Annotated in this window: 49 protein-coding genes (1 of these 49 running past the window's edge); 44 read left to right on the plus strand and 5 right to left on the minus strand. The window is 43.1% G+C overall.

The features are described 5' to 3' along the window. The first annotated feature begins 280 nt into the window (after window positions 1-280). Genes I2D69_RS07575 through I2D69_RS07590 form a run of 4 tightly spaced genes read left to right on the plus strand, consistent with a single transcriptional unit; the run spans window position 281 to window position 4,635 of the window. Window positions 281-1,678, plus strand: a complete 1,398-nt coding sequence (locus tag I2D69_RS07575; RefSeq protein ID WP_173715525.1) for a DUF512 domain-containing protein — start codon at window positions 281-283, stop codon at window positions 1,676-1,678. Continuing rightward, complete coding sequence (gene der / locus I2D69_RS07580) at window positions 1,641-2,966, plus strand: ribosome biogenesis GTPase Der (RefSeq protein WP_118578448.1); 1,326 nt, start codon at window positions 1,641-1,643, stop codon at window positions 2,964-2,966. Before I2D69_RS07575 ends, der begins: the two co-directional genes overlap by 38 nt. 2 nt (window positions 2,967-2,968) lie before the next feature. Beyond that, window positions 2,969-3,616, plus strand: a complete 648-nt coding sequence (plsY, locus tag I2D69_RS07585) for a glycerol-3-phosphate 1-O-acyltransferase PlsY (protein ID WP_118578447.1) — start codon at window positions 2,969-2,971, stop codon at window positions 3,614-3,616. 14 nt (window positions 3,617-3,630) lie between these two features. Continuing rightward, window positions 3,631-4,635 carry an NAD(P)H-dependent glycerol-3-phosphate dehydrogenase gene (locus I2D69_RS07590; RefSeq protein WP_148462604.1) on the plus strand — a complete coding sequence of 335 codons (1,005 nt, stop codon included), beginning with the start codon at window positions 3,631-3,633 and terminating at the stop codon, window positions 4,633-4,635. 155 nt (window positions 4,636-4,790) lie between these two features. On the opposite strand, the gene I2D69_RS07595 is transcribed toward I2D69_RS07590, so the two are convergent. Continuing rightward, on the minus strand, window positions 4,791-5,615 hold the full coding sequence (locus tag I2D69_RS07595; protein ID WP_118578446.1) for an aldo/keto reductase: 825 nt from the start codon (window positions 5,613-5,615) through the stop codon (window positions 4,791-4,793). Window positions 5,616-6,119: 504 nt separating this feature from the next. On the opposite strand from I2D69_RS07595, the gene I2D69_RS07600 reads away from it, so the two are divergent. The 22 genes from I2D69_RS07600 (at window position 6,120) to spoIVA (ending at window position 33,229) form a co-directional block, all read left to right on the plus strand. After that, window positions 6,120-6,515, plus strand: coding sequence for a cobalt transporter (locus I2D69_RS07600; protein WP_173718657.1), 396 nt, complete (start codon window positions 6,120-6,122; stop codon window positions 6,513-6,515). A 12-nt stretch (window positions 6,516-6,527) separates the two neighbouring features. Then, window positions 6,528-6,710, plus strand: a complete 183-nt coding sequence (locus tag I2D69_RS07605; protein WP_118578444.1) for a CooT family nickel-binding protein — start codon at window positions 6,528-6,530, stop codon at window positions 6,708-6,710. Between the two features lie 190 nt (window positions 6,711-6,900). After that, the gene (locus tag I2D69_RS07610) at window positions 6,901-7,833 is read left to right on the plus strand and encodes a methylenetetrahydrofolate reductase (protein WP_173718658.1); all 933 of its coding nucleotides are present in this window, start codon (window positions 6,901-6,903) and stop codon (window positions 7,831-7,833) included. 42 nt (window positions 7,834-7,875) lie between these two features. Next, the gene (locus I2D69_RS07615) at window positions 7,876-8,646 is read left to right on the plus strand and encodes an AAA family ATPase (protein WP_118578442.1); all 771 of its coding nucleotides are present in this window, start codon (window positions 7,876-7,878) and stop codon (window positions 8,644-8,646) included. 186 nt (window positions 8,647-8,832) lie between these two features. Next, complete coding sequence (gene cooS / locus I2D69_RS07620; RefSeq protein ID WP_148462601.1) at window positions 8,833-10,725, plus strand: anaerobic carbon-monoxide dehydrogenase catalytic subunit; 1,893 nt, start codon at window positions 8,833-8,835, stop codon at window positions 10,723-10,725. A gap of 24 nt (window positions 10,726-10,749) precedes the next feature. Then, a complete protein-coding gene (locus tag I2D69_RS07625; RefSeq protein WP_118578441.1) occupies window positions 10,750-11,523 on the plus strand; it encodes a carbon monoxide dehydrogenase accessory protein CooC in 774 nt (257 codons plus the stop codon). 18 nt (window positions 11,524-11,541) lie between these two features. Continuing rightward, complete coding sequence (gene acsB, locus I2D69_RS07630) at window positions 11,542-13,671, plus strand: acetyl-CoA decarbonylase/synthase complex subunit alpha/beta (protein ID WP_118578440.1); 2,130 nt, start codon at window positions 11,542-11,544, stop codon at window positions 13,669-13,671. A gap of 256 nt (window positions 13,672-13,927) precedes the next feature. Then, the gene (gene acsB / locus I2D69_RS07635; protein ID WP_118578439.1) at window positions 13,928-16,054 is read left to right on the plus strand and encodes an acetyl-CoA decarbonylase/synthase complex subunit alpha/beta; all 2,127 of its coding nucleotides are present in this window, start codon (window positions 13,928-13,930) and stop codon (window positions 16,052-16,054) included. Window positions 16,055-16,103: 49 nt separating this feature from the next. Next, the gene (acsD, locus tag I2D69_RS07640; RefSeq protein WP_118578438.1) at window positions 16,104-17,045 is read left to right on the plus strand and encodes an acetyl-CoA decarbonylase/synthase complex subunit delta; all 942 of its coding nucleotides are present in this window, start codon (window positions 16,104-16,106) and stop codon (window positions 17,043-17,045) included. 24 nt (window positions 17,046-17,069) lie between these two features. Then, window positions 17,070-18,416 (plus strand): acetyl-CoA decarbonylase/synthase complex subunit gamma, encoded by a 1,347-nt coding sequence (acsC, locus tag I2D69_RS07645; RefSeq protein ID WP_118578437.1) that lies wholly within the window; start codon window positions 17,070-17,072, stop codon window positions 18,414-18,416. A gap of 76 nt (window positions 18,417-18,492) precedes the next feature. After that, on the plus strand, window positions 18,493-19,278 hold the full coding sequence (gene acsE / locus I2D69_RS07650; RefSeq protein WP_118578436.1) for a carbon monoxide dehydrogenase/acetyl-CoA synthase methytransferase subunit: 786 nt from the start codon (window positions 18,493-18,495) through the stop codon (window positions 19,276-19,278). Window positions 19,279-19,421: 143 nt separating this feature from the next. Then, window positions 19,422-21,365: a corrinoid activation/regeneration protein AcsV gene (gene acsV, locus I2D69_RS07655; protein WP_173718660.1), complete on the plus strand. Its 1,944-nt coding sequence runs from the start codon at window positions 19,422-19,424 to the stop codon at window positions 21,363-21,365. An 8-nt stretch (window positions 21,366-21,373) separates the two neighbouring features. Next, a complete protein-coding gene (locus I2D69_RS07660; RefSeq protein WP_118578435.1) occupies window positions 21,374-22,045 on the plus strand; it encodes a DUF3786 domain-containing protein in 672 nt (223 codons plus the stop codon). A 196-nt stretch (window positions 22,046-22,241) separates the two neighbouring features. Next, window positions 22,242-23,927, plus strand: a complete 1,686-nt coding sequence (locus I2D69_RS07665; protein WP_118578434.1) for a formate--tetrahydrofolate ligase — start codon at window positions 22,242-22,244, stop codon at window positions 23,925-23,927. Window positions 23,928-24,027: 100 nt separating this feature from the next. Next, window positions 24,028-24,657, plus strand: coding sequence for a cyclodeaminase/cyclohydrolase family protein (locus tag I2D69_RS07670; protein ID WP_118578433.1), 630 nt, complete (start codon window positions 24,028-24,030; stop codon window positions 24,655-24,657). A gap of 132 nt (window positions 24,658-24,789) precedes the next feature. Continuing rightward, on the plus strand, window positions 24,790-25,644 hold the full coding sequence (locus I2D69_RS07675; RefSeq protein ID WP_173718661.1) for a tetrahydrofolate dehydrogenase/cyclohydrolase catalytic domain-containing protein: 855 nt from the start codon (window positions 24,790-24,792) through the stop codon (window positions 25,642-25,644). A gap of 223 nt (window positions 25,645-25,867) precedes the next feature. Further along, window positions 25,868-26,296 carry an MOSC domain-containing protein gene (locus I2D69_RS07680; protein WP_173718662.1) on the plus strand — a complete coding sequence of 143 codons (429 nt, stop codon included), beginning with the start codon at window positions 25,868-25,870 and terminating at the stop codon, window positions 26,294-26,296. Continuing rightward, window positions 26,289-27,263, plus strand: a complete 975-nt coding sequence (moaA, locus tag I2D69_RS07685) for a GTP 3',8-cyclase MoaA (protein ID WP_173718663.1) — start codon at window positions 26,289-26,291, stop codon at window positions 27,261-27,263. Before I2D69_RS07680 ends, moaA begins: the two co-directional genes overlap by 8 nt. Before the next feature lie 293 nt (window positions 27,264-27,556). Beyond that, window positions 27,557-28,036, plus strand: a complete 480-nt coding sequence (locus tag I2D69_RS07690; protein WP_148462597.1) for an NAD(P)H-dependent oxidoreductase subunit E — start codon at window positions 27,557-27,559, stop codon at window positions 28,034-28,036. Then, on the plus strand, window positions 28,033-29,904 hold the full coding sequence (locus I2D69_RS07695; RefSeq protein ID WP_118578429.1) for an NADH-quinone oxidoreductase subunit NuoF: 1,872 nt from the start codon (window positions 28,033-28,035) through the stop codon (window positions 29,902-29,904). The genes I2D69_RS07690 and I2D69_RS07695 overlap by 4 nt, the downstream gene beginning before the upstream one ends. A 12-nt stretch (window positions 29,905-29,916) precedes the next feature. Continuing rightward, window positions 29,917-31,605: a [FeFe] hydrogenase, group A gene (locus I2D69_RS07700; protein WP_118578428.1), complete on the plus strand. Its 1,689-nt coding sequence runs from the start codon at window positions 29,917-29,919 to the stop codon at window positions 31,603-31,605. 154 nt (window positions 31,606-31,759) lie between these two features. Beyond that, the gene (spoIVA, locus tag I2D69_RS07705; protein ID WP_173718664.1) at window positions 31,760-33,229 is read left to right on the plus strand and encodes a stage IV sporulation protein A; all 1,470 of its coding nucleotides are present in this window, start codon (window positions 31,760-31,762) and stop codon (window positions 33,227-33,229) included. 122 nt (window positions 33,230-33,351) lie between these two features. On the opposite strand, the gene I2D69_RS07710 is transcribed toward spoIVA, so the two are convergent. Then, window positions 33,352-33,513 carry a hypothetical protein gene (locus tag I2D69_RS07710; RefSeq protein ID WP_173715531.1) on the minus strand — a complete coding sequence of 54 codons (162 nt, stop codon included), beginning with the start codon at window positions 33,511-33,513 and terminating at the stop codon, window positions 33,352-33,354. Between the two features lie 172 nt (window positions 33,514-33,685). Here I2D69_RS07710 and I2D69_RS07715 point away from each other — a divergent pair, with 172 nt between their 5' ends. From I2D69_RS07715 to eno, 13 genes are all read left to right on the plus strand, one after another. Continuing rightward, on the plus strand, window positions 33,686-34,717 hold the full coding sequence (locus I2D69_RS07715; RefSeq protein WP_173718666.1) for a hypothetical protein: 1,032 nt from the start codon (window positions 33,686-33,688) through the stop codon (window positions 34,715-34,717). A gap of 148 nt (window positions 34,718-34,865) precedes the next feature. After that, on the plus strand, window positions 34,866-35,504 hold the full coding sequence (locus I2D69_RS07720) for a hypothetical protein (RefSeq protein ID WP_173718667.1): 639 nt from the start codon (window positions 34,866-34,868) through the stop codon (window positions 35,502-35,504). A gap of 93 nt (window positions 35,505-35,597) precedes the next feature. After that, a complete protein-coding gene (locus I2D69_RS07725; protein WP_202017098.1) occupies window positions 35,598-36,344 on the plus strand; it encodes a transglutaminase domain-containing protein in 747 nt (248 codons plus the stop codon). A gap of 39 nt (window positions 36,345-36,383) precedes the next feature. Continuing rightward, window positions 36,384-37,199, plus strand: coding sequence for a hypothetical protein (locus tag I2D69_RS07730; protein ID WP_173718668.1), 816 nt, complete (start codon window positions 36,384-36,386; stop codon window positions 37,197-37,199). 126 nt (window positions 37,200-37,325) lie between these two features. Further along, complete coding sequence (locus I2D69_RS07735) at window positions 37,326-38,837, plus strand: MBOAT family O-acyltransferase (RefSeq protein ID WP_173718669.1); 1,512 nt, start codon at window positions 37,326-37,328, stop codon at window positions 38,835-38,837. Further along, window positions 38,824-39,792, plus strand: a complete 969-nt coding sequence (locus tag I2D69_RS07740) for a hypothetical protein (protein ID WP_173718670.1) — start codon at window positions 38,824-38,826, stop codon at window positions 39,790-39,792. Before I2D69_RS07735 ends, I2D69_RS07740 begins: the two co-directional genes overlap by 14 nt. A 16-nt stretch (window positions 39,793-39,808) precedes the next feature. Next, a complete protein-coding gene (locus I2D69_RS07745; protein ID WP_173718671.1) occupies window positions 39,809-41,311 on the plus strand; it encodes an AMP-binding protein in 1,503 nt (500 codons plus the stop codon). 141 nt (window positions 41,312-41,452) lie between these two features. Further along, the gene (locus tag I2D69_RS07750; protein WP_148462587.1) at window positions 41,453-41,677 is read left to right on the plus strand and encodes an acyl carrier protein; all 225 of its coding nucleotides are present in this window, start codon (window positions 41,453-41,455) and stop codon (window positions 41,675-41,677) included. Window positions 41,678-41,710: 33 nt separating this feature from the next. Further along, complete coding sequence (locus I2D69_RS07755) at window positions 41,711-42,670, plus strand: transglutaminase domain-containing protein (RefSeq protein ID WP_173718672.1); 960 nt, start codon at window positions 41,711-41,713, stop codon at window positions 42,668-42,670. Between the two features lie 141 nt (window positions 42,671-42,811). Continuing rightward, a complete protein-coding gene (locus tag I2D69_RS07760) occupies window positions 42,812-42,961 on the plus strand; it encodes a hypothetical protein (protein WP_173718673.1) in 150 nt (49 codons plus the stop codon). A 194-nt stretch (window positions 42,962-43,155) separates the two neighbouring features. Next, the gene (locus I2D69_RS07765; protein WP_207739488.1) at window positions 43,156-44,580 is read left to right on the plus strand and encodes an APC family permease; all 1,425 of its coding nucleotides are present in this window, start codon (window positions 43,156-43,158) and stop codon (window positions 44,578-44,580) included. 90 nt (window positions 44,581-44,670) lie between these two features. Next, the gene (locus I2D69_RS07770) at window positions 44,671-45,204 is read left to right on the plus strand and encodes a serine hydrolase (protein ID WP_173718674.1); all 534 of its coding nucleotides are present in this window, start codon (window positions 44,671-44,673) and stop codon (window positions 45,202-45,204) included. Between the two features lie 322 nt (window positions 45,205-45,526). Next, the gene (gene eno, locus I2D69_RS07775) at window positions 45,527-46,825 is read left to right on the plus strand and encodes a phosphopyruvate hydratase (protein WP_195379694.1); all 1,299 of its coding nucleotides are present in this window, start codon (window positions 45,527-45,529) and stop codon (window positions 46,823-46,825) included. A gap of 228 nt (window positions 46,826-47,053) precedes the next feature. Here eno and I2D69_RS07780 read toward each other — a convergent pair whose 3' ends face one another. Together I2D69_RS07780 and I2D69_RS07785 are read right to left on the minus strand one after the other, a co-directional pair. Further along, window positions 47,054-48,430, minus strand: a complete 1,377-nt coding sequence (locus I2D69_RS07780; protein WP_173773234.1) for an NCS2 family permease — start codon at window positions 48,428-48,430, stop codon at window positions 47,054-47,056. A gap of 270 nt (window positions 48,431-48,700) precedes the next feature. Continuing rightward, complete coding sequence (locus tag I2D69_RS07785) at window positions 48,701-49,987, minus strand: chloride channel protein (protein WP_173735602.1); 1,287 nt, start codon at window positions 49,985-49,987, stop codon at window positions 48,701-48,703. Window positions 49,988-50,228: 241 nt separating this feature from the next. Here I2D69_RS07785 and I2D69_RS07790 point away from each other — a divergent pair, with 241 nt between their 5' ends. The 3 genes from I2D69_RS07790 to I2D69_RS07800 all read left to right on the plus strand — a co-directional run bounded on the left by I2D69_RS07790 (window position 50,229) and on the right by I2D69_RS07800 (window position 53,893). Then, window positions 50,229-51,065, plus strand: a complete 837-nt coding sequence (locus tag I2D69_RS07790) for a S8 family peptidase (protein ID WP_173718678.1) — start codon at window positions 50,229-50,231, stop codon at window positions 51,063-51,065. 176 nt (window positions 51,066-51,241) lie between these two features. Then, window positions 51,242-52,633 (plus strand): 2-isopropylmalate synthase, encoded by a 1,392-nt coding sequence (locus tag I2D69_RS07795; RefSeq protein WP_195379695.1) that lies wholly within the window; start codon window positions 51,242-51,244, stop codon window positions 52,631-52,633. A gap of 54 nt (window positions 52,634-52,687) precedes the next feature. Then, window positions 52,688-53,893: an NADP-dependent isocitrate dehydrogenase gene (locus I2D69_RS07800; protein WP_195379696.1), complete on the plus strand. Its 1,206-nt coding sequence runs from the start codon at window positions 52,688-52,690 to the stop codon at window positions 53,891-53,893. A 152-nt stretch (window positions 53,894-54,045) separates the two neighbouring features. On the opposite strand, the gene I2D69_RS07805 is transcribed toward I2D69_RS07800, so the two are convergent. Then, complete coding sequence (locus I2D69_RS07805; RefSeq protein WP_195379697.1) at window positions 54,046-55,959, minus strand: ABC-F family ATP-binding cassette domain-containing protein; 1,914 nt, start codon at window positions 55,957-55,959, stop codon at window positions 54,046-54,048. A gap of 278 nt (window positions 55,960-56,237) precedes the next feature. Between I2D69_RS07805 and I2D69_RS07810 the strand changes: the two genes are divergently transcribed. Both I2D69_RS07810 and I2D69_RS07815 read left to right on the plus strand, forming a co-directional pair. Then, on the plus strand, window positions 56,238-56,891 hold the full coding sequence (locus I2D69_RS07810; protein WP_118578406.1) for a redox-sensing transcriptional repressor Rex: 654 nt from the start codon (window positions 56,238-56,240) through the stop codon (window positions 56,889-56,891). A 79-nt stretch (window positions 56,892-56,970) separates the two neighbouring features. Further along, window positions 56,971-57,671: the 5' portion of an NAD(P)H-hydrate dehydratase gene (locus I2D69_RS07815; protein ID WP_173770879.1), read on the plus strand. Its footprint extends 856 nt past the window's final position; 701 of the gene's 1,557 nt are visible here — the first part of the coding sequence; it begins with the start codon at window positions 56,971-56,973; its stop codon lies off the right edge, out of view.

Genomic DNA, 57,671 nt, shown 5'->3' on the forward strand with positions numbered 1-57,671 from the left:
CTGTTGATGGAAGCATTATACTACATTGGGACATTTTCCTTTATGGTATATTAGGACATTATCATAAATGGTTCATAGACGTGAGAATGAAATGAAATTTTTTGTTGTGTTTTTCGGGAAAACTTGTTATATTAAAAATAATGGCTTTATTATGCTGAGCCAGAGATGGACGATCTGTGATGTTGTATTCGGGTCTCTGAATCTTAAAATGTATTTGAAAAATGATTTTTCAAACAGATTCTGGAACAGAGCTGACGCGACAGATCGCATTTGACTTATAATGGAGATAAATGTGAAGAAACAAAATAAACACGTGATTGCAATTGTGCAGGATGGAAGTATCGCACAGGAACTGGAGCTTGTGCCGGGAGATATACTGCTCACTGTAAACGGTCAGCCTGTGGAAGATATATTTGACTACCGATATCTGATGAATGAAGAATTCGTTGTTCTGGAAGTGGAAAAGGCAAACGGAGAGATCTGGGAGCTGGAGGTGGAGAAGGAATATGAAGAAGACCTTGGGATTACCTTTGAGAAGGATCTGATGGATGATTATCGTTCCTGTTCCAATCACTGCATTTTCTGTTTTATTGACCAGATGCCGCCTGGAATGAGAGATACTCTTTATTTTAAAGATGATGATTCCAGATTGTCCTTCATACAGGGAAATTATGTGACCCTGACCAATATGAGTGATCATGATATAGACCGGATCATCCGGTACCATCTGGAGCCCATTAATATTTCCATCCAGACCATGAATCCGGAACTGAGATGTAAAATGCTCCATAACCGCTTCGCCGGGGATGCATTGAAGAAGCTTCAGAAACTGTATGATGCAGGAATCACTATGAATGGGCAGATTGTTTTGTGCAAAGGAGTTAATGACGGTAAGGAACTGGATGACAGTATTCGCAAGATGTCTGCCTATGCACCAGTACTTCAGAGCGTTTCAGTAGTTCCGGTTGGTCTGACTAAGTTTCGTGAGGGGCTGTATCCGATGGAACAGTTTCAGAAGGAAGATGCATTAGAAGTTCTGGATATTATTCATTCCTGGCAGAAGAAAATGATGGACCAGTATGGCATTCATTTTATCCATGCTTCAGATGAATGGTACATTCTGGCAGGGAAGGATCTGCCCCTGGAAGAGTCCTATGATGGCTATCTTCAGCTGGAAAACGGTGTGGGAATGCTTCGGCTCCTTGGCGAAGAAGTGAAAGAAGCTGTTGCAGGCAGGACAGGAGATGACCGAAGGATAAAGGCTGTCAGTGCTACAGGTGCTTTGGCGGCACCATTTATTAAGAAATATATGGAGATGATCCATGAGAAATTTCCAAATGTAGAAGTGGATGTGATCTCCATAAGAAACGAATTTTTCGGAGAAACGATTACGGTGTCTGGTTTGATCACGGGACAGGATCTGATCAGACAATTAAGCGGCAGAGACCTTGGAGAGAAGCTTTTGCTTCCCTGCAACATGCTGAAAAATGAAGAAGATGTTTTTCTGGATGATATTTCTGTGGAAGAGCTTTCCAGGAAACTGAATGTAGAAATTGTAATTGTGGATGAAGGTGGTTCAGACCTTGTGTCTGCAGTCCTTGATCCGATTGAACATAAGAAACAGAAAAGGAGACAAATGTATGAGCAAACCGGTAGTAGCAATTGTGGGCAGGCCTAATGTAGGAAAATCCACATTGTTTAATGTACTGGCAGGGGATAAGATTTCCATTGTTAAAGATACGCCAGGTGTAACCAGAGACAGAATTTATGCAGATGTATCATGGCTGGATAATGATTTTACTATTATTGACACAGGTGGTATTGAACCGGATAGCGGCGATGTGATTCTTTCTCAGATGAGGGAGCAGGCTCAGATCGCTATTGATACTGCGGATGTCATTATCTTTATTACAGATGTACATCAGGGACTTGTGGATTCTGATGCGAAAGTTGCAGATATGCTTCGCCGCAGCGGCAAACCAGTGGTACTTGCAGTGAATAAGGTGGACAGCATTCAGAAATATATGATGGATGTTTATGAATTTTATAATCTGGGAATCGGCGAGCCATTTGCCATTTCTGCAGCTAACCGTCAGGGACTTGGAGATATGCTTGATGAGGTCGTAAAACATTTCCCGGAGGATACGGGAGAGGATGAGGATTCTGATATTCCGAAGATTGCTATTGTAGGTAAACCTAATGTTGGTAAGTCCTCTCTGATCAATAAGCTGCTGGGGGAAGACCGTGTAATCGTTTCAGATATTGCTGGAACCACTCGTGATGCAGTTGATACGAAGGTTACCTGGAACGAAAAAGATTATATTTTTATCGATACAGCCGGACTCCGCCGTAAAGCAAAAGTAAAAGAAGAAATTGAGCGCTTCAGTGTGATCCGTACTGTAACAGCTGTAGAACGTGCAGATGTTGTAGTTGTAATGATCGATGCATCAGAAGGCGTTACAGAGCAGGATGCAAAAATTGCCGGAATTGCCCATGAGAAAGGCAAGGGCGTGATCATTGCAGTGAATAAATGGGATGCTATTGAGAAAAATGACAAGACCATTTACAAACATACTAACCGTATTCGGGAGGTCCTTTCCTTTATGCCTTATGCAGAAATCGTGTTTATTTCTGCCCGAACAGGACTTCGGATTTCCAGAATGTTTGAGACACTGGATGCGGTAATTGAGAATCAAACTATGCGTATCCAGACTGGTGTGCTTAATGAGATCCTTGCAGAAGCAGTTGCCATGCAGCAGCCGCCGTCTGACAGGGGCCGCCGTCTGAAAATTTTCTACATGACACAGGTTGCGGTAAAACCGCCTACATTCGTAATCTTTGTCAATGACAAAGAACTTATGCATTTTTCCTACACCAGATATCTGGAAAATAAAATCCGGGATGCCTTTGACTTTGGCGGTACACCGCTGAAATTTATTGTAAGAGAGCGCGGAGAGAAGGAATAAAGATGGAACGTATTATTTGTCTGGCTATTGGATATTTGTTTGGAATGTTTCAGACGTCATACATTATCGGAAAAATCCATCACATGGATATCCGTCAATATGGAAGCGGCAATGCAGGAACTACCAATGCCCTTCGTACTCTTGGAAAAAAAGCGGGGGCAATGACTCTTATTGGCGATATGCTTAAATGTGTGATTGCCATTCTGATCGTGGATGCAGTATTTAAGAATCGGTATCAGGAAATTCTTCCATTGCTTGGCATGTACACGGCAGCAGGCTGCGTGCTTGGACATAATTTTCCGTTTTATCTTGGATTCAGGGGCGGCAAGGGAATTGCAGCTTCTGCGGGAATGCTGCTGGCAATGGACTGGAGAGTATTTCTGATCTGCGCGGTGATCTTTATTGGGCTGGTAGCTATTACCCGCTATGTGTCATTGGGGTCAATGGCAGCATATGTAGGTGCGCTGATTTGTTTCATTGGGTTTGGCGCTGCGGGAAGTTATGGCATGGATTTCCCTCATACATTTGAGATGGATGTGATCATGGGACTTATGACAGCACTTGCAATTTACAGACACAGGGCGAATATTTACCGCCTTTTAAATGGAACTGAGAATAAGCTTGGTGCAGCGAAAACTGCAGCCAAATAAGATGAGGTGATAAAATGGCAAAAATCAGCGTAATGGGAACCGGAAGCTGGGGAACAGCACTTGCAATACTGCTTCACAACAATGGTCATCAGGTTATGTTGTGGTCTGCACATCCGGAAAAGGCAGCCAGTCTGAATCAGACCCGGGAGGATCCGAAAAAGCTTCCCGGAATTAAAATTCCGGATGGAATTGTGATAACCGGTGATGAAAAGACAGCTTTGGATTCACCAGATATAGTTGTATTTGCCTCACCATCTGCTTATATGCGTGCTATCAGCAAACGACTTTCCCCATTGATTCGACGGGGACAGATTATTGTAAATGTGGCGAAAGGTGTAGAAGAAAATACGCTTATGCCTGTGTGTGATATTATTAAAGAAGAGATTCCTCAGGCAGATGTTTGTGTGCTTTCAGGACCAAGCCATGCGGAAGAAGTAAGCCGCGGACTCCCTACTACGTGTGTAGTCAGTGCCCGCAAAAAAGAGACCGCTGAATATCTCCAGGGCCTTTTTATGAGCCCTGTTTTCCGGGTGTATACTACACCGGATATGCTGGGGGTAGAGCTTGGCGGTGCCCTTAAGAATGTAATCGCCCTGGCAGCAGGGACTGCTGATGGCTTAGGGTATGGAGATAATACAAAGGCTGCTTTGATCACAAGAGGAATAGCAGAGATGGCGCGGCTTGGTGTCAAGATGGGCGCTAAATTGGAGACTTTTGCCGGCCTTTCCGGAATTGGTGATCTGATTGTTACCTGTGCCAGTGTGCACAGCCGAAACAGACGCGCCGGCTATCTGATGGGACAGGGTTACACCATGAAGCAGGCTATGGATGAAGTGCAGATGGTTGTGGAGGGCGTTTATTCCGCAAAGGCAGCCAAAGCGCTGGCTGAGAAATATAATGTGGAAATGCCGATCATTATGGAAGTAAATAAGCTTCTGTTTGAAAACAAGCCTGCATCTGAAGCTGTGAAAGACCTGATGCAGAGAGAGAAACAGGGAGAAATTTCCTGGGAACTGTGAATGCTATATTCAGCAAATAAGCTGTTGCAAAATATAAAATACAGAAAATATAACTGAAAGAATAGAACCGCAAAAAACTGCCAGAGCAGTGAGCAAAAAAACGAAAGAGTATGCTCAATGTTCTGGCAGTTAATAATTTACAAAGAGTGAAAAGATTAAAAAATAACATCCTTCAGATCATCCGGCACATGGGATGTATGGAGATCTTCATTTAAAGTATCCATGATCGCCATATCTTCATCCTCAATGTTGAAATCAAAAATATTGGCGTTGGAAGCAATGCGGTCTGGATTGACGGATTTCGGAATTACAGAAATACCCTTCTGGATTGCCCAGCGAAGACCGACCTGAGCAGGAGTATGTGCATACTTGGTTCCGAGAACACACATTACATCATTGTCAAGGTAAGCACCTCTGGCAAGCGGTGCATAAGCCTGAACCTGAATTCCTTCCGACTGGCAATATTCAATCAGTTCTTTCGGATAGCAAAGCGGATGACATTCGATCTGGTTGACAGCAGGTACAATACCGGAAATTTTCTTAAGCTCTTCCAGATGATGAATCTGGAAATTGCTGACGCCGATGGAAAGTACACGGCCGGTTTCAAGAAGTTTGGCCATCTCCAGCCAGGTTCCGGTATAGCAGCCAGGCACCGGCCAGTGAATCAGATAAAGATCCAGATAATCCAGCTTCAACCGCTCCATGCTTCTGTAAAAAGCACCATCTACATCTCCAAGTCGTTGCGCATTGTTCCAGATCTTGCTGGTGATAAAAAGTTCTTTGCGTGGGACACCACATTTGGCAATTGCCTTGCCTACACTTTCTTCGTTTTTGTAAGCGGAAGCAGTGTCAATAAGACGGTAGCCCGCGTTCACTGCAGCTGTAATGGCTGTCTCTGCTTCGTTATCTGCTGTTTTATATACACCAAGCCCTAAAAGGGGCATTTCTCTGTCGGTATTCAGGAATACGGTTTCTCTCAAAGCTAATTCCTCCTCATTAAACAATAAATGCTGCTGCTCATGAAGTAATCAGCAACCAATAAATTTCATTCATTATAGCATATAATTACAAAACATTCACCTGTTTTTTGCTTAAATACGCATTCGTTAATCTTTAGACAAACTTTAGAAATAACTGGTAAAATTGTACAGAAATTAAAACATATATTTGTGTGGTAAAGCGTTGAAATTTGGTAAAATTTTATAATTATCTCCTTGCGTAATAATGAGAAAGGTTGTATAATAAAAGAAAAATTTGATAAATTTATGTCATAACTCTGCGATTTTTTAGGTAGAAGAAAGAAAATGTGTTATGCATGAAGGTAAGAGGTATGCGGAATCTCATTATATTAATAGGGAATAGAATATCTTTATATCCATTCTTACATGTTTTCTCACGTTGCCGGCGTGAGTTTTTTTCGTGCCTGGAAGAGAAGCGATGTTATGATTTGTCTGCCGCATTCAAGGCGGAAAGGAGTATTTACTATGCATTTGATCAAAGATGAAAACGGCAATCTGATTCAGCATGGTCATGAGCATACTCACCAGCATACCCATGCAGACGGAGTGAGCCATACACATGCGCATACCCATGACGGATCAGAAAGTCATGACCATACACATAATGAGGGACAGAACTGCAGTACAGACTGCGGCGGCTGTCAGGGAGGGGACTGCAAGAATGAGACAGTAGCTCTTCTTACCTATATGCTGCAGCACAATGAGCACCATGCAGCGGAACTTGATCAGATGGCGGATAATCTTGCCAAGATGGGTATGGATGCCGCCGCGAAGACCATTAAGGAAAGCGTATCCGATTTCCAGAAAGGCAACATGCGCCTTGGCCTTGCCCTGACCCTTGTAAAAGAGGAAATGAAATAAGGAGGCATTATTATGTGTTTGGCAACTGTATATAAAGAAAATGACGATTCTGTAATCTTCAAGAACGTCAGCCGTATTAATGTAGATGGAAACAAACTTGTTCTCCGTGATATTATGGGTGATGAAAGAGTAGTAGAGGGAACCATCCTTATGGTAGACCTTGCGAACAGTATCGTTAAAGTAAAATGTGACTGACATGGATTTCCTGATTACTGTTCAGTGGAAATGTTTTACAAGGTGCGTTTGTGAACAAAATGCACAGTAACGTTTTCTTTTGATGAAGAAAGATAAAAGCGGATTGTTTAAGCAACCCGTGACGCTTATCAGATCTTGAGGTGTTATGCCTTTAGAATAAAAATTACTTAATACGTGGAGGTATGTAATTATGAAATTGTCAGAGGCAATGAGAGAAAGAATGCTTCTGTCTTTCGAGCTATTTCCGCCGAAGACAGAAAAGGGAATGGATAACCTTCCTGGGACAATCGATCATCTGATGAAATACAAACCTGCGTACATTTCCTGTACATACGGTGCAGGCGGCGGAAACGTTGGTGCTAACAGAGAAGTATGCCAGATGATCAGGAAGGCCGGAACAACACCGGTTACCCATTTTACAGTAATCAAGAACACGAAAGAGGGAATCAAAGAGCAGCTGGATCAGTACCTTGCAGAGGGAGTAGATCATATGCTTGCACTTCGTGGAGATATTCCGCTTGGTGAAACAACAACCTGCGGTGATTTCAACTACGCTACAGATCTTGTTAAATTTGTCCGTGACGAATTTGGTGACAAATTCGAAATCGCAGTTGCAGGATCTCCGGAGGGACACATTGCATGCCGCAGCCTTGATGCTGATATTGCAGTTCTGAGACAGAAACAGGACAATGGTGCCGATTATATCATGACTCAGCTTTGCTGGGATATGGAGCAGTTTAAATACTGGCTGGATTCAATCCGTGAGGCTGGTGTTACAATGCCTGTAGACGTAGGAGTTATGCCAATTCTTGACATGTCCGCTACAATTAATATGGCACTTTCCCGTAACGGTTGTGTAATGGACCGTGAGCTTTGCAGACTCATCTCCAGAAACTGGCTGTTCCCGAATCCATTTGCAGCAAAAGATGCTGATGGCAAGCCGTTTGATATGTTCTATGATGATAAGATCAAGAGATTCAAAGAAGAGGGAATCGAGTACACGATCAGACAGATCGACGAGTACCGCGCTCTCGGCGTAGATGGCATCCATCTGTATGCTTTGAATAAATGGAAAGATGTATCCGAGATCATTGACAGATCCGGACTTTGTACTTTAATCTAATCGATTTTGACTTAAATTTTTCAGGAGGCAATTGATAGTATTATGGCACATGTAATTGCTGTCGCAGGTAAAGGCGGCGTTGGTAAAACCACATTATGCGGAATGCTGATCCAGTATCTCTGCGAGAAAGGCAAAGGACCGATCCTTGCAGTAGATGCTGACGCAAACTCAAATCTGAACGAAGTTCTTGGAGTAGAAGTGGAGACTACACTTGGTGATGTAAGGGAAGAAATTGCCCGCGCAGAGCTTGCAAGCGAGAATCCGATCCCGGCGGGAATGTCCAAGGCGGATTACGCTGAAAGACGTTTTGAGGATGCTCTGGTAGAAGATGATGATTTTGATCTTCTGGTTATGGGCAGAACCCAGGGAAAAGGCTGCTACTGTTTTGTAAATGGACTTCTTCAGACCCAGCTTGCCAAATACCAGAATAATTATCCTTATATCGTAGTTGATAACGAAGCTGGTATGGAGCACATCAGCAGGGGAGTACTTCCGTCCATGCAGACAGCGATTCTGGTCAGTGACTGTTCCAGAAGAGGTGTACAGGCTGTAGGTCGTATTGCAGAGCTTATTAAAGAATGTGATATGCACCCGGATACAGTAGGCCTTATCATTAACCGTGCTCCTGGCGGAAAGCTGAATGACGGAATCAAAGAAGAGATTGAGAAGCAGGGTCTTCATCTTCTTGGCGTAGTGCCGCAGGATGAGACTGTTTACGAGTATGACTGCGAGGGTAAACCGACTGCAGGGCTTCCGGAAGATAATCCGGTAAAGATGGCTCTTCGTGAGATCGTAGATAAGCTTGTTTTATAAGGGAAGTCCCCCTTACCCCACATATTTATGTGATAAGAGGATAGAAATGGCATTATAATTCGCAGCAGGCAAGAACGCTGCTGCGGAATTTTTGTCAGGTATTTATCCCATGGGAGGGGATGGGTTCCGGAAAACGGAATATAAATAAATTTATCAAAAGTAACACATACTTAGAGGAGGTCAATAATGAGTGAATTCAAATTAACTACAGTGGAAGAATTCGAAGCTGCCACAGCCCGTCTTCTTGAGACTGGTGCAAAGGTAGGCGCTGATTCCTGGCAGATGCGTGTTAAGAATCAGACTCCACACTGTAAATTCGGTGAGCAGGGCGTATGTTGCCGAATCTGTTCAATGGGTCCGTGCCGTATTACACCTAAGGCACCGAGAGGTATCTGCGGATGCGATGTACATGGTATCGTAGGAAGAAACTTCCTTCGTTTCACAGCAGGTGGCGCAGCTACACACTCTGATCACGGACGTGAGATCTGTATCACACTTGGACATGCAAAAGAGGGCGGCGACTATCAGGTGAAAGATCCTGAGAAGCTGATCCGTATTGCAAAAGAGTGGGGCGTTGAGACAGAGGGTAAAGACATCTATGATCTGGCTCATGAAATGTCTGATCTTGCTCAGGAAGAATACGGAAAGATCAGAGGATATTCCAGATGGCTTAAGAGAGCACCTCAGCATACACAGGATCTGTGGCATGCAGCTGGAATTGAGCCAAGAGCAATTGACCGTGAGGTTTCCTGTGCACTTCATATGACTCATATGGGTAACACAAGTAAACCGGAGGCTCTGATCCGTCAGGCGCTTCGTAACGGTCTTTCCGATGGATGGGGCGGTTCCATGTGCGGAACTGAGTTCTCTGATGTCCTTTTCGGAACTCCAAAGCCAATCGATACCGAGGCTAACCTTGGTGTTATGAATGCAGAAAATGTAAACATCGTTGTTCATGGACATGACCCGAGTCTTTCTGAGATGATCTGTGAGTATGCAGACAGCAAAGAGATGATCGACTATGCGAAATCCATGGGTGCTAAGGGAATCACTGTTTCCGGTGTATGTTGTACATCTAATGAGGTTGCAATGCGTCGCGGTATTCCGATGGCAGGTAACTTCTTACAGCAGGAGAACGTTGTACTGACAGGTGCCTGTGAGGCAATCGTAGTTGACGTTCAGTGTATTTTCCCGGCACTTGGACCTCTTTCCAAATGCTTCCATACAAAATTCATCACAACTTCTCCAATCTGCCAGATGCCAGATTCCGATTTCATTGAATTTGATGCAGGTACAGCAGGAGAGAAAGCAAAACAGATCGTAAAACTTGCATGTGAGAACTTCAAGAACAGAAAACCAGAGCTTGTACATATCCCGGATCTGAAACATAAAGCTACTGTTGGTTACTCTGTAGAAGCAATCGTTAAGACACTTGACGGCGTAACAAACTCTCAGGTAGACGAGACTGGTACCACCAAACCTCTTCTTGAGTGTATTACATCTGGTGTTATCCGTGGTGCTGTTGCTATGGTTGGATGTAACAACCCGAAGGTCAGACCTGACACAGCTCACATCGAACTTATGAAGAAACTGATCGCAAACGATATCGTGATCATCGCTTCCGGATGTTCCGCTCAGGCAGCTGCTCGTGCAGGACTTATGGACAAAGCTGCAAAAGACCTTTGCGGTGCTGGTCTGAAACGTGTTTGCGAGCTTGCAGATATCCCGCCAGTATTACATATGGGATCCTGTGTTGATATCAGCCGTATGCTGATCCTTGCTTCTGAGCTTGCCAAGGATTCCGGACTGAACATTTCCCAGCTTCCAGTAGTAGGATGTGCTCCTGAGTGGATGTCTGAGAAGGCAGTTTCCATTGGAAACTATGTAGTAGCAACTGGTCTTGATACATATCTTGGTGTAGACCCATATGTTTCCGGTTCTACAGAGGTTGCAAGCCTCCTTACAGAAGGGGTACGTGACTGGGTAGAGGCAGCATATACAGTTGAGAAAGATATTGATAAATTAGGCGATCTTATGATTGCGAGAATCGAAGAAAAACGTGACGCTCTCGGAATCTGATCGAAGGAAAGGCGCGATTAACTTATGAAAATAGCAGTAACCGGTAAAGGCGGAGTAGGAAAGACAACTTTTGCGGCAACACTTGCCAGACTATATGCAGATGAAGGGAAAAAGGTCCTTGCAGCTGATGTTGACCCGGACGCAAACCTGGGACTGGCTCTTGGATTTGATGAGGAGACTTTAGATTCCATCGTTCCCATTTCCAAGATGCGTAAGCTGGTAGAGGAGCGTACCGGAGCCAACAGCCAGAATCAGTTTTATACACTGAATCCGAAGGTAGACGACATTCCGGACACCTACGGAAAGGTTTGTAATGGTGTAAAGCTGCTTGTCCTTGGAACCGTGGAAACAGGCGGAGGCGGATGTGTCTGTCCTGAACATGTCATGTTAAAAAGAATCATCAGCAACCTTGTAGTGCACAGGGATGATGTGGTAATTATGGATATGGAAGCCGGTCTGGAGCATCTGGGCCGGGGAACCACGGAGAGCATGGACGAATTTATTGTGGTGATCGAACCAGGTGCAAGAAGTGTACAGACCTACAAAAACGTAAAACGTCTTGCAAAGGATCTTGGCATTACTCAGGTTAAGGTAGTGGCCAACAAAGTACGGAACGAAGAGGATGAAGAATTTATCCGCAACAAGATTCCGGCAGAAGATCTTCTTGGAATGATCCATTACAATGTAGAAGTTATGGACGCAGACCGCCAGGGTAAATCACCCTATGATTTCAGTGAGACAGTAACATCTGAGATCAGAAAGATTAAAGAAAAGATAGACAACGAATCAAGTCTGTAAATAATAGGAGGTACTACAGTGACTTTATTTGATAGAGTATTCAGCGGAAACGACGCTGTTTATGGATTAACAGAGGGCGCTATTGATGCAGCCATCGCACAGCATGGCGAAGACAAAGCAGTAAGCTTCCCTGATACCGCTTACAGCCTTCCTTGCTACTATTCAGTAACAGGAACCAAGGTTACAACCTTAAAAGAGTTAAAAGAGGCTCTTGGCGTTGTAAAAACTCTTATGACAAGAGAGAAAAGACTGAACGACGCATTCATGTCCGGTATTGCTACCGCACTTTGCGCAGAGTTCATCGAAGTTCTGAAATATATCGACGGAGCAACACCATATGAGGAGCCATGCTATGGCCACCTTGCAGATGCTGTGATCCGTGAGCTTGGTGTACCGCTTGTAACAGGCGATATCCCTGGTGTAGCCGTTATCCTTGGAACAGCTCCATCTGTAGAAGAGGGTGTTGCACTTGTAAAGAGCTATCAGGCACAGGGTATTCTTGTAACACTGGTTGGCGGAATCATTGACCAGGTGAAGGAAGCTGGCATGAACACTGGAGCAAACGTACGTGTTATTCCTCTTGGAAAAGACGTTACAGCAGTTATCCACGTTGTATCTGTTGCACTTCGTGCAGCTCTGATCTTCGGTAACGTAACACCTGGAGATGCAGGTACACTTATGAAATATACAATGGACCGTGTTCCGGCATTCGTTAACGCATTCGGACCTCTGGATGACGTTGTAGTTGCTTGCGGAGCTGGCGCTATCGCACTTGGCTTCCCGGTAATCACAAACGAGACAGAGAACATCTTCCGTGTACCGAAGAGCCTTATCGTTCAGGAGGACGTAAGCAAATTCAACGCTACTTCCCTTGAGGCTCGTGACATCAAGATCAAGATCACAAACATCGATATCCCGGTTGCATTCGCATCTGCATTCGAGGGCGAGATCATCCGTCGTAAAGACATGCGTGTTGAGTTCGATGGTTCCCGTGTTGACTGTGCTGAGCTTGTACATACCTGTGACGCTTCTGAGATCGAGGATCACAAGATCACAGTTGTAGGACCGGAAGTTGACGAGATGGAAGACGGAAGCAAGAACAGCATTGCATACGTTGTTAAGGTTGCCGGTAAGAACATGCAGCCTGACTTTGAGCCTGTTATCGAGCGTAAATTCCACAACTACATCAACTGTATTGAGGGTGTATATCACACCGGTCAGAGAGATATGCAGCGTATCCGTATCAGCCATGCAGCATTTGATGCAGGATTCCGTATCAAACATATCGGTGAAGTTCTTTATACTCAGGTTAAGAACGAATTTGACGCAGTTGTTGACAAGTGTGAGGTTGTGATCTACACAGATCCTGCTGAGTGTACCAGAATCCGTCATGAAGTTGCAATTCCGACATTCGAGAAACGTGATGATCGTCTTGCAAACCTCACTGACGAGTCTGTTGATGTATATTACAGCTGTATCCTCTGCCAGGCATTCTCCCCGTCTCACGTTTGTGTTGTTACACCAGAGAGACTTGGACTTTGCGGTGCCGTTTCATGGCTGGATGCAAAAGCTACCAACGAGCTTGATCCGAACGGACCTTGCCAGGTGATCACCAAAGAGCGTCCGATCAATGAAGAGCTTGGTTCTTATGAAGACGTTGATGAAGCGGTTCAGAAGTTCTCCCAGGGTGCTCTGGAGCACGTTACCCTGTACTCCATCATGCAGGATCCTATGACTTCCTGCGGATGCTTCGAGTGTATCTGCGGTATCGAGCCATTCTCCAACGGTGTAGTTATTGCTAACCGTGAGTATGCAGGTATGACACCTCTCGGAATGACCTTCTCTGAGATGGCTTCCATGACAGGTGGTGGTGTTCAGACTCCTGGATTCATGGGACATGGTAAACACTTCATCGCTTCCAAGAAATTCATGAAGGCTGAGGGCGGTATCGAGCGTATCGTATGGATGCCGAAAGAATTAAAAGAGTTCATCGCAGAGAAATTAAATGCTACTGCAAAAGAACTTTACGGAATCGATAACTTTACAGATATGATCGGTGATGAGACTGTTGCTACAGATCCTGAGACTCTGGTAGGATTCCTTACAGAGAAGGGACATCCGGCACTTGGACTTGACCCGATGATGTAATTTATCCAGCAGCTCCTGCTGCAAAATGGAGATAATTTCCCTGGAGTCTGTCTCCTTTAGACAGGCTCCGGGATTCACTATTTCCGGCAGGAATACTGATTTATAGTTTCGCTGCGGAGGGCGAACAAGCAGATCATTTTGATTGCGGAATGAAATGATCTGTATCTGATAATTTATTTAGCAGCAAACCAATGGATAGAGGCGGAGCCTTACATGGTTTGTGATAGAAGATTAACAGAAAAGGAGATGCAGAAAATTGTTAATTAACAGAATTTTCAGCGGTAATGATGCAGTATACGGTCTAACAGAAAAAGCCGTAAACGATGCTGTACAGCAGCATGGTGCAGATAAGGCAGTGGGATTTCCACACACAGCATATTGTCTTCCATGCTATTATGCAGTAACCGGTGTGAAGATCAAAACACTTGGAGAACTGCAGGCAGCCCTTGGCGTCGTAAAATCTCTTATGACAAGAGAGCATGCTCTGGATGATGCTCTTATGTCAGGTGTAGCAACAGCCCTCTGTGCGGAATTTATTGAAGCACTGAAGTATCTTGATGGGGCAGAACCCTATCAGGAGCCTTGTTATGGCCATCTTGCAGATTCCATTATCCGTGAGCTTGGTGTACCGCTTGTAACAGGAGATATCCCTGGTGTAGCCGTTATCCTTGGCAGCGCACCGACTGCACAGGAAGGTGTTGACCTGATCAAGAGCTATCAGGCACAGGGTATCCTGGTAACATTAGTTGGCGGTATCATTGACCAGGCACAGGAGCTTGGTCTTAAGATGGGCTATAATTTACGAATTGTTCCTTTGGGAAAAGACGTAACATCTGTTATCCACGTTGTATCTGTTGCACTTCGTGCAGCACTAATCTTCGGCAATGTAACACCTGGCGATGCAGCAAGCCTTCTTACATACACCAAAGACAGGGTTCCGGCATTTGTAAATGCTTTCAAACCTGTTGATGATGTAGTTCTTGCAGCCGGTGCTGGTGCGATCAAGCTTGGTTTCCCGGTAATCTCCAATGAGGATGAGAACATTGTGGAAGTACCAGGAGCCCTGATCGCGTGTCCGAACGTTGCTGACTTTAATAAGGTTTCCCTTGAAGCAAGAGGAATCAAGATCAAGATCACAAAGGTGGATATTCCGGTAGCATTTGCGTCTGCCTTTGAAGGTGAGATCATTCGTCGTAAAGATATGCGTGTGGAATTTGACGGTTCCCGTGTGGACTGCGTAGAGCTTGTGCAGACTAAGGAAATGAACGAGGTCGAGGATCACAAGATTACTGTCGTAGGTCCGGAAGTCGATAGCTTCGAACCTGGAAGCAAGCACAGCCTTGCCTACGTGGTAGAAGTAGCTGGTAAGAAGATGCAGCCGGATTTTGAACCGGTTATCGAGCGTAAATTCCACAATTATATAAACTGCATTGAAGGTGTATATCACACAGGACAGAGGGATATGTTCCGTATCCGTATCAGCAATGATGCTTTTGCAGCAGGTTTCAGAGCAAAACACTTTGGTGAAGTTCTTTACACTCAGGTAAAGAATGAGTTCGAGGCTGTTGTAGATAAGTGTCAGGTAACTGTCTATACAGATCCGGATGAGTGTACCAGAATGCGTCATGAAGTAGCAATCCCTACTTTTGACAAACGTGATGCACGTCTGGAGACATTGACTGATGAATCTGTAGATGTTTATTACAGCTGTATCCTGTGTCAGGCATTTTCTCCGTCACATGTCTGCGTAGTAACACCGGAGAGACTTGGACTTTGTGGAGCCGTTTCATGGCTGGATGCAAAAGCAACCAATGAACTGGATCCAAACGGCCCATGTCAGATCATCACCAAGGAGCGCCCGATCGATGTAAATCTGGGCTCTTACGAGGATGTTGATGAAGCAGTAAAGAAATATTCCCAGGGTGCTCTGGAGCATGTTACTCTGTACTCCATCATGCAGGATCCTATGACCTCCTGCGGATGCTTCGAGTGTATTTGCGGTATTGAGCCATTTTCTAATGGTGTGGTTATCGCAAACCGTGAGTATGCAGGCATGACACCTCTTGGAATGACGTTCTCCGAGATGGCTTCCATGACCGGCGGCGGTGTTCAGACACCAGGCTTTATGGGACATGGAAAACACTTTATTTCATCCAAGAAATTCATGAAGGCAGAGGGCGGAATTGAGCGTATCGTATGGATGCCAAAGGAATTAAAAGAGACCGTGGCGGAGCGACTCAATAAGACTGCAAAAGAACTCTATGGCATTGACAACTTCACTGATATGATCGGTGATGAGACCGTTGCCACAGATCCGGAAGTTCTTGTTGCATTTTTAACAGAACATAACCATCCTGCATTGTCAATGGATCCGATGATGTAGTATAATGGTTCTGTATAATTTTTACAAATTTTTAAGGAGGCTTTAAGAAATGCCATTTAATCAGAAACCACAGAAGTTCAACGCAAAGATCAACACTGTTACGGTTGGAACTGGCGATAAAGCGGTTACTATTGGAGGAAATTCTACATTTCCTTTCTATACATTTGACGCACCAACCGAGAACAGCCCGAAAATCGGTGTAGAGATCACGGATATGGGACTTGATGACTTTGCACCTGGAATCAAAGCATATTATGAAGGATGCACCACCATGGCTGAGATCGCTCAGAAAGCAGCAGCTATGGAAGGTGGAGATTTCGTTGTACTCAACCTGGAAGGCGGAGATCCAAACGGAGTAAACAAATCTACAGAAGAACTTATTGCAATCGTAAAAGAGGTTGCAGATGCAATCGACTGTCCATTAGTAGTTGAAGGCTGCAAAAATGTGGAGAAGGATGCGGAACTTCTTCCGAAGGTTGCAGAGGCACTTCAGGGCAGAAACGTGATCGTGATGTCTGAGAAGGAAGAAAACTACAAGGCAATCGGTGCTGCAGCAGGACTTGCTTACAACCAGATCGTAGGCGCTGAGTCCGCTGATGATATCAACCTTGCAAAACAGTTGAACGTAGTAACAACACAGTTAGGTGTTGATGCGAAGAAGATCGTTATGAACGTAGGAACAGCTACCGTTGGTTATGGTTACGAGTATGTTGTTTCCACTATGGACCGTATCAAAGGTGCAGCATTATCCCAGAATGATAACATGCTGCAGATGCCTATTATTACACCAGTTTCTTCTGAGACATGGGGCGTAAAGGAATCAGTTGCAACTGAGGAAGATATGCCAGAATGGGGCTCAGAGGATGAGCGTGGTATCGACATGGAAGTTATGACAGCAGCAGCAGACCTGGCAGCAGGATCTGACGCAGTTATCTTAAGACATCCAGAGTCTGTAAAGACCATCGCTAAGATGATCAAAGCACTTGTGTAATATTTTTAGGAGGGAAAAATTGATATGGCACTGAATGGTATTCAGATTTTTAAATTAACACCAAAGAAAAACTGTAAGGAATGTGGATGCCCGACATGTATGGCTTTCTCCATGAAAGTTGCACAGGGCGCTTTAAAGATTGAGCAGTGTCCACATATGTCTGAGGAAGCATTAGCATCTCTTTCCGAGGCAACTGCTCCGCCAATGAAGACGATCAAGATTGGTACTGGCGATGAGGAGCTTACCCTTGGTGGTGAGACCGTTCTTTTCAGACATGAGAAGACCTTTGTAAACAAGACAAGATATGCAGTAGAGCTTTGCACATGCATGGATGACGCTACTGTAGATGCAAAACTGGCTGAGATCCCGAAGGTTGATTATGACCGTATCGGTGAGAGAATGTACGCAGAGATCGTTTACGTAAACTGCGATGCAGAAGCAACAGCTGACAAATATGTAGCACTTGTACAGAAAGCAGCAGCTCTTGGACGTACCCTGATCCTTGGATGTTCTGATCCGGAGATCGCAAAAGCAGCCCTTGAGGTTTGCAAAGACAGCAAGCCGGTATTAAACGGAGCAAATGCTTCTAACTATGAGGCTATGAACGCAGTTGCAACAGCAGCTGGTGTTGTTCTTGGTGTATCTGGCAAAGATCTTAACGAGTTATATGATACTACAGCAGCAATCGAGAAACTTGGAAACAAGAATCTGGTACTTGATGTAACAGGCGCTGACATCAAAGAGACCTTCGGCAATGCCGTACAGGTACGTCGTGCAGCTCTGAAGGATCAGGACAGAACATTCGGTTATCCATCCATCGTAAACCTTGCAAAGATCGCTGGTGGTGACTATCACCTTCAGGCAGGTCTGGCAGCTATGTTTACAATGAAATACGGTTCCATCGTTGTTATGGAGCGTATGACATATGCAGAGGCACTTCCGTTATATGGTCTGCGTCAGAACGTATTTACTGACCCGCAGAAGCCAATGCGTGTAGAGCCAGGTATCTACCCGATGAACGGTGGAGATGAGAATTCTCTTGTTGTTACAACTGTTGACTTCGCTCTTACATATTTCCTTGTATCTGGAGAGCTGGAGCGTTCCGGTGTTCCGCTTAATCTTGTTATCAACGATGCCGGCGGTTTATCCGTACTGACATCCTGGGCAGCAGGAAAATTCTCCGGAAACAGTATTTCTACATTCTTCAAAGAGAAAGTAGAGCCAAATGTTAAGAGCAGACGTCTGGTAATCCCAGGTAAGGTTGCAGTCCTGAAGGGTGATCTGGAAGCAAAACTTCCAGGATGGGAAATCATCGTTGGACCAAGAGAAGCTGTACAGCTTGTGAAGTTCTTAAAGGATCTTGAAGGCTGATTTAAGCCTTTAAGACCCTAAAAGGGTATGCCGCTTATGGGCGGCACCACTATAAATGTAAAGGAGAACATTTGACATGGCAAAATTTGTTACAATTGGAGAGAGACTTTCAACAACAGCACCTTCTGTAAACAAAGCATTTACAGAGAGAGATCCTGAGCCGATCTTAAAGAGAGCAAAACAGCAGCTTGATGCTGGTGCTGTTTATCTTGATGTAAACATCGGACCAGCTGAGAACGATGGAGAAGACCTGATGAAATGGGCTGTTAAGCTTCTTCAGGAGAACTTCGACAACGTTCCGCTGTCTCTGGATACATCCAACAAAAAAGCAATTGAGGCTGGTATTTCCGTATACAACCGTTCCAAAGGAAAACCAATCGTAAACTCTGCTGATGCAGCTGGAAGAATTGAGAACATCGACCTTGCAGCAGCTAACGATGCAATCGTTATCGCTCTTTGCAACGGTGAAGGTATTGCAAAAGACAACGACGAGCGTATGATGTACTGCCAGATGCTTCTTGAAAGAGGTATGGAGCATGGTATGGACGCAAGTGATCTGTGGTTTGACCCGCTGTTCCTGGTTGTTAAAGGAATGCAGGACAAACAGATGGAAGTACTTGAGGCTATTAAAATGTTCTCCGATATGGGACTGAACTCTACAGGTGGTCTGTCCAACAACAGTAACGGTATGCCGAAGAACATCCGTCCAATCATGGATTCCGCATTAGTTGCTATGGCTATGATGCAGGGCCTTACATCCGCAATTGTTAACCCTAACGACCTTCGTCTTATGGAAACAATCAAATCCTGCGATGTATTCAAGGGCAACACCCTGTATGCTGATTCCTATCTTGAACTGTAATTATTTGTAATTCGTTTCTAAATAGGGACGTAAGATACAAAAGGGGCTGGGGCTTTGGCCTCAGTCCCTTTTTCTAACGGATAAGAATAATAATGATGTCTGTTTTGGCAGATATATGACCATATGAGAAAGGTGAGTGCCGGATGTTTAAGGTTACATTTTCTTTTGAAGATGGCAGTGTGGTAGAACATTTTGCCAATGCGGGGGACAATTTACTTGAATTAGCCAGAGAGGCCAATGTGGCCATCGACGCGCCGTGCTCCGGAAATGCTTCCTGCGGAAAGTGCCGGGTACAGTTAAAAAAAGGAGAACTGGACAGCAAGAAAACCTTACATATCAGTGAGGAAGAATATCAGGAGGGATGGCGTCTTGCCTGCACCAGCAAGATCTGTGCAGATGTGACCGTACTGGTACCTGATATTGCGTCTGCTTACAAGAGCAGAATGAAGGTTGCAGATCTCAGCTCCAAAGAGGAAATTGCCATTTTCGAGAATTCCAAAAGAGACGTAGAAATGACCGGTATTGAGCTCAGAAACAGTCTGGATGTAATTGAACTTGATATGAATGAGCCAAGTCTTGATGACACCATGCCGGATAATGAGCGCCTTACAAGAGCATTAAAGAAATATATGAATCTGAAACAGGTAAGGATTCCTTACGCTGTATTAAGAAAATTGCCGGATGTACTCCGGGAAAATCATTTTAAGGTAAAATGTGTGGTTCGCACTGCACCCAATGATCTTTTTGTATACGATATTTTCGGAAAAGATGAAGAGGTGGTAGTGGGCGGACTTGCAGTGGATATTGGTACCACAACTGTTTCCGCAGTTCTGCTCAACATGGAGACTGGAGAGATTCTTGCCAAGGCTTCTTCTGGAAACGGACAGATCCGTTTTGGTGCAGATGTTATTAATCGTATCATCGAGCAGCAGAAACCAGGTGGTAAGAAGAAACTACAGGATGCAGTAATTAAAGAGACAATCAATCCAATGATCGCACAGATGTGTAAAAGTGCAGGCATTCCTGCCAGTCATATTTACAGAATGTCTGTGGGAGCAAATACAACAATGAATCATCTGTTTGCCGGAATCAATGCGGATCCGGTCCGTATGGAACCGTATATTCCTGCATTCTTTAAGACCAATTCCCTTTTTGCTTCTGATGTGGGAATTGCTATTAATAAAGACGCGCATATTATCATTGCGCCGAATATCGGAAGCTATGTAGGCGGTGATATCACTGCCGGAACTTTAGTAAGTATGATCTGGAACAGACCAGAGTTTTCTTTATTTATCGATCTTGGAACTAACGGTGAGCTGGTATTTGGCAACTCTGATTTTATGATGAGCTGTGCATGTTCCGCCGGTCCGGCTTTCGAGGGTGGTGATATCAGCTGTGGTATGCGTGCAACTGATGGAGCTATTGAAGCTTGTACCATTGATAAGGAGACTATGGAACCAACTTATAAAGTAGTTGGAGAATCGGGAACCAAGCCGGTTGGACTTTGTGGTTCCGGAATCATTGATGTGATCAGCGAGCTTTTTATGTGCGGAATCATCAATCCTAAGGGCAAATTTGTCCGTGAGGGTGAGAGAATCCGTCACGATAAATACGGAATGGGAAGTTATGTGATTGCATTTGAAAAGGATGCAGGCTCTGTGAAGGATATTGAAATCACAGAGGTTGATATTGACAACTTTATCCGTGCCAAAGGTGCTATTTTCTCAGCCATCAGAACTATGATAAACAGTCTTGATTTTGACGTGAGCATGATCGATGACGTATACGTTGCCGGTGGTATCGGAAGTGGAATCAATATGAGAAATGCTGTAAATATCGGAATGTTCCCGGATATTCCTCTGGAGAAATTCCATTATATCGGCAACTCTTCCCTGACGGGTTCCTATCTGATGCTTCTTTCTACAGAGGCCGAGAAGAAGACCTATGAGCTTGCTGCAAACATGACATATATGGAGCTTTCTACAGTGCCAACTTATATGGACGAATTTGTAGGAGCGTGCTTTATTCCTCATACAGATACGGGAATGTTCCCTGATGTAATGAATGATTTACAGAACAGGAAGTAATTAATAAAATGCCATTTACAATTGATGACTTAAATTATGATAAAGACAGCAAGGAGAGAATGCCATGGGAGCATTATCTTGAGCTGTATGCAAAAGCTGACCCGAAGGAGATCGCATCCAGACTTTCCATTCCATATGATGAAGAGGCTAAGGAATTTACTCTGACTTTCCTGGGCTCTGAATATAAGATCACATATCCGGATTTCCAGGTAAAACATGTGGCAGATGAGAAGAAATGTTATCCTCTGGAGGATATGATCTACGCAAAGATTCTTACCATTCGTTTTCTGTTAAATGGTTCCGCCTCTGTGGGGACTGGCAGGTTTAAAACTTACCGGGAAATGCCATGGGGAGAAGTGTACCTGAGACAGTTTGACGGACGTTGTATCAAAAGGCTTGCATTTACCTATGGAAACAGACTGGATGATTTCCGGCTTGTAATGGATCATATGAAATGCACTCCGGTGAAATTCGGAGATGTGGCTTATGAGCTTTCCATTTATCCGGGATATCAGATCCAGATGATCCTGTGGGAGGGGGACGATGAGTTCCCGCCGTCTTCCCAGATCCTGTTTTCCGACAATTTCCCGGTATCCTTTGCTGCGGAAGATATGGCGGTTATGGGAGATGTGATCATTGGCTCTTTGAAGGCTTTTCTGAAAGCAGCGAAAGAGCAGTAAGGTTATTGTAAAACAGATTCTGCGTGAAAGTTAACCGAGATTTAAAGTTTTCTAAATGCATGAGCTGTATATTTTTTGATTAAAGCGGACTGGAGTGCGGGTGTTTGAGCCTGCACCAGGATCCGTTTTGATAAATCCAAATTAAGCGGAGGCGTCATGCTGTAACAGCGGTGACGTAAAAAGGAGGTAAGTTACAATGGGATACAAGAGTGACATTGAAATCGCACAGGAATGCGAAATGCTGCCGATTACCCAGATTGCAGAGAAAGCTGGTATTGATGACAAATACCTGGAGCAGTATGGAAAGTATAAGGCAAAAATCGACTACAATCTCTTAAAAGAGAGCGACAAGAAAGACGGAAAACTGATCCTTGTAACAGCAATCAACCCGACCCCGGCTGGTGAGGGAAAAACAACTACAACTGTAGGACTTGCTGATGGAATGCAGAGACTTGGAAAGAGCGCAATGGTTGCACTTCGTGAGCCATCTCTTGGACCGGTATTCGGTGTTAAGGGCGGCGCTGCAGGCGGCGGATACGCACAGGTTGTTCCAATGGAGGATATCAACCTTCATTTCACAGGTGACTTCCATGCAATCGGAGCTGCAAACAACCTTCTTGCAGCAATGATCGACAACCACATTTTCCAGGGCAATGCACTGAACATTGACCCACGTAAGATCACATGGAAGAGATGCGTGGACATGAACGACCGTCAGCTTCGTAACGTGATCGATGGTCTTGGAGGAAGAACAAACGGTATGCCTCGTGAAGACGGTTATGACATCACAGTTGCTTCCGAGATCATGGCAGTTCTCTGTCTTGCAAGCGACATCACAGACCTGAAGAATAGACTTTCCAAGATGATCATTGGTTATACATATGGCAAAGTATCTGAGCAGAAACCGGTAACAGCTGGTGATCTTCACGCAGAAGGTGCTATGACAGCTCTTCTGAAAGACGCTCTGAAACCAAACCTGGTTCAGACTCTGGAGCATGTACCTGCAATCGTTCACGGTGGACCATTTGCAAACATCGCTCATGGATGTAACTCTGTAACAGCTACTAAGATGGCTATGAAGCTGGCTGATTATGCCATCACAGAGGCTGGATTCGGTGCTGACCTTGGTGCAGAGAAATTCCTTGACATCAAATGCCGTATGGCAGGTCTTCATCCAAATGCAGTTGTGATCGTTGCTACTGTACGTGCCCTTAAATACAACGGCGGTGTTGCAAAAGCAGACCTTAACAATGAGAACCTTGAGGCTCTTGAGAAAGGTATCCCGAACCTTTTAAGACATGTAAACACGATCAAAAATGTTTACAAACTTCCATGTGTTGTTGCAATCAACGCATTCCCGACCGATACCAAGGCAGAGCTTGACCTTGTTGAAGCAAAATGTAAAGAGCTTGGTGTTAACGTTGCACTTTCCGAAGTATGGGCAAAAGGCGGTGAAGGCGGCCTGAAGCTTGCTGAGGAAGTAATCCGTCTCTGCGAAGAGCCAAATGACTTCTCTTATTCCTATGAGCTTGACGGTTCTATAGAGGATAAGCTGAACCAGATCGTTCAGAAAGTATACGGCGGAAAGAAAGTTGTTCTCACAGCAAACGCTCAGAAACAGGCAAAACAGTTAGAAGCTCTTGGCTTTGGCAACTGCCCGATCTGTGTTGCAAAGACTCAGTACAGCTTAACAGATGACCAGACAAAACTCGGTGCACCGACAGATTTCGAGATCACAGTTCGTAACCTGAAGGTTTCCGCAGGTGCTGGATTTGTTGTTGCACTGACTGGTGAGATCATGACCATGCCAGGTCTTCCGAAAGTTCCGGCAGCTGAGAGAATCGACGTTGACGAGACTGGTAAGATCACAGGTCTGTTCTAATCAAAGAAAAAAGAAACATCAGGCGGATATACCTGTCCGCCTGGCGTTATAAAAAGGTCATGGCTTACATGATGACTAAGAACAATAAGGAGACAACGAAATGGGATTTTCAACAAGTACATGTACAGAATTTGTAGAAGTTCTTGCTTCTAAAGCCCCGGTTCCAGGCGGCGGCGGAGCATCTGCACTGGTAGGTGCTGTGGGAACTGCACTTGGAAACATGGTAGGAAGCCTTACTGTTGGTAAGAAGAAATATGCTGATGTTGAGGAAGAAATGTGGGAGCTGAAAGGTAAATGCGACCAGCTTCAGAAAGATTTCCTTCGTCTGATCGAGCGTGACGCCGAAGTATTCGAGCCGCTTTCCAAAGCATATGGAATGCCGAAAGAAACAGAAGAAGAGAAAGCTGAAAAAGCAAGAGTTATGGCAATCGTATTAAAAGATGCCTGCTCTGTTCCTATGGAAATCATGGAGAAATGCTGTGAGGCACTTGACCTGATCAAGGAATTTGCTGCAAAAGGCTCCAAGCTTGCCATCAGTGACGCTGGTGTAGCTGCAACCTTCTGCAAAGCTGCATTAAAAGGTGCAAGCCTGAACGTTTATATCAACACAAAGTCCATGGCAGACAGAGAGTATGCAGAAGAATTAAATGCAAAGGCTGATGCAATGCTTGAAAAATACTGCAAGCTTGCAGACGAGACATTTGACAGCGTACTTGGCAGACTGAAATAAAGATAAAAAAAAGAAAAGAACTGGCAGGAGCAAAATCCTGCAAGTCCTTTTGGCGGTCTCAAAATGCTGTATTACCATGAAACTGGTATGAGCATGACTGGATTTATCATAATATAAGGAGATTACTTAAAAATGGCAAAACAGTTATTAGGTAAAGAAGTAACTGCTGCATTAAACGAGCGTATCAAAGGAAATGTGGCAGCTCTTCAGGAAAAAGGCGTTAACCCCACACTTTGCATTATCCGTGTAGGAGAGAATCCAAGTGATATTTCCTATGAGAAGGGTGCAACAAAGCGTTGTGAGACATTAGGCGTTGTATGTGAGAAAATTCTTCTTCCGGAGGATGTTGCTCAGGAAGAACTTCTTACAGTTATTGATAAGGTAAACAAAGACGATCATATCCATGGTGTACTTCTGTTCCGTCCGCTTCCGAAACATCTGGATCAGGCTGTGATCGAGAATGCACTTGCTCCTGAGAAAGACGTTGACTGTATGACAGACCTTTCCATGTCTGGTGTTTTTACAGGCAAGAAGATCGGTTTCCCGCCATGTACACCACAGGCATGTATGGAAATCCTTGATCATTACGGAATCGACTGCACAGGTAAGAAGGCAGTAGTAATCGGAAGAAGCCTTGTTGTAGGTAAACCGGCAGCTATGATGCTTGTTAAGAAAAACGCAACTGTAACCATCTGCCACACAAGAACAGTCGATATGCCGACTGTGGCACGCGAAGCGGATATTATCATCGTAGCAGCAGGCCGTGCTGGCGTTGTTGGCGCTGATTATGTAAAAGCAGGACAGGTAGTTATTGATGTAGGAATCAACGTAAATGCAGAAGGCAAGCTCTGCGGAGACGTTGACTACGCAGCAGTAGAGCCGATCGTAGATGCTATTACACCAGTTCCTGGCGGAGTTGGAAGCGTTACAACATCTGTCCTGGTTGGACATGTTGTAGAGGCTGCTATGCGCAAAGTGAACGCTTAATAGTTAATTGGTTTTGAACTAATAGAACGATGTACCTGAAGTACATCATGTGTACAAGCGGAAGAAAAACTCTTCAGAGTAAAAACTGGAGAGTTTTTTTGTTGCAGAAAATTTTGTTGAAATCCTTATTGCGGCAAAAGTTTGTTTTGCTATTACAAAAAATTTGCTTTTCTCAGTAAGATATTGTACTATAGAGGGTACAGATATATGGAGGTAACTCACTATGGGAAAAGTGATGGCAGTGAACATCAGTGTTAAAAGAGGAACTCAGAAGGTCAATGTGCACACTGTAAAACTGATTGAAAATTATGGACTGGAGAATGACGCCCACGCAGGAAACTGGCATCGTCAGGTCAGCCTTCTGTCTTATGAAAAAATAGAAGAATTTAAGGCAAAAGGCGCACCGGTAAAGGATGGTGCTTTCGGGGAAAATCTGATCGTACAGGGATTTGACTTTAAGACCCTTCCAGTAGGAACCCGTCTGAAATGCAACGATGTGATTCTGGAAATTACGCAGATTGGAAAGCAGTGTCACAACGGTTGCGAGATTTTCAAGATCATGGGAGATTGCATTATGCCCCGCGAAGGTGTTTTTGCCAAAGTAATCAAAGGCGGTGTGATCTCTGAGGGAGATGAAATGGTTTATGCTTGACAGATACGGAAGAAATATTGATTATCTGCGGATATCTTTGACAGACAGGTGCAATCTCCGCTGTATCTACTGTATGCCGGAAGAGGGAATCCGTCAGATTCCAAGGACAGAACTTCTTGATACAGATGAAATCGTGAGAATCTGTAAGGCGGCCAGTGAACTTGGGATTTCCAGAATCAAACTGACAGGAGGAGAGCCTCTTGTCCGCAGAATCTGCACCCCATTAGTAAAAGAGCTGAAAGCCATTCCCGGGATCTGCCAGGTTACACTGACCACCAACGGAATCCTTTTGGGAGAACAGCTTCCGGGCCTGATGGAGGCCGGTCTGGATGCCGTAAACATCAGTCTGGATACTTTAGAAGAAACCACATTTCGCAAAATCACCCGCAGGGATGATTTTCACCAGGTTTTAAAGGGACTTAGGGCAGCACTTTCCTACCCTTCCCTGAAAGTGAAATTGAACTGTGTCCCCACTTTTCAGTCGGACGAGGAACTTTTACAGGTGGCAGCTCTTGCAAAGGAGAATCCTCTTCATGTGCGTTTCATTGAAATGATGCCAATCGGTCTGGGCAAGGAGTTTACAGCCAGGGGAGAGGAACAGATAAAGTCTGTTCTGGAAAAGGAATATGGGTCAATGACACCAACGGAAGAAAAGCTTGGAAATGGTCCCTGTCATTATTATACCCTTGAGAAGTTTACAGGCAGGATCGGATTTATCAGTGCCCTGTCCCACAAATTCTGTGACAGATGCAACCGTGTAAGGCTTACTTCTACCGGATTTCTGAAAGGCTGCCTGCAATTTGAGGACGGAGCAGATCTGAAGGTTTTGCTTCGAAGTGGTTGTTCTGATGGGATGCTTAAAGAAACGATAGAAAAAGTCATTTATGAAAAGCCTGTAGGCCACAATTTTCAGGAACATAAGAAGGGAAACGAAGAATCCCACATCATGGCTCAAATCGGTGGATGATTTTGAAAAATAAAAGAAAACACAATTTAGAAAAGTCGGATTTGCTGTTGTATCATTTGTACAACTTAAGCAATCCGGCTTTTTGTATATTTCAATATAATTCCAGATACAAAATTGTGCAAAAATATTGTTAATAAATAAACTTATTCATATTTGCTTGCCAAAATGAACAAAAAAATATATAATTTCATTACAAAAATAGTCATGTCTGTTAAAAAATACGCAAAGCCGGAAGCTTTGGAGGACGGGGACAAAAGACCTGGAGGCATCTGGCAAGTAAGGAGGTTAACAAAATGGTAGATCAGTCATATTACAAGAAAGCAGATGAGATTATTGAGCATTATGAGCGGTGTGCTGCCTCATTAATCCCTATCATGCAGGATATCCAGGCGGAATATCGGTACCTGCCTGCAGAACTTCTGACCTACGTAGCCGGACAGATCGGCGTTACTGAAGCGAAGGCCTTCAGTGTTGCAACCTTTTATGAGAACTTTTCTTTTGAACCTAAAGGAAAATACATTATCAAGGTATGCGATGGCACAGCCTGTCATGTAAGAAAGTCAATCCCGGTTAAAGAAGCATTCATGAAAGAACTGGGATTAAGCAATAAGAAGCATACCACAGATGACATGATGTTCACTGTGGAGACTGTATCCTGTCTTGGTGCCTGCGGGCTTGCTCCCACCTGTATGGTGAATGAAGAAGTGCATGCCAAGATGACACCGGAGAAGGTAGTAGAGCTTATTAACAGATTGAGAGGTGAGAACGGATGAGGATTAACAGTAAAGAAGAGCTGCAAAGCAAAAAAGCTGAGATCGAACAGAATATCCAGAGCTTCACATGCCGTGTTCTTGTCTGTTCCGGTACCGGATGTATGGCTTCCGGTGCTCAGAAAATCTATGATGAGATGGTAAGACTCTGTGAAGGTATTGATGGTGTAGAGATTGAAATGCAGAAAGATATCCCTCACGTAGGCGTTATCAAGACTGGCTGCCAGGGTCTTTGCGAGCTGGGACCTCTTGTAAGGATTGAACCATACGGATATCAGTATGTACATGTTCAGGAGGAGGACTGCCTGGAGATCGTGGAGCGAACTGTACGCCTTGGACATCCTGTAGATCGTCTGTTTTACCGCCATGGAGATGAAATCTGTCCGAAGCCTGAGGATATCCCGTTCCTTAACCGTCAGACCAGGATCGTTCTTGAAAACTGTGGTAAGATTGACGCGGAATCCATTGACGAATATATTGCAGCAGGCGGTTTTTCTGCTCTTGCCAAGGCAGTTACAGAGATGACTCCCCAGGATGTAATTGATGAAGTTACCAGATCTGGTCTTCGCGGACGCGGAGGCGCCGGTTTCCCGGCTGGTAAGAAGTGGTCACAGGTAGCCAGACAGGCTGAGAAAACCCGATATGTAGTATGTAACGGTGATGAGGGTGACCCGGGAGCATTTATGGATGGTTCCGTTATGGAAGGCGATCCGTATAAGATGATCGAGGGCATGATCATTGCCGCTTACGCAGTTGGCGCTGAGAACGGATACATATATGTTCGTGCAGAGTATCCTCTTTCCGTAGCCAGACTTCGTCTTGCTATTTCCCAGGCTGAGAAATATGGTCTCCTTGGAGATCATATCCTTGGCAGCGGTGTGAATTTCCATCTGCATATTAATCGTGGTGCAGGAGCTTTCGTATGTGGTGAAGGTTCTGCCCTTACCTCTTCCATTGAGGGAAACAGAGGTATGCCTCGTGTAAAACCACCTCGTACTGTCGAGAAAGGTCTGTGGGGCAAGCCAACTGTATTAAATAACGTTGAGACTTACGCAAATGTTCCGAAGATTATCATACAGGGTGCTGACTGGTTCCACACCATCGGAACAGAGGGAAGCCCGGGAACCAAGACCTTCTCACTGACCGGAGCAATTGAGAATACAGGTCTTATTGAAGTTCCAATGGGAACAACACTTCGTGAGATTATTTATGATATTGGCGGCGGTCTGAAGAGCGGTGCTGCATTTAAAGGCGTTCAGATTGGCGGACCATCTGGCGGATGTCTTGTAGAAGACCAGCTGGATGCTCCTCTTGATTTTGATTCTGTAAAGAAGCTTGATGCTATTATGGGATCAGGCGGTCTTGTTGTCATGGATGAGAATACCTGTATGGTAGAAGTTGCCCGTTTCTTCATGAGCTTTACCCAGCGGGAGAGCTGTGGAAAATGCGTTCCATGCCGTGAGGGTACCAAGCGTATGCTGGAGATCTTGGAGAAGATTGTAGCAGGCAATGGGGAGATGTCTGATCTTGACGAGCTGGAAGAGCTTGCCAAAATGGTTCAGAGCATGGCTCTTTGCGGACTTGGAAAGAGTGCACCTCTTCCTGTCCTCAGTACCATGAAGCGTTTTCGCGAGGAATACGAAGAGCATATCCGGGACAAGAAGTGCCGGGCAAAGGTCTGCACAGCACTCCGTCAGTTCCACATTAATCCGGAATTCTGTATCGGCTGCGGAAAATGTGCCAAGAACTGTCCTGCCGGGGCAATTTCCGGCAAGATTAAATCACCTTATCATATTAATAATGATGTATGCATCAAGTGCGGCAGCTGTAAGGATAACTGTAACTTTGATGCAATATATGTGGAAATGTAGGGAGGACAGATTATGGGTACAATGACGATTGACGGCAGAAAAGTCGAATTTACAGATGAAAAAAATGTCCTGACCGTAATCCGCAAGGCAGGCATTAATATTCCTACACTTTGTTATCACTCAGAGGTTTCCACTTTTGGAGCCTGTCGTCTGTGCACAGTAGAGGATGACAGAGGAAGAACCTTCGCTTCCTGTTCTGAGGAGCCAAGGGATGGAATGGTAATTTATACAAACTCAGGTAAGATCAAAAAATACAGGAAACTGATTGTGGAACTGCTTCTCGCAGCACATTGCCGTGACTGTACAACCTGTGTAAAGAGTGGAGAATGCGTGCTTCAGGAGCTGGCTCACCGTCTTGGAGTACATAACATCCGTTTTCAGAATACAAGAGAGCAGTATGAGATTGATGACAGTTCACCATCTCTGATCCGTGACCCGAACAAATGTATCCTCTGTGGTGACTGTGTCCGTGCCTGCGAGGAGCTTCAGGGAATCGGAGCATTGAACTTTGCATACCGTGGAACAGAGGCTATTGTAATTCCTGCGTTTAATAAGAAAATAGCAGAAACCCAGTGTGTAAACTGCGGACAGTGCCGTGTATATTGTCCGACAGGTGCCATTTCCATTAAGACGCATATGGATGAAGTCTGGGAAGCTCTTGCAGATCCGGATGTACGTGTAGTAGCACAGATTGCGCCGGCAGTTCGTGTTGCGGTAGGTGATCATTACAGTCTTCCGAAGGGACGGAGCGTAATGGGCAAAATTGTCAATGCACTCCACAGAATGGGATTTGACGAGATTTATGATACTACTTTCAGCGCCGATCTTACTATTATGGAGGAGTCAGCAGAATTTCTAAAAAGAGTTGAGAAGGGGGAGAAACTTCCACTTCTTACCTCCTGTTGCCCTGCATGGGTGAAATTTATTACAGACCAGTATAAGGATTATATCCCGAATTTGTCTACCTGCAGATCCCCACAGGGAATGATGTCTGCAGTTATTAAAGAATACTTCCGTGATCCGGAGAATGCCAAGGGTAAAAAGACCGTTATGGTATCTATTATGCCATGTACAGCCAAGAAGGCTGAGGCAATCCGTCCGAACAGTTTTACCGATGAGAAACAGGATACGGATATTGTAATTACAACCACAGAGCTGCTGCGCATGATCGATAACTTTGGCCTTGATTTTGCACAGTTAGAGCCTGAAGCATGTGATATGCCATTTGGATTTGGCTCCGGTGGAGGTGTTATTTTTGGTGTTACCGGCGGTGTTACAGAGGCGGTTCTACGCCGCTTAAGCCCGGATCATTCCAAGGAGACCATGCGGGAGATTTCTGAGTGTGGTGTCCGTGGAGATGAGGGAATCAAAGAATTCACAGTTCCATACAAGGGAATGGATATCAATGTATGTGTGGCCAGTGGTCTTGCAAATGCAAGAACCGTTATGGAACGTGTAAAGAACGGCGAAGCAAACTATCATCTCATTGAAGTAATGGCATGCCGCCGTGGCTGTATTATGGGCGGTGGCCAGCCGGTACGGGCCGGTGACAGAACCAAAGCTGCAAGAGCGAAAGGTTTGTATAATGCTGACAATACTATGCTGATCAAGAAATCCGATGAGAATCCTATGGTTCTGGAACTGTATCAGGGACTGCTCAAAGGAAAAGAGCACAAACTGCTCCACAATGACTTCTATTGATGCTGATGTATAGTAGCTGGACACGCTCCAGAGAATAATTAAGACTGGTATAATAAAAAGCCCGACTGCATATTATTTAGAGGAAGAATATAAGCATTACGCTGTAAACAAATCTTGCAGACCTTTAAATAATCAGGCAGGAGGGCTTTTTTGTATGGAAAATTTTCAGGTTTACCGTGATATACAGGCCAGAACCGGAGGCGATATATACATAGGCGTTGTAGGCCCTGTCCGTACAGGAAAATCAACATTTATCCGCAGATTTATGGAACTGGTGGCTTTGCCCGGAATGGATGAAAAAATGCAGAAAGAGGTCAGGGACCAGCTTCCATTAAGTGGTTCCGGAAAAATGATCACAACTGTGGAACCCAAATTTATCCCAAAAGAAGCTGTATCAGTTGATCTTGGCGAAGACAGGAAGGCGAAAGTGCGGCTTATCGATTGTGTTGGTTTTCTTGTAAAGGATGCTGGAGGAAACGTTGAGGATGGTAAAGAGAGGATGGTAAAAACGCCCTGGTTTTCCAGGGCAATCCCCTTTCATGAAGCTGCAAAAGCGGGAACAGAAAAGGTTATCCAGGAACATTCTACGATCGGTCTTGTGATCACCACCGATGGAAGCTTTGGAGAAATAGCAAGGGAAAATTTTGTTCCGGCCGAGGAACAGACTGTGGCTGAATTGAAAACACAGGGAAAGCCATTTCTCATTGTAGTAAACTCTCAGTTTCCCTATAAAGAAGAAACCACTCAGATGGTTAACGGGCTTCAGAAGAAGTACCAGGTACCAGTTGTTGCGGTTAACTGTGAGCAGTTGAAAAAAGAAGATGTCGCATTGCTCCTGGAAAAAATCCTATATGAATTTCCCATTACCCAGCTGCAGTTTTTTATTCCCAAATGGGTGGAAATGCTGCCTGCAGACAGCGAATTGAAAAGCCAGATCCTTTCCCAGATCAAAGTGTGCATGAAGAAGCTTTTACACATTCGTGATGTTACTAGGGAATCGGTAAAACTGGAAGGTCCTTATGTACAGGATACTCTTCTGGATCACGTAGGTCTTTCTGATGGAACCATTCAGATACGGCTTCAGATAGATGATAAATATTACTATAAGATGCTTAGCGATATGAGTGGAATCCCCATGGAAAGTGAGTATGAGCTGATCCATACGATGAAGGAGCTTGCTGCAATGAAGGAAAAGTATGTAAAGGTTAAAGATGCCCTGGATGCAGTAAATAGCAGCGGTTACGGTGTAGTTGTACCAGAGCTTTCCCAGATTCAGCTGGAAGAGCCGGCTGTGATCCGCCAGGGAAATAAATATGGTGTGAAAATTAAATCAAAGAGTCCGTCTATTCATATGATCAAAGCAAATATTGAAACTGAAATTGCTCCGATCGTAGGTACGGAGCAGCAGGCAAAAGACTTGATCACTTATATTGGAGAAAGCGATGCAAGAGGAGAGAGCATCTGGGAGACGAATATTTTCGGGAAATCCATTGAACAGCTGGTACAGGATGGCATCCGCAGCAAGCTGACCATGATCAGCGAGGAAAGCCAGGTGAAGCTTCAGGATACCATGCAGAAAATCGTAAATGACAGTAAAGGCGGTCTTGTGTGTATTATCATATAGGGATTTTTATGAAAAAAGGCAGTATTGTTATAAGCACTGCCTTTTTTTTCATATATGAAAATACTTTATGGGTACTTACCAATATACGGAAAACTGTGGTGCTTCCCTTTCCTTATCAAAGATTATTTATATCCATGTTCTTTTTTCCAGCGCGCCAGATATTCCACCTGTTCCTCGTCTGAAAGAAACTGTGAATAAGGATCATTTCCCGCCGCAACACAACAGAAAAGTACAAGCAGCTGCAACGCAAAAAATAAAACAATAAGTAAAATTACAGGCAACATAAAAACCTCCTTGTAAAGTTTATATAAAAGTCTTTACAGAAAAGTTAATTTTATACATTTTACGCAACAAACATGGAAATTTGTATATGACTTTGGTATAATATGGAAAAATGCTTTTACAGTGGAAGAAGAAATGCTGTTATAATGAAACAAGATATGGGAGGAAAGGAATATGAAAAAGAGAAGTCGCATTCTGGTATTGATACTGACAGCCATGCTTTCCACAGAACCAGTCCAAATTGTATATGCGGAAACTGCAGAAGCGACGCATGTGACTTCTGAAAGTACTTCCGTTAATCCAAAAGAGGAAAATGCAGATAACTCTGCAGTTGTTCCACCGAAAGCTGATCCTGGCTGGGTAGCTGTAGAAAAAGGGTATCAATGGCGGCAGGAAGATGGTACTTTACTTCAGAAATCGGGTTGGGTAACGATCAACGGCAGGAAATATTATCTCCATAAGAGTGGAATTCGCTATTCAGGCTGGCAGATATATAAGAACAAAAAACGCTATTATCTGTCGAATGGTGATGCGGCAAGAAACAGATGGATAAAATACAAAGGAAACTATTATTACATCCGAAAGAATGGAACCAGCGCGCCGAAGAGTAAATGGCTTACTGTGAAAGGTAAGAGATATTACATTGGAAGAAAAGGCTATCGGCTGACCGGTTTACAGACCATTAAGGGGAAGAAATACTATTTTAATTCAAAAGGTGTTCTCATCAGAAATAAAACCAGCTATAAGATAAAGGGAAAGGAATACGAGATCAATTCAGAAGGAGTTGCCATTCAGGTTTCTGCACTTAAAGCTGAGTGTATGCGAAAAGCAAGGAAATTTGTGGAGAAGCATACTGCTCCGAATATGTCCAACAGCCAGAAATTCAGAACCTGTTTCAATTATCTTATGGGCTATACTGATTTCAAGCCATGGATTTATCCTACTGATGAAGAGTTTAGGACTCAGATCTGGCCTTATCAGTCTGCCATTTACATGTTTGATAATAATCTTTCAGGATGCTGTTACGGTGTTGCAAGTGCAGTTGCTGCATGTGCCAAGGTTTTAGGATATGAGCCGTATGTAATTGCCACCACTGGCGACCATGGATTTGTAATGATTGATGGGCTTTATTATGACAATATGGGACCTTTGTTCGGGGCATCTACCCATTTTGCATATTCTGTAAGATCAAGTGTGAAATTTTAAGGCAGAAACTGCTTTAAAAATAAAAAGCGAAGTAACTATTCAGAAGACAGTATTCCGCAAGGTGCGCGAAATCATGCAAATCATGATTCAACTGAGAAGGTACGAAAAAGTTACAAAGCTAAAAATTTTTATAAAGGAGATTTAGAAAATGAAAAAGTGGAAAAAATTACTTCTTCCTGCAATGTGTGTATTTATGCTGCAGACACCAGTAATTGCAAATGCAGAGGTAGCTGGCAGCAGTGATGGAGCAGCCGCTGTAGTCGAAAATCCGGTTGCAGCTCCCACACCTGCATTATTAAATGGAATTATTAAGAAAGGTTCCAAAACCTATTATTACAAAGACGGCGTAATGCAGAAAAACTGCTGGAGCACAGATAAGAAACAGTACTTTGGCAAAAACGGAGTGGCTTATGCAGCGCCGAAGGAGAGCGGTTATAAGAAAAATGTTGTAGTTAAGAAGATTGGCAAAAAGTACTATGGATTTGACCGAAATGGATATAAAGTAAAAAAAGGTGTATATGCAGACCTGAAAGGAACCCCTTATTACTTTGATAAGAATGGTGTACGTGTAGCCAAGAAGAGCAGCCAGCTGAAAAAAGCCAGCAAATATATGGAAAACGGTGTGAAACTTCGCAAACTTCTTGGCAAACCCTCCAAGACCAGATCCTATTCCAGCTGTATGAATGGTGTAAGCAAAGATATGAAACTGACATATGCAAATATCTATGTATCACTTGGAAAAAAAATCAGCGGTGGTGAAATCATATACGGTATTCAGCCCCGATAGAATATGCAGATTGCAAAAATGATATTTGGAGCCGGATTTTTAGATTAACGGACTCTAAATAATAAAAGAAATATAAGATTGGAGAAAATAAATATGAGAAAGATTACCAAAACATTGGCAGTTGTTCTGTCACTGAGTATGACACTTACAATGGGAACTCCTGTATTTGCAGAAGGAACCGCGGACAGCAGTACTACTGTGACAACTGTAGTTGAAGCTCCGGTTGTTACACCTACACCTGCGCAGGAAAACAAACCACCGAAAACAGGTTTCTACAAAAAAGCAGGTAAGACCTATTATTACAAGAATGGAAAACTTGTAAAAAACAAATATGGCTACAAAATCAAAAATAAATATTATCATATCAACAAAAAAGGTGTGGTAACCACAGCTTCCACAGCCGAGAAACTGGCAGCAATCCGACTTAAAAAATGCGGTGGAAACCTTAAAAAAGCATTTACCTGGAGCTCCACAAAAATTAAATATTTCGGCGGCGTAAAGAAACCGGGAAAAAGTAAGAATGCAGTTGAATATTATGCAGCGTATGGCTTTAAATATGGCAAAGGTGACTGCTATGTAATGGCTGCAACTTTTGCTATGATGGCGAAAGTAAAAGGGCTGAATGTTAAATTTGTTATGGGTTCTGTGCCGCAGCGCAACGGCAAAGACGGCGAGCATGCATGGTGCGAGATTAAATCCGGCAAAACCACTTATGTATATGATCCGAACTTTGCATATACATACCGCAATAACCCAAATGTCAACAGTGGATACAAATTCAAATACGGTGCCAAGGGAACTTACAAATATAATGAAAAAAGAACAAAAATCAGCTTCTGATTTTTTATAACTAAAAAGAATGACATAAGGAGATTGATCATGAAGAGAAAATTATTAATGGCATTATTAGCAGGCACATTAGCCATTGCAGCTCCGGTAAGCTGCTTTGCGGCAGAGACAACTGAAGTAGCTGAGGCAGATGCTGCAGAAGACAGCTCTGATGAGGAAGAGGATGCAGATGCAGAAGAGGCAGATGCGGAATCAGCTGATTCTGATGATACAAAAGAAGAAAAGACCGCTGCCAAAAAGAAAGAAGACTTAAAAACAGTTGGCGAAAAGACAGAAGGCTGCATTGCTTTTAAACTGAGAAATGGTACAGGCAAAAAGATTACAGGACTTGCGATCAAGACTGCTGATGAGACAGAATTTCCTGAGAATATGATGGAAGCTGACGACGTATTTGAGTTAAAAGAGAAGAAGAGAGTATATTTTTCCAAAGAAAACAGTGAAGCAGAGACAGCGGAAGAAACTTCTGAGGATACTGCTCCAACTTATGATATGCAGCTTACCTTTGAAGACGGAACAACAGCAGATGTTCACGGTATTGTACTTGAGGATCTTGGTACCCTTACTCTTCGCGAGAAGGATGGAATTATTTATGGTACTTATAAACTGAAGAGCACCAAAGAGAAGAAGAGTACATACGATACTGAGAAAGCAATCGCTGACCAGGCAGCTGCTGATGCAGCCGCAGCTCAGGCAGCAGCAGACCAGGCGGCAGCTGCACAGCAGACAGAGAGTTATGATTACTCCTACGACAACAATGATTATTCCTATGATTACGGCGGTGGGGATGATTATAGCGGCGGTGATGACGGCGGAGACGGCTGCCTGGATAATGGTCTTTTAAATTAAAAAGATTTGCTTCCTATAGAGGGGCACACCATATAGGACTTTCAGTTGCTTTGCAACTCAAATACAGGACATGGCTCTTGCACTGTGAGGAGCAGTGCAGAGCCATGTCCGGTTTAGGAGAAAAATATGTCGTTAGTATCTAATCTGTTTATACTATTTGTGGCGGCAAGTGTACTTATTTACTATCTTGTCCCACGCAGATTTCAGTGGATCGTTCTTCTTGCTTTCAGTTATATCTATTACATAGCAGGCGGTCCCCGTTACGTTGTCTTTATTCTTTTTTCCACCATTGTAACCTGGCTGCTGGCTCTTCTCATTGAAAAAACAGAAGGAAACGGCAATCACAAAGGTGCAAAAAAACTTTTAATTCTTGGGCTGATTCTCAATTTCGGGATGCTTGGCGTGGTAAAGTATACCAACTTTACAATAGAGAATATCAACGCCCTGTTTCATTTACATTTAAGAGGAATTGAACTTCTGTTTCCCCTTGGAATTTCTTTCTACACATTTCAGTCTTCCGGATATCTTCTGGATGTATATTGGAAGAGATGTAAGGCAGAAAGACAGCCGTTTAAGTATGCGCTGTTTGTATCTTATTTTCCCCAGATTTTACAGGGACCTATTGGTAGATACAGTCGTCTGGCAAACCAGCTTTATGCAGAGCACAAATTTGAAAGTCAGAATATTGTCAGAGGGTTTGAACGAATTCTCTGGGGCTTTTTTAAGAAGATGATTCTTGCAGATTGGGCTGCGGTTTTTTCAGATGCGATTTTTTGTGATCCGGAGAAATACAATGGAGTTGCTCTGCTTGGAGTATTATTTTATCTGATTCAGATTTATGCAGATTTCTCTGGTGGAATGGATGTTGTGATCGGTATTTCTTCTATGTTTGGAATTGAATTGGATGAGAACTTTAAAAGACCTTATTTTGCAGTATCGACTGCAGATTTCTGGCATCGCTGGCACATCACCCTTGGAACCTGGATGAAGGATTATGTATTCTATCCGGTTACATTATCTCGTTGGATGAGTAAATTCGGTAAGAAATGCAAAAAAGTATTTGGTAAGAAAATCGGCCGTGCTATTCCAATTGGTGCAGCAAATCTGATTGTATTTTTCCTTGTGGGTATCTGGCATGGAGCTGCATGGAAATATATCGTATATGGTATGTATAATGGTATCATTATTGCATTTAGTGGAATTATGGCTGATAACTATCGCAGTTGGAAGAAAAAACTGAATATTTCCGGTAAAGAAACCTGGTATTACGTATTTACAGTAGTCAGAACGTTTATACTGGTTCTTATTGGTAATTATTTTGATCGGGCAGACAGTGTAGGACAGGCTTTTCTTATGATGAAGCAGTCCCTGACAAGTTTTGCTCCATCTCAGCTTCTTATGATTCCGGCAGGTAAACAGGGGACTGCATTTACTCCTTATGCTCTTTTGATCATTGGTGTTTTATGTGTGATTCAGTTTATTGTCAGTGTACTTCAGGAAAGAGGAGTGAAAATTCGCGAGTCTCTTGCAAAGCTTCCTTTACCTGTTACAGCTGCCATTTATTTTTGCATGCTGGTATCCATTGGCTTGTTTGGTTCCACTGCAGTAGCGAGAGGTTTTATTTATGCACAATTTTAAGAAAATCGTAAAGACAGTACTGGTACTTGCTGTGTGTATAACACTTCTTGTAGGATTGGATATGGCGCTTTATCCATGTACCTTTATGAGGAATGATATTCATGCAGTGGTAAATAATCAATATGATGACATTATTCTGGGAACTTCTCACGGAATGACAGATATTGATCCGGCAGTAATGGAAGAAATTACAGGAAGAACTGGTCACAATATGTGCGTTGGAGGAGAATATGTAATTGACGCGTATCATATTGCGAAGCTGATTGCAGAGAAGCAGAAGCCTACCAGAATTATTTATGAAGTGGATCCGGAATATCTGGTTTCCAAAAAAGAAGAAGGAAACAATTATCTTCTGTTTTATCACGAGTTTCCTTTCTCAAAAGCTAAATTGGAATATTTCTGGAATTCTATTGCGGACTGCAATTTCAGAACTGTTCTGTTTCCGTGGTATGAATATTCACTTAGCTATGAGCTTGGAAAAGTAAAGGAAACTTTTTCTCAAAAATGGAATAAAGATTATGATATTTCCCATTTAAAGAGCGATACCCAGGAATACCATGAAAGTGGCCTGATTGAGCGTTATCCGGTTGATACAACCAAGCTGAAAATGCAGTCTATGAAGGATTTTACAGAAGCTCAGGTAAAACCGCAGAATATGGAATATCTTGGAAAGCTGATTGATTTTTGCGCGGAAAATAATATTGAATTTGTAGCTGTAACTACTCCGATTCCAATTGATACACTGAAAGTTTACAGTGATAATTTTAATGCGGCTTCAAAATATTTGGGAGAGTATTTTAATCAAAAAGGAATTACTTACCTGAATTTTAATACACAATACTTCAAGGCATTTTCTCACGACTTAAGCAGTTATACGGACTATAATGGTCATATGAATGGAAATGCTGCAAAAGAGTATTCCAAAGTGTTGGCAAATATTTTAAACCAAATTTAATATATGGAGGTGTCATATGCCAAGAATTATGACAGATTTTCTGGATGATGCTGTAAAAACACATCCAAATAAAGCTGCTTTTACAGAAGAAGCAAGATCCCTTACATATAAAGAGCTTCAGGAAGAGGCTTACAGGATTGCAATGCCGATTATAAAGTCGGGATTTCGTAAGAAACCAGTAGCCCTTTATTTTGATAAATCCATTTACTGTATTTCATCAATGATGGCAGTCGCTTATAGTGGCAATTTTTATTCTGTAATTGATACGGAAATGCCGGTTGAGCGAATTAATAAAATATTTGAAGTACTTGAGCCAGAACTGGTACTTACAGACAGAAAGCATTTTGAAAATGCAAAAGAGTTTTTTTGTGAAGACAGGATTATTGTTACAGAGGAATTAAATGATTCTGAAATATTTGAAGAAACAATTGAAGAGAGTAAAGCAAAGATTCTGGAGACGGATGTGCTTTATGTCCTTTTTACTTCTGGATCGACAGGAGTTCCAAAAGGCGTAGTCACACCTCATAAAGCAATCACCAGTTACATAGTTGCATTGGTTTCAGACTATAAAATGGACGATACCTATGTACTGGGTGTTCAGGTTCCGTTTTACTATGTTATGACAGCTCTTGATATTTATGGAACAATTGCAGCCAAAGCACATGCTTACCTGATTCCCAAAAGCAAATTTCTTTTCCCAGCTTATCTGGTTCAATATTTGTACGAAAATAAGATTAATTTACTTAGCTGGGTTCCATCTGCACTTTGCATGATAGCTAATACAAATGCATTTTCTGTAGCAGATCTGTCAGCAATCAGACTCATTGTTTTCGGCGGTGAAGTTATGCCAATAAAACAGCTGAAGGCATGGCAGCAAGCGGTTCCGGATGCTGTATATATTAATGCATATGGTTCTACTGAGATTACAGATGGATGTACTTACTATATTGTAGACCGGGAATTTAAAGATGAAGATATCCTTCCAATCGGCATTCCGTACAGCAATTGTGATGTTCTTGTGATTGATGAGCATGGCAATCCTATAACAGAAGGTGTTGGTGAGTTGGTTGTCAGAGGAAATTCAGTAGGATATGGATATTATAAAGATCCCGAAAAGACCGCGGAAGTATTTATTCAGAATCCACTGAATTCTTGTTATCCGGAAACAGTATATAAAATGGGCGATCTGGTACGTTTCAATGAGTATGGTGAATTGGAGTACTATGGTCGCAAAGATTTCCAGATTAAATATATGGGAAGAAGAATTGAACTCGGCGAAATTGAGGCAAATGTAAGCAGCATTGATGGAGTAGATGAAAATTGTTGTGTATTTGATTCGGCTAAAAAGAGAATTGTGTTATTCTATTCTGGCGCAATTGACGATAAAACATTGCTAAAAACATTAAGGTCAAAATTACCGGATTATATGCAGCCAAGAAAAATCAATCATTTAGTTGAAATGCCTCATAATCAGAATGGAAAAATTAACAGAAAACTTCTGGCAACACAGATTAGCTGAACAGTAACGTATAAAGAAGTGAAGCTTTCTTCGTATTGAAATGATTTAGGATTTGTGTTATGCTCGTAATTGGAAAATAAATGTATCCTGCTTCAGCAGGTATTTGTGCAAAAACGATAATTGGAAAGCGAGGAAACAAAAATGGACAAATTAATAGAAATTCTTGAGGATATTAAGCCAGGGGTAGATTATGAAACCTGTGATACTCTGATTGATGATGGTTTGCTTGATTCTTTTGCAATTTTGTCAATTGTCAGCGAACTTCAAGATGAGTTTGATATTGCTATTACTCCGGCAGATATTATTCCGGAGAACTTTAACTCTGCAACGGCGCTTTGGGAAATGGTCTGCCGTCTGAAAGACTGATTTGAATGTTGTAGTACATAAGGGGAAGAAAGTATGCAAAGGATAAGAAAAATTCTTGCCATTGCCGCGATATCTGTAATGACTGTTTGCACAGTACCTGTTCAGGCAGAAAATGGCGGTGCTTCTGATACAATTCAGATTCAGCCAGTGACAGTGAAGAAAAGCGGTTTTATAAAAGAAGGTACAAAATACTTTTTCTATGATAAGAAAGGCAATAAACTGAAAAGTAAATGGAAAACCATTCAGAAAAGACGTTACTATTTTAAAGCTGATGGAACAGCAGCAGTTGGTGGAACAAAAATTGGAAAATACACATATGTTTTTGATCTCCAGGGAAGATTGCTCAAGCCATCAAAGTCGAAAATTGTACAAGTAGGAAAGCAATTATATTATGTAAACAAAAAAGGACAGGCAATAAAAGGATTTTTCAAAATCGGAAACAAACTCTACAGAGGCGACATTAAAGGACGTCTGACAAAAAACAAAACGGTTGCAAACGTTACCTTTAACAGCAAGGGATATGCCAAAAATGATTTAAATGCCAAACTAAAGATGAAACTTATGACTATAATTTCCAGAATTACGACTACAGAAATGAGTAAATCTGAAAAGCTTTATTCCTGTTGGCGATATCTTACCAGCAGTGGAAATTTCTATTATTCAACATACTGGCCGGATCTGAATAAAAAAGGATGGCAGCGTGAGGTTGCATATAACATGCTTACTACAGGCGGTGGAGATTGTTATGGGTTTGCCTGCACATTTGCAGCGATGGCACGAGAATTGGGATATAATCCGTATGTAGTTCTTGGTCGCGTTTCTGGTACAAGAGATGGTGCTGCGGATGGTCTTACCAGACATGGATGGGTAATGATTGATGGAGCATATTATGATCCGGAAGCTCAGTTTGCGGGCTGGTATCGTGGCGTGTATGGTAATGGAAGTTATGATATCAATCATACAATCAGCCGCTATATAAGGTATGCTTCATAAAAATCTCTGTAACTGTAACATGATTATGAGATTGATCTTTTAACAGGTGCCAAATTTTATAGATTTTTTTACAATTCCATGGTATCATTATCTTAAATGAAGATAGTGTTTCCATGGGATTTTTTTTGAGGTGACGTATCAATGAAACAGCTAAGGGTGAATAAAATTACTGAGTATCTGGAAGCTAAGAAAAATTTTGAAAAGGATTATATTGGAATTGAAGAGCAGGACATAGATGATATAGATACAAATTATTTTATTGCGTATGCAATTTTCTTCGTTTTGTTTTGATGAAGATGAAAATGGGCATAAGAGTGTTATTGACGGTGTGGAAAGATTAACTACAATCCATGAGTTTGTTCAGAACAAATCATGGATGGACAATCAGGTTGGAGATGGTAAAAAAGTACTTGTTGGGAGAATTGGAGGTCATCCATATTAAAGAATGACGGTATAAAATTCTCACAGGATTAAGGAAAGAGAGGATGTTAGTGAGTAATAGAGAGTCAGAATTTAGCAAAGTGCTCAACACGGGTGATGTTTTGGTCGTAGCATTTGGTGCTATGATTGGATGGGGATGGGTTGTGTCCTCTGGTCAGTGGATTACCAGTGGTGGAGTTCTTGGAACGGTACTTGGATTTATTATTGGCGGTATTATGATCTACTTTGTAGGTTTGTGTTATGCCGAACTGACTACCGCAATGCCGAAATGTGGTGGTGAACATGTATTTAGCTATAAGGCATTTGGCTCTATTGGAGCCTATATATGTACATGGTCTATTATTTTAAGCTACATTGGCGTTGTATGCTATGAGGCAGTATCATTTCCAACTATCCTTCAATATGTTTTTCCTAAAATAGCCAGAGGATATTTATATTCGGTTGGCGGATTTGATATATATTTTACATGGCTGCTTATTGCAATTGGAATGGCGCTGTTAATTCTATTCCTCAATATTATTGGAATGAAGAAAGCTGCAAGATTTCAGAAAATATTAACTTGTGTAATTGCGGCAGTAGGAATCGCACTGGTTGCAGGAGCTGCATATTCAGGAAACGTAAACAATCTTCAGAATCAGTTATTGGTTGGAGACACCAATGGCGAAATTATTCAAAATATTGCAAAGGTCGCTATAATGACGCCTTTTTTTCTTTTTGGATTTGATGTTATACCACAGGCAGCTGAAGAAATTAATGTTCCTTTGAAAAAATTGGGGAAGATGATGATTCTTTCTATCATTATGGCGGTTTCTTTCTATGTCCTGGTTGTTCTGGCTGTTGGATATGTTATGAATGCAGAACAGATCAAGACATCAATGCTTTCTGCCACCGGCCTTGTAACTGCCGATGCAATGGGTGTTGCATTTAATAATGCTAATATGGCTAAAGTCCTGATAATTGGTGGTCTTTGCGGTATTGTTACCAGTTGGAATTCGTTCCTGATTGGCGGGAGCAGAGCTTTGTATTCTATGTCTGTTTCCTATATGCTTCCCAGGAAATTTGCTGTACTACATAAGAAATACAATACACCTGTGAATTCATTGCTGTTAATTGGGGCATTATCAGTTATTTCCCCGTTTTTTGGCCGGTCAATGCTTGTGTGGATTGTTGATGCAGGAAATTTTGCCTGCTGTTTTGCTTATTGCATTGTATCACTGTCCTTTATAGTTTTAAGAAGGAAAGAAGCTGATATGAGGAGACCATATAAGGTAAAACACTACAAATTTGTAGGAATAGTTGCAGTTATTATGTCAGGAACCATGTCCGCCATGTATATTATTCCGGAGACGAATTGTACATTGGTCTGGCAGGAATGGATTATTGTCGGTGGATGGATTCTTTTAGGAATTATAATGGCGTATATTAGTAAAAAGAAATATGGCGATAAATTTGCGAATCTTATAAAGTGAGAATAAGTTAAGTTCTATCTCGTTTTATTTATACAGGGGAAGAAAAATGGGAAAGAGAATGCAGGCTGGATTACCATTAAAGGGAAAAAGTTGGCATTAAATAAAAATGGAAAATTGTACACAAACCGTTGGTATAAGGGCTATTATCTTACAGCCAACGGAACAATCGCTACAAGTCAGATGGTTTCAGAGAATGTGTATGTAAATGAAGAGGGCAGGAAATGTGCCAAAGAAGAGGTACGTCTGGGAAAACTGAAGAAGAAACTCCAGTCCACCGTAAATGGGTACAGCGGCAACTGGTCTGTGTATGTGGAAAATCTGAAAACAGGGGATATTTTGTCTATTAATGAAACCAGTATGTATCCAGCCAGTGTAATCAAGCTTTTTGTTATGGAAGCAGTTTATGCCAGCGGCAATAAGAAGCGGATCAACCTGAATGGAACAGTGAAAAGTCTTCTGAACAGTATGATCACGGTCAGTGACAATGAGTGCTATAATGAGCTTGTAAGGACACTTGGAAATGGCAGTTTTTCATCAGGGTGCAATTATATTAACAAGTATTTGAAAAAGCAGGGGTATACGGGCATAAATGGAATCAAGGAAATTTTCCAGTATAGTGTATAATTACCTGAACTAGAGCGCGTTTGAAACAGGCTTTGGAGCCTGTTATTTCTCGGTTATCAGAATACATCGTGGAAGTGTGACCGGAAAACAAACCACGTACACATCATGAAAAATATTATCACCTATTTCTCTTGCAATCTCGTTATGGTTAGTTTATACTAATTACAGAGTTAGGGATAGCTAACCTAACGGTGTAAATCATTTGGACTCCTTATTATGACAGAAAGACCGCTGACATAATATGATGCGGATTGCGGCTGGACTTTTCCGGGAAGTAGTTCGCGAAGGAGTTCCTTTGAAAAATGAAAGGAGTATACATACCATGGATTACTTAGAAATTGAGAAAGTCATTGGAAGAGAAATTATGGATTCCAGAGGAAATCCTACAGTAGAAGCAGAAGTTTATCTGGTAGATGGAACCATCGGCAGAGGAGCTGCTCCCAGTGGCGCTTCTACAGGCGAATTTGAGGCTCTGGAGCTTAGAGATAATGATAAGAACAGATACCTTGGAAAAGGTGTTACAAAGGCTGTAGAGAACATTAATACATCCATCAACGACACAATCTCAGGAATGGATGCATCCGATATTTATGCAATTGACAAGGCGATGATCAAAGCTGACGGAACCAAAGACAAATCAAACTTTGGTGCAAATGCAATCCTGGCTGTTTCCATCGCATGCTGCCGTGCAGCTGCAACATCCCTTGATATCCCGCTTTATCGTTTCCTCGGTGGTATTTCCGGAAACCGTATGCCAGTACCGATGATGAACATTGTAAACGGCGGCTGCCATGCACTTTCCTTAGGACTTGATGTGCAGGAGTTCATGATCATGCCAGTTGGAGCACCAAGCTTCAAAGAGTGCTTAAGATGGTGTGCAGAAGTTTTCCATGCTCTTGCAGCTATTCTGAAATCAAGAGGACTTGCAACATCTGTTGGTGATGAGGGTGGTTTTGCACCGGCTCTGAAATCTGACGAGGAAGCCATTGAGACAATACTTGAGGCTGTTAAGAATGCAGGATATGAGCCTGGAAAAGATTTCATGATCGCTATGGATGCTGCATCTTCCGAGTGGAAGACTGGCAAGCTTGGCGAGTACAAGCTTCCGAAGGCCGGCACTGTTTACACATCTGACCAGCTGATCGACCACTGGAAAAAACTGGTTGACAAGTATCCGATTATTTCCATCGAGGATGCTCTTGATGAGGAAGACTGGGAAGGATGGAAGAAGCTTACCAAAGAACTGGGAGATAAAGTGCAGCTGGTAGGTGATGACCTGTTTGTAACAAATACAAAGAGACTTTCCAAAGGTATTTCTCTTGGATGCGGCAATTCCATCCTAATCAAGCTGAACCAGATCGGATCTGTATCAGAGACTCTTGAGGCAATCAAGATGGCTCATAAGGCTGGCTATACAGCAATTTCTTCCCATCGTTCAGGTGAGACAGAGGATACTACGATTGCTGACCTTGCAGTAGCATTAAATACCTGCCAGATCAAGACCGGTGCTCCGTCCAGAACAGAGCGTGTTGCAAAATACAATCAGCTGCTCCGTATCGAGGAAGAGCTTGGAGATGCAGCAGTATATCCGGGAATGAGCGCATTCAATGTAAAACGCTAATGTTCCGCGAAGTGGTTACTGACTGCAAAGTGAACAGTAACAGATTTACGAGATGATTTCACAGATGTAATCTACCTTATACCCCCTTAAGTAGTGTTATAGAAAAATTCCCCTGCCAGGAAAGCGTGGTTCCATGGCAGGGGGATTTTTAGGATTATTTATTGCGATTTACAGGTGATGTTCCGTGAATAATGTTATTGCAAACCGTATAATTATTTCATTCTGTTATTACAGGAATACATATTTCAGAACAAAGATAACAGCCAGAGCATACATAAGCGGGCTGATCTTTTTGTCTTTAGCTTTTCCGGTACAGACGTTGATGATAACGTAAGAGATAACGCCAAGTGCAATACCTTCGGAAATGCTGTACAGGAACGGCATTGCAATGATTGCGATAAATGCCGGAATCGCTTCTGTAAGGTCGTCAAAGTCGATCTTGGTAACAGAGGTCAGCATAAGGAATCCAACCACGATCAGAGCCGGAGCTGTGGCGAAGGAAGGAATCGCCAGGAAGATCGGGGAAAGGAACAAGGAAAGTGCGAACAAAATAGCGGAAACAAGTGAAGTAAGACCTGTACGTCCGCCCTCTGCAACACCGGAAGCGCTCTCAACAAATGTAGTAACAGTAGAAGTACCGCACATTGCACCTACAGTAGTACCAACAGCATCGGAAAGAAGAGCACCTTTGATTTTTGGAAGCTTACCGTCTTTGTCCAGCATGTCTGCCTTGGAAGCAACACCGATCAGAGTTCCCAGAGTATCAAACATATCTACAAATAAGAATGCAAACATGATAACGATAAAGTCAAGTGAGAAAACTCCTGCGAAATCCATTTTCATAAAGGTAGGAGCCATACTCGGTACGGAAATTCCATTGGAAAAATCCGGGAGAAGACTGTAGAAACCTGCATCCGGATTTGGAACATAAAGTCCCACAAACTGACAGAGGATTCCAAGCGCCCATGTAATAAGGATGCCCCACAGGATACCGCCTTTTACATTCTTTACAAGAAGAATGCCGGTAACCAGTACGCCAATCAGGGCAAGAAGAACAGTGATTCCAAGATAATTGAAAGAACCATCTGACATGGAGCCCTTAAAGGAGAACATGCTTACCAGTGTGGAATCATTGTTTACAACGATCTTTGCATTCTGCAGACCAATAAATGCGATGAAAAGACCGATTCCAACAGAAACTGCGTGTTTCAGTGTCATAGGAATGGAGTTAAAAATTGCTTCACGTACATTAGTAAGGGAAAGCAGGATAAAGATGATACCTTCCACAAATACAGCAACCAGAGCCTGCTGCCAGGAATAACCCATGCCAAGAACTACGGTATATGCAAAGTATGCATTCAGTCCCATACCAGGTGCCAGGACAAACGGGTAATTGGATAACAGTGCCATCAGGCAGGTTGCAATGAAGGATGAAAGTGCAGTAGCAGTAAAGACTGCACCCCGGTCCATTCCGGCAGCGGAAAGGATGTTGGGATTGACAGCGAGGATGTAAGCCATGGTCATGAATGTGGTAATACCGGCCATGATTTCGGTCTTCACGTCAGTGTGGTTTTCCTTCAGGTGAAAAAGTTTTTCAAGGTTCATAAATGTACCCCCTTCTTTTTGCGGCACTTAAGTGCCGTTTTTTATAGTTTACAGGAATGTCTCGTCTGTTGCCTGGTGCAGTTTAGTAAATAACTATTTCACTCCGCAGATAAGTAAATGAAAATAGTTATTTCATGAAAACGACACTAGCCACGCGTGCAACATGGACTCCTGCAAATTTCAGCGTCTGTATATTTTGCAGCTGATACATATTCAGGAAGAATAATTTTCGTCCAATTTCTACAAAATAAACGTCAGCGATACTTATACTTACATCTTTGTGTGTTTATTTATATATTTGGCTTTGTATTTAGAATATACAATCGTCTGATCTTTATACAGTCCATAATATCCGGAAGCCGCATAGCTGATAGAAACGGCGATCAGATAGAAGGACACTCCCTTAAAGCCAAACATTTCAAAGGCAATCAGAATAGAAGTAATCGGGCAGTTCGTCACACCACAGAAAACAGCAGCCATTCCGCAGGCTGCGCAAAGGGAGGGAGAAAGCCCTATCAGCTGTCCTGCCATGCATCCGAAAGTGGCGCCTACGCAGAAAGACGGAACGATTTCGCCTCCGCGAAAACCAGCCTTCATAGTCAGTGCGGTAAGGAGCATTTTCCAGAAGAAAGCCATATAATCGGTGTCTCCGGTCTCCACTGCTTTCTCAATAAGCTCAGCACCGGCTCCCATGTAATCCGTAGTTCCAAGAATCAGTGTAATAAAAATAACCAGAACGGCACCGGCCACTACCCGTGCATATTTATTAGAAAAAAACCGGCCGTAGAATCTGGCTGTCTCATTTAAAATAATACAGAAGACAATACTGATCACTGCACATCCAAGGGCTACAACGCCCATTTTCAGCCCTGTTTCCAGGGAAAGTGCAGGAATATTTACTACGTGAAAAGCTTCCGGCGTAACGCCCATACCAGCCGCAAAATGGGATGCGATCAAAGATGCAATCATACAGGGCATAAGAGCTGTATAATACATAACCCCTACACTGACCACTTCCAAGGAAAAAACAGCTGCAGCCATTGGTGTGCCAAATAGTGCAGAGAAAGCAGCACTCATACCACACATAACGATCACATGACGGTCTTCCTCATCGAGATGGATCCATCTGCCAAGAAGATTGGCAATGCTGCCACCCAACTGAATAGCTGCACCCTCACGTCCTGCTGAACCACCGGCAAGATGTGTCAATGCAGTCGAAATAAAAATCAGCGGACCGGATCTCCAGGGCACATCATCCTGGGAACGGACTGTAGAAAGGACTTGATTCGTGCCGCCATCGTCTTTTCCGAATTTCTCATAAAGAAATACGATGCAAAGTCCGAATAGGGGCAGGAGAAAAAAGGTCCACAGATGTGCCTTGCGGTAACCGGTCACTGCCTTCAGCACAAAAGAAAACAAAGTACTGAAAGCTCCCGCTATACATCCTACCACCACTGCCAGAAGCAGCCACTTAAGCAGGTTCCCCATGTCACGTCTGATAGCTCCGGAGTAATAGTGAAATTTTTCCTCCGGAGTCTGCCTGTTGTCTTTTTCCATATTATTTTCGTCCTCTCATGTATAGTTGTGACTTACTCCATTTTGTCACCTGAAATAATTGTTTGATATTACTGGAAAATTCCTTTTATAAATACGAATTTATGCGTATTTTCATTATACTATATATGCTCAGAAAAAGCGACAAAAATTTTTGAGAATTTCAAAAATTGTCTATAATTTTAAAGCAGATTGGAAAATGGAAACATAATTTATTATAAGTTTCTTTTTATCGGGGAAAATAATGGAAAAATCTTTTTATACCGGAAAAGGAATCGGTGTGTGTATTCTGGATACCGGGATTTATGAGCATATAGATTTTACTGGCAGGATCTGGACTTTTTATGATTTCCTGGATTTTAAAAGGAGACCTTATGACGATAATGGACATGGCACCCATGTAGCCGGGCTGGTGGCAGGAGATGGCACTGCTTCCATGGGAAAATACAGAGGCGCAGCACCTGGCTGCGGAATCATTGCTCTGAAAGTGCTTGACCGTTATGGAAATGGAAGTCAGGATGACGTGCTTCGGGCTCTTCGGTGGATTCGGGAATACAGGCAGCAGTACAGGATCCGGGTGGTAAATATTTCTGTGGGAACTACCTGTAACTCAAAAAGAAACCATGCCAGGCTTCTGGAAAGTGTGGAGCAGCTGTGGGATGAAGGAGTGGTAGTGGTCACAGCTGCCGGAAACCAGGGACCAAGGCCGGGCAGTATTACAGCTCCGGGAAGCAGCAAAAAAGTGATCACAGTGGGCTCCAGCGATTTGTTGGAAGGGCGCAGTGCTATTTCAGGGAGAGGACCAACGGCGGAATGCGTGTGCAAGCCGGATATTGTGGCACCTGGAAATAAAATTATGTCCTGCGTGCCTGGAAAACCTTATTCCTATGGTGTGAAAAGCGGCACCTCTATGTCTACGCCTCTGGTGACAGGTGCTATTGCTTGTGCTTTGGAAAAAAATCCTGCACTTACCAATACGGATATCAAAACTATGCTGATGAATAGTGCAGATGATATGGGACTGCCTCAAAACCTGCAAGGGTGGGGGAAATTTAACCGCAGAAAGTTTCTGAAAATGTAAAAGCAGCCAATTGTGTGAAAAGGATTTCTGCTTAAGTGATTTGAAGAAATGTACGAAAAAGAATACACAAACTTTGATAAAGAATTATCACTTTACAGTATAAAAGCACTTGACGAAGTCGCTTTAAGTGAGTAAAATGGACAGCAAGAGTTCCAAGAGATGAGGAGGAAATATCTATGGAAAACAGACGTGTTTCTATGAATCGCCACACAAACCTGCTTCAGTTAGAGGAGCATATGTATCCGCTTGTGGATGTTGCAACTCCCAATGTATTCCGAAATCTTTTTCCATATTCTGAAGTACCGAAAATTGCATTCAACGACCGAGTTGTTCCACATCATATGCCAGATGATATCTGGATCACCGACACGACATTCCGTGATGGCCAGCAGTCCAGAGCACCATACAGCACTGAGCAGATCGTAAGGATTTATGATTACCTTCATAAGCTGGGCGGACCGGAAGGAAGGATCCGTGCTTCTGAATTTTTCCTTTACAGTAAGAAAGACCGTGATGCTGTTGAGAAATGTATGGAGAGAGGCTATGAGTTCCCTGAGGTTACCAGCTGGATCCGTGCAAATAAGAAGGACTTCCAGCTTGTCCGCGATATGGGTATGAGAGAGACCGGTATCCTGGTAAGCTGTTCCGATTATCATATTTTTTATAAGATGAAAATGACACGTAAACAGGCGATGGAGCATTATTTAAGCATTGTAAAAGAATGTCTGGAAATCGGTGTTTCTGTCCGTTGCCATCTTGAAGACATTACACGAGCTGATATTTATGGCTATGTTATCCCATTCTGCCTTGAGCTGATGAAGCTTCGCCAGCAGTACGGCATTCCGGTTAAGGTTCGCTGCTGTGATACCATGGGCTATGGTGTTAACTATCCTGGTGCCGTGATCCCTCGTTCTGTACCTGGTATTATTTATGGTATTATGGTTCATGCAGGCGTTCCTTCTGAACTGATCGAGTGGCATGGACATAATGACTTCTATAAGGCAGTCAGCAACTCCACAACAGCATGGCTGTATGGTGCGTGTGGTGTTAATACTTCTTTATTTGGTATCGGAGAGCGTACCGGAAATACACCTCTTGAGGCAATGGTATTTGAATATGCACAGCTTCGCGGAAACCTTGGAGGTATGGATACAACTGTTATCACAGAGCTTGCTGAGTACTATGAGAAAGAGATTGGCTACCACATACCGGAAAGAACTCCTTTCGTTGGAAAGAACTTCAATGTAACAAGAGCTGGTATCCACGCCGACGGACTTCTAAAAAATGAGGAAATCTATAACGTATTTGATACCGAAAAATTCCTGAACCGCCCGGTTGAGGTTGCCGTTTCCAATACTTCCGGAGCTGCCGGAATCGCACACTGGATCGACAGCCATTATCGACTGAAGGGTGACCAGAAGGTTGATAAGAACAGTGAGCTTGTAAAGATGATCAAGTCCTGGGTTGACCAGCAGTATGAGGATGGCCGTGTTACTGTGCTTTGCGATGCAGAACTGGAAGCAATTGTAGCAGAGACTTGCCAGAGACTTGGAATTAAGTTAAAATAGGGTTGCTGCGGACATAGTTCACAGTTACCACAAAACATATACTAGGAGGTAATAATGGGTAAAATTCAAATGCAGACCCCTCTTGTTGAGATGGATGGGGACGAGATGACCAGAATTCTGTGGCAGTTGATCAAGGATGAGCTTCTTCTTCCTTTTATTGATCTGAAGACAGAATACTATGATCTTGGACTGGAATACAGAAATGAGACTGATGACCAGGTAACCATAGATGCAGCGGAAGCCACCAAGAAATACGGAGTTGCTGTTAAATGTGCCACCATTACCCCGAATAAAGCCAGAATGTCTGAGTACAATCTGAAGAAAATGTACAAAAGCCCTAACGGAACTATTCGTGCAATCCTGGATGGAACTGTTTTTCGTGCTCCCATTGTGGTAAAGGGAATCGAGCCGTGTGTGAAGAACTGGAAGAAACCTATCACCATTGCCCGTCATGCTTACGGCGATGTATATAAGAATACCGAGATGTACATTGACAAACCAGGAGACGCTATGCTGGTATTCAAAGGAGAAGACGGCGAGGAGAGAACGGAGCTGATCCATCACTTTGATACTCCAGGCGTGATCCAGGGTGTTCACAACCTGGACAAATCCATTACCAGCTTTGCAAGATGCTGCTTTAATTATGCCTTAGATACGAAACAGGATCTGTGGTTTGGCGGCAAGGATACCATTTCCAAAACATACGATGGCAAATTCAAAGAAATATTCCATAATATTTATGAAGCTGAGTTTAAGGAAAAATTTGAGGCCGCAGGCATTACGTTCTTCTATAGTCTGATCGATGATGTAGTAGCCCGTGTAATGAAAGCAGAAGGCGGATTTATCTGGGGCTGTAAGAACTATGACGGAGATGTTATGAGTGATATGATTTCCTCTGCATTTGGTTCTCTGGCAATGATGACTTCTGTACTGGTTTCTCCGGATGGATATTATGAGTATGAGGCAGCTCACGGAACTGTACAGAGACATTACTATCGTCATCTGAAAGGAGAGGAGACCTCTACCAACTCTGTAGCAACAATCTTCGCCTGGACCGGTGCTCTGAGAAAAAGGGGTGAGCTGGATCAGAATCAGGAGCTTATAGAGTTCGCAGATAAGCTGGAGAAAGCAACCCTTTCCACCATCGAAGGCGGACAGATGACCAAAGACCTGGCACTGATTACTTCCTTAAAGGATGTAAAAGTCCTTAACAGCCGCGAGTTTATTCTTGCAATCAGAGAGAAGCTTGAGACCATGTAATAAAACAGACAGCTTTTAAAAGCTATTTGAAGTAAAAATGTTAATATTGTTATAAAAAACAGGAACGGTTTCGGATATTTATATTCGAAATTCGTTCCTGTTTTTGAAATAAATATGAAATGTAAGGCTCAAAAGAACAGGTTACTGGTAATTTATGCCAGCTCCTCCCATTTTTCATAAAGCCCTTCCAGTTCTTCTGCTATAGCAGCTTTTTCCCGGCTGAGCTTCGTGCATTCTGCCACATTCGTACAGATATCTGGCAGAACCATGGTTTCATCAATTTCTTTATCCCTTGCTTCCAGCTCTTCAATCCGTGCTTCCACTTTCTTCAGCTCATTTTCCCGTTTTCTCTTCAGAGCCTGTTCCTCTTTCTGCTGCTGCCAGGTGAGTTTGGTTTCAGAAACGTTTTCCTTAACTTCCTGAGCTGCGGTCTCCTGAACAGGAGCATAAATCCGGGTCATCTCATCCTTCTTTTCCAGATAGTAATCATAATCACCGATATAATTGACAATGGCCTGGTTGGTCAGATCCATAATGCGGGTAGCAGTCTGGTTAATAAAATAACGGTCATGGGAAACGTAGAGGACAGTTCCTGTGTAGCTGTTCAGTGCTTCCTCCAGAATCTCCTTGGATGCAATATCCAGATGGTTGGTAGGCTCATCCAGTATCAGGAAGTTGGCTTCTGAGAGCATCAGCTTCGCCAGGGAAACACGGCCGCGTTCACCACCGGAGAGAGAGGAAATCGGCTTAAACACATCATCTCCTGTGAAAAGAAAAGCAGCCAGCATATTGCGGATTTCAGTCTCAGTGAGAGTCGGATACGTGTCTGATATCTCCTGGAAAATAGTTTTCTCCATATGCAGAACATGATGCTCCTGGTCATAATAACCGATCTGAACCTTGGAGCCAAGGGCAAACCGTCCGGCGTCAGCTGCTACGATTCCATTGAGAATTTTCAGAATTGTAGTCTTGCCAGTGCCATTGTTTCCAATCAGAGCCACACGCTCTCCGCGCTTGATCTCAAAATTAATATCGGTAAATAAGGTCTGTCCCGGGAAAGCCTTGGAAAGTCCTTCTACAGTAAGTACATCATTTCCACTGATAAAACGTGGTTCCAGGGAAATACGCATCTGGTTATCAATTTCAATTGGTTTCTCAATGCGCTGGATCTTGTCCAGCATTTTTACACGGCTCTCAGCACGCTTAATGGATTTCTCACGGTTAAAGGAGCGGAGCTTGGTGATAACAGCCTCCTGATGTTTGATCTCTCTTTGCTGGTTCAGGTAAGCCTTGTACTGGGCGTCACGCAGCTGCGCTTTTTTCAAGGCATAAGCGGAATAGTTGCCTTCGTACATTCTCATCTGGGCAGCCTCGATCTCCACAATCTTGGTAACTACCTTGTCCAGAAAATAACGGTCATGGGAAACGATAAATACAGCACCCGGGTAGTTAAGAAGATAGGTCTCAAGCCATGCGATGCTCTCCATATCCAGATGGTTGGTAGGCTCGTCCAGAAGGAGAATATCCGGTTTGGAAATCAGAAGCTTGCCAAGTGCAACTCGGGTTTTTTGACCTCCGGAAAGGTTCTCAATCTGTTTGCCGTAGTCTTCTTCTTCAAATCCAAGACCTTTTAAAACTCCTACGATTTCACTTTTATAAGCGTAGCCGTTTTCCAGCTCAAACTGGTGCGTCAAGCGGGTATAGCTGTTCATCAGGCTCTCAAGTTTGTCGCCTGCTACGTATTTCATTTCCTGTTCCAGAGAACGGATTTTGTCCTCCATATCCAAAATGTATTGCTTGGTGGTCATCAGTTCTTCGTAAATGGTGTGATGACCGTGGATATCCTGGTACTGGGCCAGATAACCGATCTTCTTATCCTTGGCAATGACCACCTGACCGGAATCCGCGGAAATCTCCTCCATGATAATACGAAGAAGAGTTGTTTTCCCAGCACCGTTATTGCCGATAAGAGCGGCCTTTTCCCGTTCTTCTATGTGAAAAGAAGCATCCTGCAGGATCACCTTTTCCCCAAAAGATTTGCAGATGCTCTGACATGATAAAATCATAAGTTCCTCCTTAAAAAGGCGGTTCTGTATACACAGAAACAGCATTATTAGAATGTTCAATAGTATATTATACTTGAAAAATTTATTTTTTGAAAGAATAATTGTCAAATCACAAAAAAAATTGCAAAAATTTGTAATTCTGCACAACTTTAATTGACAAGAAAATAACATTTCGGTATAATTGACATAGTGTTACGCGGGCTGCCGATTACAGGTAATGTTCCGCGATGCGTTTTTAGCGGAAAATTACAGGCAGCGGAAACAAGGAGGGGAACATTTTGGATGCAAAAGAGATCTCAAAGGCGGTAATTAAGAGATTGCCAAGATATTATCGCTATCTGGGGGAGCTGATGGAAGAGAAGGTGGAACGTATATCTTCCAACGACTTGAGTAAAAAAATGCATGTGACTGCTTCACAGATCCGACAGGACTTAAATAATTTCGGCGGTTTTGGACAGCAGGGATATGGATATAATGTAGAATATCTTTATACAGAAATTGGTAAAATACTGGGACTGGACACCATTCATCCCATGATCATCCTGGGTGCAGGTAATCTGGGACAGGCACTTGCCAATTATGGAGACTTCGAAAAACGTGGCTTCCGTCTGGTAGGGATTTTTGACGTAAACCCGGTTTTGGAGGGGATTTCCGTTCGCGGGATTGAGATCCAGATGGTTAGCAGTCTCCCGGAATTTATCAGGGAGAATCAGGTGGAGATTGCCATTCTGACCCTGCCGAAGAATAAGGCCAAGGAGATGGCGAAGGTTCTTATTGACAATGGAATCAAGGCAATCTGGAATTTTGCCCATACAGATCTTGACGCCCCGGAGGATGTGATCGTAGAGAACGTTCATCTGTCCGAGAGTCTGATGGCACTGTCTTACAACTTAAGCCAGTATCGTAACGAACATAAAGAAAACAAAGAATAAAAGTCAAAGAGGACTGCTGCTTGTCTCGCTGAAGGATTTACAGGAGACCGGGCGGCAGTTTTGCATTAGGAGTGGCCTTATGAAAAAAGTTGTAACCTGCAGTCAGATGAAGCTGCTTGACCATGGCACTATTCATAATATGCATGTTCCCTCCCTGGTTCTCATGGAGAGGGCAGCACTTGCCACAGCAGAAGAGATCCGGAAATATCTGGAAAAGAAAAACGGTTCTGCTAATTTGAAAAAAGAACGGATTCTGACCGTCTGCGGATCTGGCAATAACGGAGGTGACGGCATTGCCATTGCAAGACTTCTGCATCTGGCGGGAATTCGTTCTGAGATTTATCTTGCAGGAAATCCGGATAAAATGACAGAAGAAACCCGACATCAGTGGGATATTGCCATGAGCTACCAGGTACCGGTAATGAATAACCCTGTATGGGATGAATATACTGTTATAGTAGACGGAATTTTCGGCGTTGGACTCTCCAGGGAGATTACCGGGAATTACAAAGAGATAATTGACCATATGAATGAAGCTCCTGCGTATAAAGTAGCGGTGGATATTCCGTCTGGCATTCATGGAGATACGGGAGCTGTTCTTGGAACTGCTTTTGAGGCAGATCTTACCGTAACATTTGCATATAAAAAACGTGGACTTTGTCTGTATCCGGGAAGAGCTTATGCTGGCAGAATTGTGGTGGCGGATATTGGAATTTATGACCGGGACCGTGATGGCAGTGAGCTTGCAAGCAAGGCTGCCTGGCATATGGAAAAATCTGA

This window comes from Ruminococcus sp. D54t1_190329_F1 (assembly GCF_015551645.1).
GTDB classification, from domain to species: domain Bacteria; phylum Bacillota; class Clostridia; order Lachnospirales; family Lachnospiraceae; genus Blautia_A; species Blautia_A faecis.

Bases quoted from the DNA above. Each gene is read 5' to 3' on its own strand.
- I2D69_RS07575 (WP_173715525.1), top strand. From the start codon at position 281: ATGGAGATAAATGTGAAGAAACAAAATAAACACGTGATTGCAATTGTG.
- der (WP_118578448.1), top strand. From the start codon at position 1,641: ATGAGCAAACCGGTAGTAGCAATTGTGGGCAGGCCTAATGTAGGAAAA.
- plsY (WP_118578447.1), top strand. From the start codon at position 2,969: ATGGAACGTATTATTTGTCTGGCTATTGGATATTTGTTTGGAATGTTT.
- I2D69_RS07590 (WP_148462604.1), top strand. From the start codon at position 3,631: ATGGCAAAAATCAGCGTAATGGGAACCGGAAGCTGGGGAACAGCACTT.
- I2D69_RS07600 (WP_173718657.1), top strand. From the start codon at position 6,120: ATGCATTTGATCAAAGATGAAAACGGCAATCTGATTCAGCATGGTCAT.
- I2D69_RS07605 (WP_118578444.1), top strand. From the start codon at position 6,528: ATGTGTTTGGCAACTGTATATAAAGAAAATGACGATTCTGTAATCTTC.
- I2D69_RS07610 (WP_173718658.1), top strand. From the start codon at position 6,901: ATGAAATTGTCAGAGGCAATGAGAGAAAGAATGCTTCTGTCTTTCGAG.
- I2D69_RS07615 (WP_118578442.1), top strand. From the start codon at position 7,876: ATGGCACATGTAATTGCTGTCGCAGGTAAAGGCGGCGTTGGTAAAACC.
- cooS (WP_148462601.1), top strand. From the start codon at position 8,833: ATGAGTGAATTCAAATTAACTACAGTGGAAGAATTCGAAGCTGCCACA.
- I2D69_RS07625 (WP_118578441.1), top strand. From the start codon at position 10,750: ATGAAAATAGCAGTAACCGGTAAAGGCGGAGTAGGAAAGACAACTTTT.
- acsD (WP_118578438.1), top strand. From the start codon at position 16,104: ATGCCATTTAATCAGAAACCACAGAAGTTCAACGCAAAGATCAACACT.
- acsC (WP_118578437.1), top strand. From the start codon at position 17,070: ATGGCACTGAATGGTATTCAGATTTTTAAATTAACACCAAAGAAAAAC.
- acsE (WP_118578436.1), top strand. From the start codon at position 18,493: ATGGCAAAATTTGTTACAATTGGAGAGAGACTTTCAACAACAGCACCT.
- acsV (WP_173718660.1), top strand. From the start codon at position 19,422: ATGTTTAAGGTTACATTTTCTTTTGAAGATGGCAGTGTGGTAGAACAT.
- I2D69_RS07660 (WP_118578435.1), top strand. From the start codon at position 21,374: ATGCCATTTACAATTGATGACTTAAATTATGATAAAGACAGCAAGGAG.
- I2D69_RS07665 (WP_118578434.1), top strand. From the start codon at position 22,242: ATGGGATACAAGAGTGACATTGAAATCGCACAGGAATGCGAAATGCTG.
- I2D69_RS07670 (WP_118578433.1), top strand. From the start codon at position 24,028: ATGGGATTTTCAACAAGTACATGTACAGAATTTGTAGAAGTTCTTGCT.
- I2D69_RS07675 (WP_173718661.1), top strand. From the start codon at position 24,790: ATGGCAAAACAGTTATTAGGTAAAGAAGTAACTGCTGCATTAAACGAG.
- I2D69_RS07680 (WP_173718662.1), top strand. From the start codon at position 25,868: ATGGGAAAAGTGATGGCAGTGAACATCAGTGTTAAAAGAGGAACTCAG.
- moaA (WP_173718663.1), top strand. From the start codon at position 26,289: ATGCTTGACAGATACGGAAGAAATATTGATTATCTGCGGATATCTTTG.
- I2D69_RS07690 (WP_148462597.1), top strand. From the start codon at position 27,557: ATGGTAGATCAGTCATATTACAAGAAAGCAGATGAGATTATTGAGCAT.
- I2D69_RS07695 (WP_118578429.1), top strand. From the start codon at position 28,033: ATGAGGATTAACAGTAAAGAAGAGCTGCAAAGCAAAAAAGCTGAGATC.
- I2D69_RS07700 (WP_118578428.1), top strand. From the start codon at position 29,917: ATGGGTACAATGACGATTGACGGCAGAAAAGTCGAATTTACAGATGAA.
- spoIVA (WP_173718664.1), top strand. From the start codon at position 31,760: ATGGAAAATTTTCAGGTTTACCGTGATATACAGGCCAGAACCGGAGGC.
- I2D69_RS07710 (WP_173715531.1), bottom strand. From the start codon at position 33,513: ATGTTGCCTGTAATTTTACTTATTGTTTTATTTTTTGCGTTGCAGCTG.
- I2D69_RS07715 (WP_173718666.1), top strand. From the start codon at position 33,686: ATGAAAAAGAGAAGTCGCATTCTGGTATTGATACTGACAGCCATGCTT.
- I2D69_RS07720 (WP_173718667.1), top strand. From the start codon at position 34,866: ATGAAAAAGTGGAAAAAATTACTTCTTCCTGCAATGTGTGTATTTATG.
- I2D69_RS07725 (WP_202017098.1), top strand. From the start codon at position 35,598: ATGAGAAAGATTACCAAAACATTGGCAGTTGTTCTGTCACTGAGTATG.
- I2D69_RS07730 (WP_173718668.1), top strand. From the start codon at position 36,384: ATGAAGAGAAAATTATTAATGGCATTATTAGCAGGCACATTAGCCATT.
- I2D69_RS07735 (WP_173718669.1), top strand. From the start codon at position 37,326: ATGTCGTTAGTATCTAATCTGTTTATACTATTTGTGGCGGCAAGTGTA.
- I2D69_RS07740 (WP_173718670.1), top strand. From the start codon at position 38,824: ATGCACAATTTTAAGAAAATCGTAAAGACAGTACTGGTACTTGCTGTG.
- I2D69_RS07745 (WP_173718671.1), top strand. From the start codon at position 39,809: ATGCCAAGAATTATGACAGATTTTCTGGATGATGCTGTAAAAACACAT.
- I2D69_RS07750 (WP_148462587.1), top strand. From the start codon at position 41,453: ATGGACAAATTAATAGAAATTCTTGAGGATATTAAGCCAGGGGTAGAT.
- I2D69_RS07755 (WP_173718672.1), top strand. From the start codon at position 41,711: ATGCAAAGGATAAGAAAAATTCTTGCCATTGCCGCGATATCTGTAATG.
- I2D69_RS07760 (WP_173718673.1), top strand. From the start codon at position 42,812: ATGAAACAGCTAAGGGTGAATAAAATTACTGAGTATCTGGAAGCTAAG.
- I2D69_RS07765 (WP_207739488.1), top strand. From the start codon at position 43,156: ATGTTAGTGAGTAATAGAGAGTCAGAATTTAGCAAAGTGCTCAACACG.
- eno (WP_195379694.1), top strand. From the start codon at position 45,527: ATGGATTACTTAGAAATTGAGAAAGTCATTGGAAGAGAAATTATGGAT.
- I2D69_RS07780 (WP_173773234.1), bottom strand. From the start codon at position 48,430: ATGAACCTTGAAAAACTTTTTCACCTGAAGGAAAACCACACTGACGTG.
- I2D69_RS07785 (WP_173735602.1), bottom strand. From the start codon at position 49,987: ATGGAAAAAGACAACAGGCAGACTCCGGAGGAAAAATTTCACTATTAC.
- I2D69_RS07790 (WP_173718678.1), top strand. From the start codon at position 50,229: ATGGAAAAATCTTTTTATACCGGAAAAGGAATCGGTGTGTGTATTCTG.
- I2D69_RS07795 (WP_195379695.1), top strand. From the start codon at position 51,242: ATGGAAAACAGACGTGTTTCTATGAATCGCCACACAAACCTGCTTCAG.
- I2D69_RS07800 (WP_195379696.1), top strand. From the start codon at position 52,688: ATGGGTAAAATTCAAATGCAGACCCCTCTTGTTGAGATGGATGGGGAC.
- I2D69_RS07805 (WP_195379697.1), bottom strand. From the start codon at position 55,959: ATGATTTTATCATGTCAGAGCATCTGCAAATCTTTTGGGGAAAAGGTG.